This window comes from Acinetobacter sp. 228 (assembly GCF_048147885.1).
In genome coordinates, this window is the sequence record NZ_JAYWYV010000006.1 from 113,151 (window position 1) to 170,821 (window position 57,671).

Genomic DNA, 57,671 nt, shown 5'->3' on the forward strand with positions numbered 1-57,671 from the left:
CCGACCAAGGAACCACAAATATTGGCTACCGCCATCATTGCCCCGACCATAAACAGCACATTGCCACTGGGAATAAAAAAGCTTAAGGCGGCCAGGTTGGTGGTGAAATTGGCAATTTTCGATAAGGCCGATGCATGCAGGAAGTCGACGCTTAAATAGCGAATAAAAAAGAAAATAAAGAAACTGCCGGTGCCCGGACCAAAGATACCATCATAAAAGCCTATCGCCAGACTACCCAAAGCGGCCAGTATCAGCATTTTCCGATTCAGTTTTTGTTCGGTATGCACCTGGCCAAACTGTTTTTTCATCAAGGTATAGATTGCGATCACGATCAACATGACCAGCACAAAAGGCTTAAGGATCTCGACTGGAATTAGCGTAACGCTGGCTGCACCAATAAAAGAACTGACAAAACTGCATAGTGCAATCACGCCCAAGAGCAACCAGGGCAGTTTTACCTGACGCAGATAGGAAAATGCCGCAGAAGCGGTGCCACAAATGGACGCGAGTTTATTGGTGCCAAAGACCGTAGCAGGCTGTAAATGCGGTAAAGTCCCCATAATTGCCGGGATCTGGATCAGACCACCACCGCCCACGGCAGCATCAATCGCCCCTGCAAAAAATGCAAAGACAACCAGACTGATGATGATCTCAATTTCCATATATTGACTCGATTAGAAGTTTAGGACGCGTTTAGGTACCAGACGTTTTTTGTCGGTGATTTCTGCCAGACCCAGACATTTCTCACCATCAAAAACCAGTACCTGTTCAGCTGCTTCATGTTCGATATTACTTTCCATGCCGCGGCTAAAATATTCTGCACGACCTTCGGGTATCTGCACTTTTGGAAAATGATCAACCGGTGCATAGGCCGGCAATAACAGTGCATCACGCTCTGCTTCGCTCAGGCTTTCCAGATATTCAATGGTATAACTCGGAATCAAATCAAAATGGCCGGTTTTGATGCGATGCAGATAAGTCAGATGGCCATAAGTTCCTAGCGCTTTGGCAATATCTTCCCCCAAAACCCGGATATAAGTCCCTTTAGAACAGGTAATATCCAGCGTAATACTGTTTTCCGTAAAGGATAAAATCTCAATCGCTAAAATCGTAATCGGACGTGCTTCACGTTCAATCTCGATACCTTTGCGCGCCAGTTCGTATAAAGGACGGCCTTCTTTTTTCAAGGCGGAATACATCGGTGGCACTTGTTGGATATTCCCGATAAACTGTGCCAATGTATCCTGAATCAAGGCTTCCGAGAGTTCAGGAACTGCTTTTTCCAGAAGCACCTCGCCTTCCACATCACCCGTGGTGGTGCTATGTCCCAAAAATACGGTCGTCTGATAACGCTTGACCGAATCTAATAAATAATGCGAAAACTTGGTCGCCTCCCCCAAACACACAGGCAATAAACCGGATGCCAACGGATCCAGCGCACCGGTATGGCCGGCTTTTTGTGCACGATACAACCAGCGGACTTTTTGCAATGCAGCATTGGAGCTGATGCCCAAAGGCTTATTAAGCAGGAAGACACCACTGAGATGACGGCGCTGAATTTTAGGAGATGATGCTTTCATGGCAAAAAATCAGACATTTTATAAATTGGCGCCATGGTAAAACCCTGCGAGAGGATTTACAACTTTTCTATAGTTTCTAATGATTTTTATGGCATATTGAGCCGGTTTGAACAACTCAACGCTTTTAAAAAGCTTAAACCTCTAAAAATAATGAAATAACGAGAAAATAGGTGCATAGGATATGCAGAAATATAAAATATGGATCATTCTGGCTTTGCTGGTGCTGTGCATACTCACACTGATCTTATGGCTGTCCCCAAAAGAAAATACCCAGGCGGATACAGGAACAGAAACACCTTTAACTGAAACTCAGGCAGAGCAAACCGCACTCTTGGTCAATGGTCCTGCCAATGCAGCTTTCCCCAGTGCCAGCCAGCAAGATACCGAAATTAATTGTCAGATGCAGTTAGATGCCAGCAATCGTCTGATTGTGAATGAACAGACCCGCAACTGTTTTGAATATTTTATTACCCAGTTTGGTGAAAAAAATCTGCAGCAGATCCAGCAGGATTTTAAAGCCTATATTCGCCAGAATCATAAAGAACCGGCACTCTCGCAAATTCTGGATTTATGGGATCGTTATATCCAGTACCGTCAGGGTTTGGGCCAACTCACTGCACCGGCCGGGCTGAATCAGGAAGATCCTGCCTATTATCGTAGCATCTATAACAGTACCCAGAATTTGCGCCAGCAATACTTTTCCAAGTATGAAATTGAGGGCTTGTTCGGCACAGAAGATGCCTATCATGAATATACCCTGGACCGGATGAGCGTACTGGCGGACAAAAGCTTGACTGAGATTGAAAAAGCCCAAAAGCTCAAAGCACTGTTTCAGCAACTCCCGCAGGACTGGCAGGAAAATCTGGAACAACTAAATAAACTGGAAGACCTGCGCAAACTCACCGCTGATATTAAAGCCCGTGGCGGTTCCCGTGATGAAATCCGGCAGATGCGGATAAATCTGGTCGGCCCTGAAGCAACACAACGACTAGAGCAACTGGATGTACAACGCAGCGACTGGAAAAACCGGGTGACGGGCTATTTAGATGAACGAGATCAGATTACTCAGTCCGGCATGTCCGATACAGCAAAAAAGCAAGCCATTGCCCAGCTGCGTAGCAAGCATTTCAATACACCGCAAGAACAGCTACGGGCAGAAACCTTTGAACAGGTCCATGATCAGGGGGCCAAGTTACCCTTCGCGGATTAAATCCAAAAGCCATCACCTGTTGATGGCTTTTTTATGACCTCAATATTTAAGACTTAATTGTTGTGCTAAAAACAACTCCTAAGAGTTGTTTCTAAATATTTCTTATTTACACAAAATAACCCGCACGAGCTTTTTGTATTTCAGCCACTTGTAATTTAAATACATGTGTAAATAAAACATATGCTTACAATGTAAAAACCTCCTGTCCTGCATGTCCTGAAATGACATGGTTTAAACGCTTTGAAATGAAAAAATACCCCTTTTAAAAAAGAAAATTTGCTCAGCCACTGAAGGTCGGAACTGTATTTTCATCCTCTGATTTTGTGGCTTGCAGCACTTTATACAAAGCAATGATTGCTTGAATAACGATAAAATTAAAAAGGGACAGTTATGCGTACTTTTAGTAAGACAGCACAGTTTATGACTGTAGCTTTAATAACAACGCTGGGATTAAGCTTTTCTGCACAGACTCAGGCCGCAGCGAGTGCAACACAAGTGATAGAAAAGAGCAGATCCGACTATGCCAAGACCAAATATCCGATCCTGATGGTGCATGGCTGGTTAGGCTGGTCACGTATTGGTACCGATAGTATCGGGCTGGATTACTGGTATCAGATTCTGCCAGATATGGCACGTAATGGCTCAACCGTGTTTGCGGCACAATTATCGCCGGCAAATACTACGATGCATCGCGGGGAACAACTGATCCATCAGGTTGAAGAGGTTCTGGCAATTACCGGCAAGCAAAAACTGAACTTGATTGGCCATTCCCATGGCGGACCAACAGTGCTGTATGTTGCAGCGACCCAGCCGCAGTATATTGTGTCTATCACTGGCGTTGCAGGAACCTACCATGGCTCCAAAGTGGCAGATGATATTCAGAATAATCGCCTGACCCGTACCGCCTTTAATATTTTAGGTGATTATATTATTGGTCCATTGATTGCACTGGGCCAGTTTAAACCTGAACTGGAAATTGATTTTGATGCTTCCATGAAATCCCTGACCCAGACCGGCTCAAATACTTTTAATGCCACCGTGGCGCAGCAGGTGGTCAAAGATGGTGTATTGGCCTCCACAGAAAACTGCAATAAAAATTTAAAGCAGAAAGACAGTAAAGGAATCCATTATTATTCATGGACAGGTGTAGCCCAAGCCACCAATGCCCTGGATATTGATACGATTCTGATGCAGCTCGGCCCTTTATCTTATGGCAGTAAAGACAATGATGGCATGGTGTCACGCTGTAGTGCGTTCATGGGCAAGGTCATTCATGACCAGTACAAACTCAATCATACGGACCTGGCCAACATGATGTTTGGTCTGAAGGGTATGTTTGCACCCGATCCGGTCGCCCTCTATCGCCAGCATGCCAACCGGCTCAAATTAGAAGGTTTATAATCCCAGAGTGCCTATATTTCAGCTGAGATATAGGCTTTTTTCTGATTATTTTTTATTTGACCTATCCGTGATCGGGAAGCTGCAATGAAAAAAATAATATCGTACTTAAGCTTTTTGCTATTGGTTTCCCTATTAATTGGCCCTGTGCAAGCCTCGGCATTACAACAATATAAAAGCAATTTTATTCTCTCAAGTTATGCCAGGACAAAATACCCGATGGTCTTTGTGCATGGTTTTGGTCTGGGTTTTAACCGGATTGGAACGGAGAGCATCGGTCTGGATTATTGGTATCAGATTCCCCAAGATCTGAGCCGGCATGGTGCACGGGTGTTTTCTGCCGAATTGTCTGCTGTTGCGTCCAATGAACTGCGCGGCGAACAGCTCTTGATGCAAATTGATGAAGTACTGGCACTGACAGGCCATAAGAAAGTCAATCTGATTGGGCATAGCCAAGGTGGCCCAACGATTCAATATATCGAGGGCGTTGCACCGCATAAAGCCGCCTCTTTAACCGCCATTGCAGGCGCCATGCAAGGCACACCGGTTTTTGTCAATGCCAGCCAGACACCCCTCCTTGAACCCTTTATTCATGCCATCGGGACAATTCTGGGCCACAGCATGAATCTAGTTACAGGCAACCAGTATCCGGTCAGTACGATCGAGGCACTGCAAGCCATGAACCCAGAGGCGATTCAGGCTTTCAATAGAAAATATGGTTCCGTTGCTATTCCCCAAAACTGTCAGTCTCAAGGCAGCAAACTTACACCCAATGGAATTTACCACTATTCCTGGATGGGCAACCGGCAGGCAACCAATTCCTTGGATGCGATTGAATCTACAGTCGTGACGTTAGGTAGCAGTTTTCTGAAAGGAGAAGCCAATGATGGTGCTCTGCCGCTGTGTAGCGGACGCTATGGCCAGAGCATCCGTCAGGACTATGCCCATAACCATTTTGATGAAGTAAACCAGTTTTTTGGCATTTTGGGTCCTTTCGCGCAGGATCCGGTCGCACTGTATCGCCAACATGCCAACCGGCTCAAACTGCAAGGCTTATAAATCACTCATCTTTATGAATAGATCATCTCTATTAATTAAAAAAACTTAGGAAACTAAGTCCCTGCTACAGAGGGAAACTTTAGGCAACCGGATGAGGATCATCCCGTTAAAACAACAAAAGTGAGGAAAATATAATGAAATTCGGAATATTAATCACCGGCCTGCTACTGGCGGGTACATGTCTCAGCACCCAGGCATCCACCCAGGCCAGTCAGGTTACAGCAAAAGCCAGTTCACAATATGCCAAGACCCAATATCCGATTGTCTTTGCACATGGTATGGCGGGTTTCATCCGGATCGGTACTGACCAGTTTGGACTGGATTACTGGTATCAGATTTTACCGGATCTGGCGCGTAATGGCGGCAATGTCTGGGCAACCCGTGTCTCGCCTTTTAACTCATCGGAAATTCGTGGTGAGCAACTTTTAGAGCAAGTAAATGAAATTCTGGCCATTACCGGTGCAAAGAAAGTCAATCTGATCGGTCATTCCCATGGCGGCCCGACCATTCGTTATGTCGCAGGTGCAGGGAATGGAATAATTGCTTCCCTGACTTCCGTCGGTGCTCCGCATAAGGGTTCCCCGGTTGCAGACCTGATCCTGCAAGCAGAAGGCACACCGATACAAGGACCTTTAGTGGGTGGCATTAACCTGGTGTCTAAGGCCATCACCTGGGCACAAGGTCTGGATCCGAACAGTTTCCCGCATGATTCTCTGGCTGGTGGTCGCAGCCTGACCCTGGCAGGATCTGCGCAATTCAATCAGAAATATCCACTGGGTATGCCGACTACCACCTGTGGTGAAGGTGCATATCAACAAAAAGGTATCTACAACTATTCATTCACAGGTGTAGGCCAAGTTACCAACCCGCTCGATCCTGATTCAGCACTCAAAGTTACAGCCCTGCTCATTGATGGCGGCAAGGAAAATGATGGTCTGGTCTCCCGCTGTAGTGCCAAATTCGGTAAAACCATTCGGGATAACTACAACTGGAACCACCTGGACGAAGTGAACCAGTTACTCGGGTTAAAAAATGTCTTTGCTCCAGACCCAGTCGATGTTTATCGCCAGCATGCCAACCGCTTAAAACTGCAAGGTTTATAGAGCTACACAAGCCTCTATTCATCCAGAGGCTTTTTCCATCTTATTTTTCGCTAAATTTTTTCTTAAAATTTACTTGTTAATCATGATTAAACTGCATATAAAATATTCATCAAATATAAAAAGAACTGTGAAATAAAATAAATGCAGATACCTTCTATAGAAATCAAAAACAGATTTAAAAGAACCTGCCCCTGTTGCAAACGAAAAGTGATTAATCCTTTTCAATTTAAAAAATATGAGCCTTATTATTGTCCCTCTTGTCATCGACATATTATCGCAAATGTATGGATCAGTATTTTACTGGCTATCACACAATGTTTTATTTGCATTCAACTTTTTAATGCAGGATTCCAGTCTTGGGGATATTTTGTATTATTCCTGATGTTTATTCATAAAATTTTCTTGGATATTTTGGATGCCATGATCTTGCCTTTGCAGGAACATTTCGAATAAATCCAAATAAAAATCAGGCATAAAAAATGCGCCCAAAGGCGCATTTTTTCACTCGTATAAAACTTAAAATTAAGCTTTAGTTTTACGAGCTGGTAATTTTTCACGAATACGTGCAGCTTTACCAGACAATTCACGTAGGTAGTAAAGTTTAGCACGACGAACGTCACCACGACGTTTCACTTCGATACCAGCAACGATTGGAGAGTGAGTTTGGAATACACGCTCAACGCCAACACCGCTAGAAATTTTACGTACTGTGAACGCAGAGTTCAAACCACGGTTTTTCTTAGCAATTACAACGCCTTCGAACGCCTGTAAACGCTCACGCTCGCCTTCTTTTACTTTAACTTGAACAATAACTGTATCACCTGGTGCAAAAGCAGGGATGTCTTGTTTCAATTGTGCGTTTTCAATTACTTGAACTAAAGGATGCTTACCGCTCATGGGGTATCTCCAATATGTGCGAGTCAGAAGAGGTCTGATCATCGCTGGGTATAGAGGCTAAAGCGCATACACCCGATTATCTTTCCCTTTATGGTTGACCATCTCAACCATAAAGAGCCTATTAAAGAATACTTAAATCATTTTAAGTACTTGCTTGAAGACAGAAATGATCACTCATCAATATCTTACAAATCTTTTAGCCATTTTTTCTGCTGCTTGCTCAGTTCGACTTTTTCCACCAACTCTGGGCGGCGTTCAAGTGTACGCTGATATCGCTGCAAAAACCGCCATTTTTCAATATTGGCATGATGCCCGGACTTTAACACCTCAGGCACATCCAAACCTTCAAAATGATCTGGCTTGGTATATTGTGGGCAATCTAGCAGACCATCCACAAATGAGTCTTGCACGTGTGATTGTTCATCAGACATGGCACCCGGAAGTCTCCGGATAATACTGTCCAATAAAACCATCGCAGGAAGTTCACCACCTGACAAGACATAATCTCCAATTGACCATTCCTGATCAACATATTGCTGGATCAAACGCTCATCGACACCTTCATAACGTCCGCACAGTACGATAATTCCGTCATATTTGACAAAATCCTGTACCGCAGTTTCGTTTAAGGTCTGTCCTTGCGGTGACATATACACCACAGGAACCTGAACTGCACCCGCTTGCGTTGCAAGCTCTTTGGCATGCTGGATTGCTTTTGCCAGAGGCTCAGCCATCATCACCATACCCGGACCACCACCGAATGGACGTTCATCCACCCGTTTATAGTTGCCCGTCGCATAATCGCGAGGATTGATACAATGAACTTGCATCAATTCACGTTTTGCTGCGCGCCCGCTAATACCATAGGCTGTAATCGCTTCAAACATTTCAGGAAAAAGCGTAATGACTGCAAAGAACATCGCAGACTCCCGTATTTCCGAAAAATTCTTAGTAATCTACGCCCCAATTGACGTAGATACGACCAGCTTCAAGATCAACGCGTTGCACCACATCTTTATGCCATGGAATCATTCGCTCTTCGCCATCGATGCTGTCGGCAGTTGCGCGAACTACCATCACATCGTTAGCACCTGTTTCAAACAGCTCAAAAATTTGACCAAGATTGATTTCTTGTTCCTGCTCATCCAGACCTAACACCGTTAGACCTTTCAAATCAGACCAGTAATACTCATCTACACCAGCTTGAGGCAGTTGCGATTTAGAGATCCAGACATTGGAGCCAACCAGTTCGTCTGCAGCAGTGCGATCACTCACACCTTTCAGCGAAACAACCAGGCCTTTACCATGTGGTTTCCAACGTTTTACATCGACAATTTGCCAACCTGCTTTGGTCTCAATGTACCAAGGCAGATAGTCAAATATGTTGCTCATGGGGTCTGTATTGGAATAGACCCAGAGCCACCCATTTAATCCATATGCTGAACGTAACTGTCCAATCTGAATACGATCTTCGGGAACATTCTGTGTTGGTGTCATGGGCAAGCTACTACCTAATTTATATAAAAATTATGCAGCAACTGCAGCTTTCTTAGCTTGAGCAGCTAAAGAAGCAACACGATCAGAAGGTTGAGCACCTTGAGAAACCCAGTGAGCAAAACGGTCAGCATCTAAACGAAGTTTTTCTGCTTTACCTTGAGCTGTAGGGTTGAAGAAACCGATACGTTCGATGAAACGACCGTCACGTGCATTACGGCTATCAGTCACAATGATTTGATAGAACGGACGTTTTTTAGCACCACCGCGTGCAAGACGAATAACAACCATGATAGAACCTTATAGTTTTTACGGATTATCCTTGTACCGACCATCGATACAGCTCAAACCCCTTTCATAGAGGGCAGTATTTTACTTGAACTTTGCCCTGAATGAAAGATCAAAAAGTATTTAGGTAGAATTTTGGATTTGAGTTAGCGACCGTCCCAAGTAGATGTTTCACTCAAGGCACAAGCTACCGCACCCTTAGCCCAAAATTTCTGGTTTCTTTGATTTAAACAAAGAACACCATTGTTAGCAACCACAGTACCGGTTTTAGGAGTAGCTACAAGTGTCCATGTACTCAACCCGACATTAGTTAAAGCGACGGTATATAGGACTTCACCTTGTGATGGAATATTTCCTGAGTGCTGTATATCTGCTAACGTAATAGCCGTTGGTGTCCCTCCAACATCTTTCATATAAGAAAAATTAGCAATTTTATAGCGCTGTATTTTTTGAGCAATATCCAATAACTCAGCTTGAGCTTCAGTTCTTTTCGTTTTTCGAACATATTCCTGATATGAAGGATAAGTAATCGCAGCAAGGATACCTATAATTGCCACCACAATCATGAGTTCGATAAGCGTAAAGCCTTTATTTTCATTTACCATTCTTCATGCCCCGCTCCACACGTCATGGTCGTGGTATTAATATTAGCCCAAGTCTTATTTTTACAGCGCAAGCCTGTGCTTGACATTAAGAAGCTAAAGTTTCGCGTATCTTGACTTTCAGCTGTCACAACCCATGTTTGTCCGGTGGCGCCAGGAACTAAAACAAAATTGTACTTAACAGCTGTTCCAGTTGCACCTTTAGGCAGCACCCTCAAATCCGTTGGCACATTAGCTCCCTCATAGCTAAAGTTGCGAGACTTATGCTTATCTAACATCATTGCTATTTGTTGGAGTTGATCTTGTGCTTGCGCAGCCTGACCACGTCGTACAGTAGCTTGATAGGATGGAATCGCAACCGCAGCAAATATAGCTACAATTACGACCACAACCATGAGTTCAACCAAAGTAAAACCCTTTACTGGTGAAATATTTAAATTCATAAGTCACCTATCAGTTTTTACGCGCTAGTTTTTCATACCAACGTTGGGGAATCAGACACATTTCTGTTGCTTCACCACCACCGAAACTACCCGTCACAGTTAGAGCAATACGGCCACTTGTTTGAATACAGTAATTTTTTGCACTAGACTCACCTTCCGCTTCTGGTGGACATGCTTCATCACCACAAGTTGGTGGACAGCTGTCACCTTCACAATCAGGCTTTCCTCCACCTCCATCATCTTTACCACCAACGGTTACAGTATGAATACCTACACCAATTACAGCACGTGAATCAGCTGGCTTCGAAGCACATTGGCCATATGGCAAACAGAAAGCTGTAATCATACTTTCACCTTTGACACCAGCGCCACAATCACCAGAAATACCGGGTTTACTGGCATCAAAAGTAGAAACATATAATTTATAGTTCATCGCCAAGGGTGTACCAAATACTTTCTCACTTTGTTTTTTATAGCTACTACAATTTTTCAGTGCTCCATCTACTCCAGCTGTACAGTTTTGGAAGCGATAGAACCAGCCTTTACCTGAATAAGGTGCAACAGGATTAGTGGTTGAGAAGCGATTACTATCGGTAATTTCTCCTAATTGCGTTTTTATGACGCTTTCAGTTTTAAGAGGCGCTGTTGCCGCTCTATTGAACAAATCACGGCGTGCAACATCTTTATCATAAACATTATAAATAGAATCGTAATCGTAGCCTGCTGTAGTGGTTGTATAATCTCGTAAAGGTTCGCTTCTATTACCACTGCCTATTGAAATCAATGCAAATGTTTCACCGCCTGCATTATATAGAGAGAAACTCGGCATATCATAGAAACGTGGACTTTTCTCTGCCGCATTTAAATTTAATAGACGGACTGGAGTTTTGGGTACAGCTCCTATCTTACCTTGTTTATTATCCAAATCGATTCGAAATACCTGACCGCCTAAATCCCCAAAGTAAAGATGATCTACAAGGTCATCTCCATCACGGTCAACCGTACGGATTTGGCTTGCAACGCTATATTTTAAGTCATTATGTTGAGTGGCGATTACACCTGATTCTGTTGTTACTGCTGAAGTACTTGATGCATTGGCACTGGCCCACCATAATAAATCACCATTGTCAGCATCAAACATATAGACACCGGCGCCTTTCTTATTTTGTTGATTATAAATATGACTCTCATAACCTTCATATAAGCCTTTTACACCATTTGTACGCGCATCACCATCATCACCACCAGCATCATACCCCCCGCCTACAAACATAACGCGTTTACGTACACCACCCCAATTAACCCATGCTATGGACGGTTTTGACCAACTTTGGCCCATATATTGCAACTGTGAGAATGTCTTGCTTGATGATCCGTTATAGACTTTCTGGGTTGCAGGATCGATATGGAATTTAAGTGTTGGGCTGTTTATATCGCTCAAATCTAAAGCATAATAACTACGGCCACCCATACGCAAACCACCGTATGCGATTTGCCAGCCCTTTTGACTAGTGGTTCGGCCATTACCCACAGTTAGATTACCAGAAGCATCTACCACATAACGCGTATCAAGCGCCCACGCACCATCAATTCCGTAAAACAGTTTTTGCATTCCCCCAGCAGTAACATTCGACAGCCTGAAAGCATCTTTTTGATTGTCTACCATTTCATTAGGCACAAAGGCAAATTTTTCTACACCAGTATTGGCATCGACAGCATGAAGCAAACCTTGCGTTGTTCCGAAAAGTATATAGTCTTCCCGGTTAGTCGATTCCATAACCTTATCAGTTGTGTTGTAACTGAGCTTACCTTTATTCGTAACAAGCACTGGGTAAGAGTGCATGACTGCACCCATCTGACGTAGAGCTGGTTGGGTAATTAAATTTGCAACTGTCGTTGGCGGGCTATTAACATCGATGTTATAGCCTAATAATGATACTAAATAACCACGATTCGGATCATTTTTATATGTCGAATCTGAAAGGTCTGCAAGTTGAACTTGACGAAGGTTACCACTCCCCCCAAATACAGTTGAAGCTCCTGTTCCAGTCGCTCTACGGTTTGTTAGCAATTTCCGTTGAGCTGTTTGGTTATCAGCTTTAGCCCCTAATAATAATTGAGACCAAGCACCACCTCTCGCTGCAAATTTACGGCTACCCACTGTATTCTCATCACTATTGACTACTGAATTATCAATTGCTTTCGCCCAATAATCATAAACTGCTGATGTAATATTTCCATTTTCATCATAGGTAGGTTCGACTAGACTACCATTATTATTAAAGACCCGAGAACCACCTTGACCTTTTAATATACCATTTCCATCAACTTTAAATTTTTTCAAATTTCCAAGCCACAGTTGGTAATTGGTATTCGGTGTCGGTTGAAAGGTCTGATAATAAGCCACATCTTGGAGTTCAGCTGGATTTAATGCATCACGAGGAACTGTAGGCGAGCCTGTAGTCACTGAAGGAATCCCTTGCGATAAGTTATTAATAAAATCATTAACACTATCTACAATATCTTGAGAACTATTTCCTGGATACCACCCACCTTCACCAATAATTCCCCAATATGCGGCTTCCTGTACATTTGTTAAATTTGTTTTCTTGTTTCCATATTGATCTAAAAATGGAGCTAGATTTTCCGCTTGTGATTTTGTAGGATCGTATTTTGGAATACTATTAAAACTATTACCAAACCCTACTACAGCTGTTTTAAATTTCAATCCTTTAGCATTTTTAGTTGGATCTAATAACGCAGAATTTAATTTTCCAATACAATCCCATCCAGGTGATGTCCCAGTACAATTTGGAAACGTTGTTTTACCAATAGCAGCCTTCGACAGGTTTGTAGTTGTTCCTTTATTTGGCTCTCCATCTGTTAATACATAAATTCCTTGGCCACTACATTTCTTAATCTCATCCATTTGAGTCAGAGAAGTAGGAGAGCTGTAATTATTTCCACTTTTAGTCAGACTATCTGACTCATTCCACCCTCCATTGTCATAATCTTTAGTAGATGTTCCCATTAAGTAGGAAATAGTAGTCGCATATGATCGACCTGTTGGAGTGTTAGAGTTTGCGGATAATCCATTAATTCTTTCCCACAATATTTCGCGCTGGGTTTTATTTACATCTTTACATTGAGTATTCCACCTTGAACCCGTGCACTCTTGTACAACTATTGTTGTATTTAAACGTCTTGCAGGAACTAATACTGCACCAGACTCAGTATTTGTTGGTGAACCCAAGGTTGATAAACCTATAATTTTATCATCGGCTAACTTTGTGATTCCTTTAGATGCATTACCATTTAGAAGATCATTCATTGCTGTTTTTAGACGAGTAATTCGATACTGTCCTGTACCGTCATATGAACCATTGCCAGTCATACTTCCAGATACATCAAGCATAAACATAAGGGTGACATCACCAGACTTTGCATCCTGATAAATGTCAATATCACTTGCTTGAGTTACGCTAGTAGTAACCAATACTGTTGATAGTGCAGTCATACTTGCAACAAGGACTTTATAGCCATATGAACTTAGAAAATTATTTTTTAATTGTTTCATTTCATTACCCCAAATTTAGACAAAGTCCTGAACAATGACATATTCAGTCACATGAGAAGTAAACGGAACATTGAGATCACTCAGGCATTCTGTGACCGTTCTTCTACTCGGTGCATTTAAACTTACCGTAGTCCCTACAGGAATTGTTACTTCACTCATATGATTTTGAAAACATGCATTAATTGCTGAACTCGTTGCAGACGTAAGATTAGGCATAACTGAAACTGCAAAAACCTTTACTGCCTTACTACGCTCGAATTTAACTGCTTCTTCATCCGTACCAAATTGCGCCCCAAAAAATGGATCATTTTCAGAAATACTAGAAAACTTGACCGCGACTTGTGTCATTACCACTTTTCTTCCACTTGTAAAAAAGTTAGTAGAACTTCCTGTACTCGAATCACAGTAACCTTCTGTACCAAATTCATTATTTGTTGGTGCAGTTGTTCCCGCTTTCCAATAGATGATACTTGCACGATTGATGTCAAAGAAACTTGGTTCAGCACCTCTATAGCAAAATACAAGTTCCTTATCTCTATCATCAGCCCCACCAATATAGCCAAACATCCCACTGCCACTGAGTGCCTGAATGATATTATCTTCTCTTTCAATATTGAAAAATGCCGAGTCCGAGTTTTGTAGCAACAGCTGCTGCGCTTGACTATTCGTTGCAATTCCCAGAGAAACCATTCCTTGTCGTACTGCAAGCGTTCCCAAGACAATAACAGCTAACAATATAAGTAGAACCACTATAAGCGTTGCACCACGTTGTTTCTTAATCATTGCCCTCTTTCCCCAAATGTATTTCTCAAAGCGACTGTTTGTGTTACTACTTGACGAGCATATTTAGGAGAGTTCGCTGCAGGTGTTTTAATTTTTACAGCTTGATCTAATACTTGAAAAACTTGGCTGTCTGAGAAGGTGCTGTCATTCCCCACTGACTGATTGGAGCGCCCAAGAATCCCTAATTGAATTAATAGAATTCGCGGTCTTGGAGCTGGCAATGCAAGATAAGTAGCAGCATCAACATAACGATAATTAGCCCCATTTTGAATACCATACAACACCCTGAAATGATCGGCGCGTTTTAAAATAATCTGTCCAGCATCTCCAAATCCTGTAATAGAAGTTGGACTACCATCTAAAGGATAATACCCTGCATCACAGGCAAGCGCTAAAGGCTGATTTGGCTCATTATCGCTTTTATTACTATCAGCTCTTAAGAAGTAACGCTGTACTATTACCTGTCTCCCCTGTGCCAGGGTAAATTCTAAATTATTCCCTTCGCAATCAAATCCTCCATACCAAACATCATCTGTAGTGGCTAGGGTGCCTTTATCATCTTTGATGTATTGAGGTAAATATTGAATTGTTAATTGGTCACTAGAAAAAGTATTTATATTTGAGATACCAGACCACTGTGGGGCACTTCCTACTGTCTGACCATGACTTCTGGATAATAAATTCTGTGCCACAGTACCCCCAATAAGTGTAATAGGCAGATTAGCTCTTTCTGTTCCTGTTACAGTCACTGCATTTGCACTCGACCTAAATACAATACCGCCATAGGTACTAAGATCATTGATACTTGATTGAACGGTATTCAAATTACCCAAGCGAATATCTTGAATAATTGTATTTAAACCAAAATTTGCATCATCTTGTAAACTCGCCTGTCCTTGTTGTAATGCTTGACTTCTTGATGCAGTTAAAAACAGCATCAAAGCTGCTGCACTAATTACCAAACCAAGTGCTAATGCGATCATCAACTCGATTAAAGTGAAACCTACTTGTTTATTCATATCAGTAGACCTCCATAATTAAACAGGTTGAATCAGGATCATATGCAGTACTCGAAGTACAGTTTCCTTCCCCAACTGCTCCATGTGTTGGTGCAGTGTCTCCCCATGCTACATAAATGCAACGGCGCCCATCATTATTTCCTTGGCATGGCAAATAATTAATCATCATGCCAATTGAACGTGCTTTTCTAGAAATTTCGGACACATCAAAATCAGCAAAGTCAGTACTTGTACAATTAGTTGCAGTAAAGCAGTTTTTCGCTCTATCCAGTTGTTTCCCTGGTGTATTCAAGTTATATGTATAAACATTTTCTGCACCACGATTCACTCGCATTCTTTCAGCCAAGTCACGACCTAAATTAATCGCTTGAATACGCGAACCACTTTCTATAGTTGCTTCAACCGCTCTATACTGAAGCGCAATAAATCCCATTACGCCGATTGCCAGAATAAGCAATGCAATGAGTACTTCCATTAGTCCAACACCCTGTTGATGGTTTATTCTATTCATCAGCATGTTCCCTTCACCACTTGTTGAACCGTTCCCATTTTAGATACTGAAATAGTTTGAGATATTCCGCCCGAATTACTACATAAGATAAATGTCGTATCTGTAGTTGCACCAACTACACCGCCATTAAATCCATATGTAATTTCTGTTGCACTACTTGGAAGTAATGTGGTGGAGCCATAAGGCATCCAATTTAAAACCGTATCAGTATTTGCTACCCGAGTTGGTGTTTCTACAGACTTGAGCTCAATCTTTACATTCCGACGTTCTAAAACAGCTTTAGAGCGTGCTTCTTGCAATACTCCGATGAGTTCATTAGTACTTTTCTTGAGATTTTGTTGTGTCATCATATTTCCAAAAGAAGGAGCAGCTATTCCTGCAATAATCGCCAACACCGCAATCGTGATCATTAACTCAATTAAAGTAAATCCTTGGCTTTTATACATACTTCCTCCCCCTTGGGCCTCATATTCACCCATTTAAACTATTACTTATTAAAATTACAAAAACTACACAGAACAGATAAAAGGCATAAAAAAACAGATAACTGTCAGTTCACAGCCATCTGTTTATTTTTAAATAAAAAACAGAATGTTAAGCAGTTAACAGTCTAGCCTTGGATTACAGGAATACGTAACTCTTTCGGTAGGCTGAATGTAATATTCTCTTCTCGCCCATCCAGCTCATGTGGTGCTTGGGCACCCCAGTCCTGTAACCGCTGAATGACCTGCTTAATCAGAATTTCCGGTGCTGACGCGCCTGCTGTTACCCCAATCTGGATATTTTCTGCAAACCATTCCTGTTTGAGCTCATCGGCATTATCAACCAGATAAGCAGATTTACCCATACGTTCAGCCAGTTCACGCAAACGGTTTGAGTTAGATGAATTTGGTGAACCCACAACTAAGACTACATCACAACGTTCAGCCAGATCGCGCACTGCATCCTGACGGTTTTGCGTAGCGTAGCAAATATCATCTTTACGCGGGCCTTGGATCATTGGGAATTTTTGACGTAAGGCATCAATCACTTTCGCCGTATCATCAATTGATAAAGTGGTTTGAGTGACAAATGCTACTTTTTCAGGATTTCGCACAGTTAACGCAGCAACGTCTTCTTCGTCTTCTACTAAATAGATATCACCGCCATTTTTCTTGTCATATTGGCCCATGGTACCTTCAACTTCTGGGTGTCCCTCATGCCCAATCAGAATGGCTTCCACTCCTTCGCGTGCATATTTCGTCACTTCAATATGTACTTTAGTGACCAACGGGCAAGTCGCGTCAAAAACTTTTAAACCACGGCGTTCAGCCTCAAGCTGGACGGCTTTCGAAACACCATGTGCACTAAAAATCACGATATTATCGTCAGGCACTTCATCCAGCTCATCAACAAAAATTGCACCACGCTGGCGTAAGTCATCGACCACAAATTTGTTGTGCACCACTTCATGACGCACATAAATTGGTGGGTTAAAGCATTCTAAGGCACGGTTCACGATCGCAATGGCACGATCCACACCAGCACAGAAACCACGCGGGTTGGCTAAAACAATTTCCATAGAATCCTCAATACTCACACCATTTTTAGTGGTTCAATTGAAATAAATGTAAACAATCGGCTGACAACTATTTAGTTTAAAGCCGCTCTACTCTAAAATAGAGAAGATATTTTATCATATCAGGAAAAATATCATGTCGGGTCTCTTGTTTGTCGTTTCTGCAGCGTCTGGAACAGGCAAAACATCCCTTGTTAAAGCCCTACTTGAGCGTGTCAACAATCTTCACGTTTCTGTTTCACATACTACACGTGGTCAACGACCTGGCGAACTCGATGGCGTGCATTATCACTTCTCCACCAAAGAAGATTTTTTAAATCTGGTCAATGAAGGTGGTTTTATCGAATACGCTGAAGTATTTGGTAATTACTATGGTACCGCGCAGGCCACGGTGAAAGAACAGTTGGCTAAAGGCCATGATGTACTGCTGGAAATTGACTGGCAGGGCGCACAGCAGGTTCGTCGACTTTTTCCTGAATCAAAACAAATTTTTATCTTGCCGCCAAGCCAGTTTGATTTGCGGGAACGCTTGTCTAACCGGGGGACTGATACCGTTGATGTGATTGAACATCGCCTGAGCTGTGCAGTAGAAGATATGCAGCAATATAGCAACTTTGACTATATCATTATCAATGATGACTTCAATAAGGCGCTGCATGACCTTGAAGCAGTGATTATTGCCAATCGTCTGGTGCTTAGCCAGCAAGCCAACCGTCATGAAAAGCTGATTCAGAAACTGATCACGCCGACTGAGCAGTGATTAAAACTTGAGTCTATAGACAAAGCCTTTTATACTGTGCAGTCTGTTAAAATTTATTATTCAAACGAGAATTCTTATGGCACGCGTCACCGTTGAAGATTGTTTAGACCATGTAGACAACCGCTTTGAGCTTGTACTAGTGGCAAGCAAGCGTGCGCGTCAATTGGCGCGTCAAGGCATTGAACCAACTGTAGAATGGGACAATGACAAACCGACTGTTGTTGCTTTACGTGAAATCGCTGCAGGTCATGTATCAAAAGATATTTTGAAACAACGTGATCAAGACTATCAGACATCAAGTCTGGACCTTGCACTTTCTGCAAACAATCTGAACTTAGACGGTTTTTCTTTCCAATAAGAGATCGTCAATCAAAAAGCCTAGTTTAAAACTAGGCTTTTTTTGTTATGTGACTTTTATATTTATACCAGAACGGTTATAACATAAGGGTTAGCTCATGCAAACTGCTAGAGATTTTCTACTTTTTATAGTAAAAATTAATCAGCTCTGTACTTTGCATTTCATTAGAGCTTTCATGGTTTAATTTGTAAAAAATTCAGTTTTAAAGGTGTTTTATGCCAGGCCCACAGGTCAGTCAAGCCAAGCAACAGCTAAAGATCATTATCGACGCGTATTTAAGTGAAAACGACGTTGAACGTGTGCTTGCGGCCTGTGATTATGCAGATATCGCCCATGACGGCATTATTCGCAAAAGTGGTGAACCTTATATTCTGCATCCGATTGCGGTCAGTTGCATTTTGGCGCATATGCGTCTGGATACTGAAACCTTAATGGCAGCCCTGCTGCATGACGTGATTGAAGACACTGAGTTCAGTAAAGATGATATTGCTGAAAAATTCGGCAACACGGTCGCAGAACTGGTCGATGGCGTGACCAAACTGAGTCATTCCAGCGATAAAGAATATAATAAAGCAGCTTCTTTCCGGAAAATTCTGCAAGCGACCTTACAGGATCCGCGTGTCATTATTGTGAAACTGGCTGACCGCTATCACAACATGACCACCCTGGAAGCGCTACGCCCCGACAAACGTGCCCGTATTGCCCGGGAAACCTTTGAAATTTTTGTTCCAATGGCACGTATTGTCGGCATGAATGAAATGGCCGACAATCTGGAGCATTTGTGCTATCAGAATCTTGATCTGGATATGTACAACAATGTTCAGACTGCCCTGCAGGAAACCAAGCCGAAACGCTGTGAATATCAGGCCAAATGGGAAAAAAACCTGACCGAACTGCTGCAGAAAAATGGTATTCAAGGCCGCATTAAAAAGAAAAATAACAATATCGAGTTACTTCGTCATTTTGTTAAAAATGACATTGACCTGCAAGAATTGACGCATAGCCATGCTTTTGAAATTATCTTACAGAGCATTGCCGATTGTGACCGTCTCGCAGAGATTCTGACCCAAAGCTTTAAGATTCAAAGCTATGAAGACCATATCCGTCGCCCCTTACCCGGTGGCAACCAGTCCCTAATGATGCGCCTGAAAGGCGAAAAGACCACTTTGTCTTTAACCATTCAAACCGAACTGATGCGTAAAGCCGCACGTTTCGGTGTAGTTTTGGGCGAAAATGCTCCACAAGCCTGTCGTTCTGCGATTCAGGCGTCAATGCAGAATCTCAATGTACTGGTCGATGGTGAATGTGCCAAAACCACATTTAGTGAATTACTGGATTATCTGCATCAGGAAAAAATCTGGGTCTATACCCCGCATGGGCACCTGCATGAATTACCGCAAGGTGCTACAGCAGTTGATTTTGCTTATGCCGCCAGCTTGTTCCTTGGCAACCATGCGGTGGGCGCTAAAATCAATAATGAAACCAAACCTCTATCAACGCCATTGGCTAGTGGTCAGGTGGTTGAAATCATTACTGATGTACTCGCGACACCCAATCCCGACTGGCTCAGTTTTATCAATACTCAAAAAGCCCGCCGCGCAATCCAGAATATCTTGCGCGATCAGGATCTGGACGAGCAGCGTCTGGTGGGACAGCAGGCACTGAATCGTGCATTAAAACTGTTTCATCGCTCGATTCAGGATCTGACCGAGGCTGACTGGAAAAACCTGCTGGAATGGCGTCACATTGCCAGTAAAGAGCAACTTTTTGAACAGATTGCGGTCGGTGATTTATTACCGCAACTGGTGGCCAATCATTTGTTTGCCCAGGATCAGCATCAGAATGTTGCGAGTTCAGGCCGCTTGATTCAGGGTACGGAAGGGGTTGATGTTAAATATGCACATTGCTGCAATCCGGTACTTGGCGATCCGATTCAAGGTCATTTGACCCGTCGTGGCCTGATTGTGCACCGCTCACGCTGTCATAACCTGCTGCATGAACAGCATCAGCATCCTGAAAACATCATGCCATTGCAATGGACTGCCGATGATCTGGACGATATCAGCTTTACCGCCTATCTCTGTATTGACCTGGCGATGGATGATGAACAGATCTCTGACCTGATCTATCAATGCCGTAAAGCACATTCCGGTGTAGAAATGGTCCGCTCTCAAGATAACCAGACCTACGTCAATATCGTAGTCCATAACCGCAAACAGATTGCACAGATCATCCGTGACCTGCGCATGTATTTCGGTTTTCCCCGAATTACCCGTCTGTCCCAACCCGTCATTCTGAGTGAAGCGTCTAAAGCGAGTTAATCATTTAAAACGATAATGCTTTTGTCAGCCGAAACGATCGAATATGATGTATGTTGATGATAAAGGAGAAATTAATGTCCCGCCAAGTAATCCATACTGAAAATGCCCCTGCTGCGATTGGCACCTATTCGCAAGCCATTTTAGTCGGTGATACCCTCTATCTATCTGGTCAAATTGGCTTGGATCCTTATAGTATGGAACTGGTTGAAGGCATTGAGGCCCAGATTCGTCGCGTATTTGACAATTTAAAGGCTGTTTGTGAAGCAGCGGGTGGCTCATTGGCAGACATCGCCAAACTGAATATTTTCCTGACGGATTTATCGCACTTCCAGCTGGTGAATCAAATTATGGGCGAATATTTTGCCCAGCCTTATCCAGCCCGTGCAGCCTTAGGCGTTGCCAGTTTACCTAAAGATGCTTTGGTTGAAATGGATGGCATTGTCATCATTAATCAATGATTTATATCATTAATTAAGTAACCAGATTTCAAGACTCTGTTTTAAATTATTCACTTATTTTGTGCGGAAATCCGGATAACACTCGGATTTCCGTTCAGATCATCTTCTTTTATCTAAATCACCAATTATTATAAAAAAGATTTCAAATGATTTTTATTGACAAACGATAACAATTATCAATAATATTACTTATCTTATTTAATCACTGTGGTTGTGTCCTATGTACGTTTGTTTATGCCGTGGCATTACAGATCAAGACATTAAAGATGCTATTGCAAATGGCGCTGAAAGTTATCGTGATGTGCGCGATGCATTGGACCTTGGAACTTGCTGTGGCCGCTGTGCCCCGGAAGCCCGTATGATCATCAGTGATGAAGTTTCACAGATTGCGGCCCGTCTGGCTGTAGCCGCCTAAACCGAATAAAGATAATGATAACACCAATGATCTAAGATCATTCTTCCTCCCCCGCCTCTGACTCTGGCGGGTTTTTATTATCATTCATCTAAGCCGAGATGGATTCGATTGCGATTTTCATTTGCTGTTCTATAAATTACTCGCCATTGCCCCCTGTCTTGCTTTACTATCATGAGTTAGAGCGCTTTCTTAGAAAGATAAAACAGGTTCAAATGGAGTTATGTGATGAAAGGCAATCGTGATGTGATTAATCAGCTCAATCAGGTGTTGTATCACCACCTAACTGCGATTAACCAGTATTTCCTGCATTCGCGCATGTTTAATGACTGGGGCATTGAGAAACTGGGCTCGGCAGAATATAAAGAATCCATTGTGCAGATGAAGCATGCCGACAAGATTATTGAACGGATTTTATTTTTAGAAGGTCTGCCAAATCTGCAACATCTGGGCAAACTGTATATCGGCCAGCACACTCAAGAAGTGCTGCATTGTGATGTACGCAAAGTCAAAGAAAATATCGAAACCATTCAGAAAGCTGTGGCACTGGCTGAAACGGAAATGGATTATGTGACCCGCGATCTGCTACAGGAAATTCTGGAAAAAGAAGAAAACTATCTGGACTGGACAACCACGCAAATCGACCTGATTGAGAGTGTGGGTATCGAAAACTATATTCAAAGCCAGCTCTAAAACTAGAATTAAATTAAAAAAGCCAGCATCTGCTGGCTTTTTTGTATTTAGCGTGGCATATCCTGCATTAGTTCATCATAACTCAGTTCAGTCTTTTGAATGGTTTTTAAGCGCTGCAGCTGGTGCTTGGCTTCCGCCTCATAGCCATTAAAAGCTAAAAGTTTGGCATATTTGATCAGATTATATTTAGTTGGGTAAGTTAACACCATCTGTTCACCTTCCTTAATCTGCTCAGCAGAGACTTTGCTATAAGGATTTAAACGAATCCAGGCAATACGATGATTAAACTCGGTCAGCAGATAAATTGGTTTTTCATTGGTGATTTTTTCCGGCTGTTTTTCATAACGAATACTTTGTCCAAGCTTTGGCACCGCAACATCATAGTCGCGATAAATCACAATCAATAAAAGCAACCCAACAGCAAAAATGAATTTCATGCCGCTTGAGGGCATAACTATTATTTTAATTTTTGGATTTTGTGCCAGAACCGTACCCAGAATAAAACCGACTGGCAGCAGGAAATAGGCATAATGCTGTGGAAACTCAAACATGGCATGTGTTACAAAAGCCCCGATCATCAAGATCCCGATGACAGATTCTGGCGTATCCACCCAGCGCTGTAACTGATAGCCCAAATAACCAAAATATGCCAAGAAAGGCAGACCGATGATCAGTCCATTCCAGAGCAAAAAGTCCAGAATAAAATTATGTGCGCTACGAATCCAGACCGGACCTTGAACGGTATCACTAATCGAGACAAAAGCGACACTGGTTTGATACCAGCCATAGCCAAACCATGGCTGCGCCTGAATTGCAGCGATCATTTGCTGCCAGATTGCGAGGCGTGACATATCGCCGGTAGCACGCGCTACTACATCCCGGCTTTGAACTACGTCCGTATCCATTGCCTGCGCAGCCAACTGACTGAGTAAAGGAAAGGCCACAACACAGGCAATAAAGAAGATGAGCCAAGCGATGCTGTAATACCATTTCAGGCGAATAATGCCTTTATATTGATAGAAAGCTAAATAGAGCATGATGGCAATTGCAGCTACCCAGGCAGTACGTGACTGGCTTAATGCCACTCCCATAACAATTACTGCAGCGCAGGCAAATAGCAACTTGGTCTGGATTTTTTTCTTTTCATAGAGGTACAAACAGCTCATCAATGCCATGACTAAAAAAGTCGCCATATTATTTGGCTGGGCGAAGTTGGCATAGGGCCGTTGAGCACCACTGATATTCACCATCCCCGGCAATACTGAATCCAGATTTGTCCATTGGCAAAGTGCGATCATGCCTGTGATTGTACCTGAAGCTAAAAACACATAACTCAAATTAGTAAAAGTTTCTTCCCGGTTATAGTTTCCTGTTGAAAGGTGATAACCGAGCACACTTGCCAGCCAAAAGCTAAAGACAAAAATAAAGCCCATCATGGCGATGCTAAAGAAAAATACCTGCCCCAGTAGAAATTGAGTCAAGGGCACGCAGGCAAGCACTAATAAGGGCGGACTGACCGCAGGAATTTTGAGTTTTTCTTTTAAGCAAATTGCAGCTAACGCAAATAGCGCAAAGAAGGCATACAATTCACCCGTATAAGTCACCCATGGGCGGTAATGTACAGGCATGAGCCATGCAAAGGAGATCAGGATTGCTGCGATGAGGGCGAGCGTGAACTTCATGGAAATATCATGCAGTGGAAGTTTGGCACATGATAAACAAAAAAGCAGATTTGAGGTAATCTGCTTTTTTAAAAAGTATACTAAACCGAAATTAGCGCCACGGGCGTAAGTCTACTATTTCAAAATCGTTTTCTGTATTCCCTACTAAAACAACCATATCTACTTCTTTTGCTTTTAATGGTAACCAATGGTGGTGTATTGAATAGCGTTCTATGATGGCATCTACGCGAGCTTGATCATTATATTTATATAAATCTTTTAGTGGATAAGATGATTTTACAATCTCTGGGAATACCTGTTTAATTTCCACATAATTTTCAGGCTTTTGGGCTAATGATATACCCGAAAAAACTTCTTCCATGATTTGTGCTTCTTTCACCTTAGGCTCACTTGAAAGTTTTACCGCTACAAATTTAGGTTTTGACCAATAATGACTACTCAAAAACTCCTGTAGTGTATTTTCACCTGTATAAATGATTTCATTTTTCTGAATTAATTCAAACTTATTACCATTAAATGTAATCCATACAGGTTTGGCTAAAGCTAAACTGCTTATACCGAAGGCCAAAGCAATTACCTGAATAAAGCCAATCACTACTAAGTCCATTTTCAAGGTTTTTTTATTTTTTTTATACACGATAAATGTCAATAATGGTCCCAATACCACATCAATAAGAATTACCAACAATAAAATTTTACTTGCTTGAACAGCCTGTAAAATCGGCCCCGGATACCAGACAAAATAAATAAAACTTATTATTAAACTTAAAATCAAGAAAGATAATGCAAAATGGACTGCAAATGCTTTGAACTTTTCTTTTACTATTTGCTTTATATCTTTCATATAATTCCCCTATATAGAAAGACTTAGAAGGATCTCTCAATGTTCCATATTATAAACAAATCGTTGCTTATTTTAATTCCCATTTTCTGTTTTATTGCATTTTCAAGTTTAAGTGCATATTGGGTCAAAGCGCCTTATGATGCATGGCGAATCTACGAAATTTTATTATTACTGACAACCAATGTTCTAGGCTTTCATCTACTCTTTAAAGAAAAATATCAAATATTTGACGAAAAAATAAGAAAAATCATCTTTCCACTCATCGCATTATTAGCGACTTTGGTATTTATTTCTGCTTGGCAAGCAGATTATTCCCCTCGTGCTTTTGCGGATGCCTCTTTATATTTTTTACTCATGAGCGTTTGCCTCATCTATGCCAACCTCTTTCAACACTATAAAAAAATTACAGAAAATATGCTTGCATGCGTAGCAATTCTACCCATGCTGACACTTATTTTTTTACCTGTTGCGATTTGGGATCGGTTACAAGGTGGCATTGGTGCTTGGACCCAATCCTTTACCAATATTCGGATGCTTGATGATGCTCTATTGCCCTGCTTATTTCTGCTATGGCTCCGTATTGGCTTTTTGAAAGGATCTGATCAACTCTCAAAACCTAAGCAATGGCTACTCAAAGTTTCGATCTATAGTATTTCGACCATTTATTTACTAAGTTTTTTGTTTCATGGCGCTAGAGCATGTGTACTTGCGATCATTATAGGGCTTATATTAAGTTTTATTTTTCACCAAAAAAATAAGCGATTTGATTTTAAACTGCCTGTTTTATCGGGTCTCGGTGCACTTAGCCTATATGTCATCTATCATCAAATTTTACCAAATTCAATCGGGTCTGATTTAGCAAGAACGAGTAGTTCTGGTCGACTCGATTTATGGTTAAAAGCATTCAATACTTGGCTTGAACACCCAATTTTAGGTGTTGGAGGCAATCATTTCCTTTTACAACAACCTTATACCGTCATTGCACACCCACATAATATTGGGCTGAAGTTTTTAAGTGAATGGGGCATTTCTGCATGCCTGTTACTTGGACTGATCGTTCTGCTGTATAGACAAGTTAAACATAAAATTAGTAATGTTCCCCCTATTCTACTAGCTGGAACTGTGGCTATTTTTGTCAACTCAATGCTGTCAGGCAGTTTGCTTTACCCAGTCAGTCAAATCACAAGTTTGTGTGTCTTGGCATATACACTCAGTTTTTGTCTTAGCCTCAATACTGCACCTTCAGATAAAAACTCAATGAAATATCTATGGATGCTTTTAATTGTCCTCTTTTCGAGCATTCTTTTGGTGGTACATGGACAGGATATTATCTGTAAAGACTGTGTTAGCATTGATTTTGAAGGGGCACCAGCTTTTTGGGATTCAGGACGATCTCTACATTTAGAACCTTATATTATGAACAATTTAGGCAACCCAATAACAAATATTAAGCTATAAAAAGAGAGAGCCTAACGGCTCTCTCTTTTAACTTAAATTCAAATTATGAGCATGAACCTGGTTTATATTTAGCGTCTAAAGTAGAGCTAGCTGCACAAGTCCAAACACCATCAACACTACGATTAAGAGTAAGCGTTTTACCATCGATTTTAGCAGCATTACCATTTTTTAGTGTACATTCAATAGCACCACCAGTATTCTGTCCAGGTGCTGTCACAGCAACAGTACAATAACGAGAAGTAGCTGTAGATATACCAATATAACCTGCGTCAGTAGACGTAACTGATGGGGTTTTTCCTTCATTTACTACTACTTCAAATTGTGTTTTAGCAGGTGAAATTTCTGCCAAACCACCAGTCGCTTGAGATTTCGCGATATAGTCTTGGTAAGCAGGAATCGCAATCGCAGCCAAAATACCGATAATTGCGACAACAATCATTAATTCAATAAGGGTAAAACCCTTTTGTACTGTATTCATAACATTCTCCACAAATGTTTTTGTTTATTTATAAGCCTAAAGAAAAGCTCATTTAGCTTAATTTTATATTTAGCACTAAGTATGCCAAGTTTTATTATAATAAAATTGAGAGAAAAAACAGCACTTTAAAAAAATATTTTTATTTTTGTAATTCTTGTGTTTTATTTTGTGTAACTAACTGACAAATTTTGTCAATTAATTGACTAAAATCACCCCAGAATAATCGGTTTATTCCCTAATTCATTCTTTAAATCATCTATTTTACGATCATAGTACTGATCTAAAACCTGTCCAATCTGCTTCACCCCTTCAATTACCCCTTCTTTAAACTGCTGCTGGATTAAATGCTGAATAATGTTTTGACAGATTTCATCCCAGACTTGCTGGGTGGTTGCATTTTTAATTCCACGATCAATCACAATTTCAACCTTGTGCTCGCAGAGGTTCAAATACAGCAGTACCCCACTGTTATATTCGGTATCCCAAACACCAATTTCAGCAAATAACTGTCGCGCACGGCAGAGCGTATCCTGATAATAAGCAGATCGTGAAGGTAAACACCCTTCAATCACCACCTGAATCTCTCCCACATGTCCATGCTCTGCTTCTTCCACCGCCACTGCAATCGCATGCTGATCCTGCTTGGAAAAAAAGCGCTTGGTTGCCGGCATATAAAAGAAATGCTTTAACCAGCGTTTAAAGCTTGGCTGTGTATGCTCTTCCAGTTTGGGCTGTGTGACTATATCTGTCGTATCTGTAGTTGTTACCATGAGCCTGATGCTCCTCCCCCGCCAAAACCTCCACCACCACCGCCGAAGCCGCCGCCGCCAAAACCACCACGACCGCTACCGCCGCCTCGGCCACCACCGGCCAAAAAGGCATGTAAAATCAGCTGGGCTATAGAGGTGATCAATAAAAAGAAAATACCTGCGCCAATCATCAAACTTGCAAGCAAACCCATGCCATTTACTAGACCGGCAGCAGTCCCTGCAACTGCGGCAGTCGCGGCGCTCAGTTTTCTGCCGAAAATCATGGAACCTATGACACCTGCGACAATAATAAACAGCACACTACTGAACGTCGCCTTGCTGGCTTTTTGTGCCTGATAAGCCTGTTCCTGACGCTCTTTCAGCTCATCTGCCGCCTGTTCTGCAATTTCAGGATCCAGATTTAAAATCCGTTCTATTTCAGTCAGACCTGCAGCAATCCCTTGAGCATACTGGCCCTGTTTAAAATACGGCGTGATGGTGTCATGAATAATACGGCCTGCCACGATATCGGGCAGCACCCCTTCCAGACCATAACCGGTCAAGATCTGAATACGGCGATCATTGATAGCAATTGTCATTAATAAACCATTATCCCGTTTAGCCGAACCAAGCTGCCAGGCCTCCGCCACCCGCATGGAATAATCAAAAATATCTTCCTGGCCAGTCGTTGGTACAATCACTACACCAATCTGGCCTTTTCCTTCCTCATAAAGTTTCAGAATACGCTGACTGAGTTGCTGTTTTTCAGTGGCACTGAGTATATTGGCTTGGTCAATAATAGGTTGGTTCAGGCTTGGCAAGTCGCGCTGCAGCTGCCCTTCAGCCATATCATTGGCAATTTGTGGCTGTGATGCTGCTGCAGTTTCTGTTTCAAGTCCACTTTTTTGAGCTGGAGCATTTTGACCCGCTTTAGGCTGCAAAATTTCACGGGCCACGATCACGTCTTCAGTATCCGTAGCCGTGGCTGTTTCTGCTGAGACAGGTGCTATTATCCCCATGCCCAATATGAGGAGCAAACCGGCACAGTATTTCAGCAGCATATCAGGCATCCGATTTCTCGCTTATTTTTAAATCAGTTATTACTCAAAGGAAACCGTTGGAGCTTTCTGGGCACTTTGCTCAGCACTAAAGTTCGGTTTAGGCTCCATTCCGATCACTTTGGCAGTCATGACTTGCGGGAACTGACGTGCATAAGAGTTAAAGTCCTGAACCGTGGTAATGTAACGGTTACGTGCCACAGCAATCCGGTTTTCAGTTCCTTCCAGTTGTACCTGCAGATCACGGAACTGCTGGTTGGCTTTCAGGTCCGGATAATTTTCAGTGACAGCCAAAAGACGTGACAGAGCACTGGTCATCTGCGCCTGTGCTTCCTGATAGCGCTGAAACAGTTCAGGATCTTCCAGTACTTCACGATCTACTTTCAGGCCAGCAACATTGGCACGTGCTTGGGTCACTTCCGTTAAAACCTGCTCTTCATGCGAGGCATAGCCTTTGACTACATTGACCAGATTAGGTACCAGATCGGCACGGCGCTGATACTGGTTCTGGACTTCCGACCAGGCTGCCGTTACTGCTTCATCTTTGACTTGCAAGGTATTATAGCCACAGCCACTCAGGGTCAAGGTACTGGCCAGCATCAAAGCTATGAGAGATTGTTTTAATACACGCATGATGTCTCGTCCTCAATTCTTTATTGATATTTATATAATTAATTTGATTTTAAACACTATTTTCTGAAGTTTTGTTACTTTTTATAATATTTTTAATGCTTTCCATTTTAGGGCTCAAACTCATCAAAGATTAAAAAACCCGCCGTGGCGGGTTGTTTGAATGAAGACTATTGATCTTTAACAGTTAGACATCAAGGTAATCCAGGATACCTTCAGCTGCCTGACGGCCTTCCCAGATTGCGGTTACCACCAGATCAGAACCACGAACCATATCACCACCAGCAAAGATTTTTGGATTCGAGGTCTGGAATTTGTATTGCTGCTGCTCAGCGGCAACGACACGACCTGAACCATCCAGATTGATTTCTACATCGGTGAACCAGTCTGCTGGACTGGTACGGAAACCAAAAGCCAGCAGAACTGCATCCGCCGGCAGAATTTCTTCTGAACCTGGAATCGGCTCTGGACTACGGCGACCACGACTGTCTGGCTCACCTAGCTGAGTAGTAATAAATTTCACACCCGTAACCTTGCCATTTTCACCCACAATTTCAATTGGCTGGCGGTTAAACTGGAAACTCACCCCTTCTTCACGTGCATTTTGCACTTCACGGCGTGAACCCGGCATATTTTCTTCATCACGACGGTAAGCACAAACTACCGACTCAGCACCTTGACGGATCGAAGTACGGTTACAGTCCATAGCTGTATCACCACCGCCTAAAACGATGACTTTTTTGCCTTCAACACTGATATATTCCGATGGATCTTTTTCCCAGCCTTGGCAACGGTTGACATTTGCAATCAGGAAATCCAGTGCATCATACACACCATCCAGATCTTCACCGGCAAAACCACCTTTCATATAAGTATAGGTGCCCATACCCATGAATACCGCATCGTAATCAGAAAGTAGCTGATCAATGGTGATATCTGTACCAATCTCAGTATTCAGGCGGAATTCCACCCCCATACCCGTGAAGATTTCACGGCGGCGTTTCATCACGTCTTTTTCCATTTTGAATTCTGGAATACCAAACGTTAAAAGACCACCAATTTCCGGACGCTTGTCAAACACGACCGGTTTTACGCCTGCACGTACCAAAATATCGGCACAGCCAAGACCCGCAGGGCCCGCACCAATGATGGCAACTTTTTTGTCTGTCCATTTCACATTGGACATATCTGGACGCCAGCCCAATGCAAAGGCAGTGTCGTTGATATATTTTTCGGCATTCCCGATCGTCACTGCACCGAAACCGTCGTTGAGGGTACACGCCCCTTCACACAGACGGTCTTGCGGACAGACACGACCACAGACTTCGGGCAAGGTATTGGTCTGATGACACAGTTCAGCCGCCTGGAACAGACGTCCTTCAGAGACCAGTTTCAACCAGTTAGGAATATAGTTATGTACCGGACATTTCCACTCACAATACGGGTTACCACAGCCGAGGCAGCGATGTGTCTGGTTGGCTGCAATTTCCGCGGTATAAGGCTTATAAATTTCCACAAATTCTGCTTTGCGGACATCAATCTCTTTTTTCTCTGGATCTTGGCGTGCGACATCCAGGAATTGAAAGTCATTATTCAGGCGTTCTGCCATGTCTCTCTCCGTGGGGAGATGTAAGGGGTTCACAGTTGCCTTACATCTGCCTATGTTTCTGCAGTAGTGGAATTATTGTGGATCAGCTTGAGTTGTTTTTAACAGCGTTTGCAAGTTGGCTGCTTTTGGTTTTACCAACCAGAACTTGCGGCTGTAGAAGTCAAACTCATGGCGGATCTTGTACGCCCAAGCACTACCCGTTTCTTTAATATGTTCATCGAGAATACGACCCAGGAAGGCTTTGTGCTCTTCCATCGCTTCGGTTGAAATACGATTCAGCTCAATCAGCTCGTGGTTATAATAATCAACGAAGTCATTATCCAGATCAAGCACATAAGCAAAACCACCAGTCATACCCGCACCGAAGTTATGTCCAACTTTACCCAGCACTGTCACAATACCACCGGTCATATATTCACAGCAGTGATCGCCTGCACCTTCAATTACGGCAAATGCACCCGAGTTACGTACTGCGAAACGTTCGCCTGCCGTACCGGCAGCAAATAATTTACCTCCGGTTGCACCATACAGACAGGTATTCCCAATAATCGCAGTATTTTGCGTCTGGAATGGCGAGCCTTTTGGCGGGAAGATCGAGATGCGACCACCTGCCATGCCTTTACCGACATAGTCATTGGCATCGCCTTCCAAACTGATATGCAAGCCACCAGCATTCCAGACACCCAGCGACTGGCCTGCAGTACCATTCAGGTGAACTTTCACCGGATGGGCTTCCATGCTCAGGTTGCCATAACGTTTCGCAATTTCACCAGACAAGCGTGCGCCAATCGAACGGTCACAGTTACCGATCGTAAAGCTATATTCACCGCCAGTTCCTGCTTCGATGGCAGGCAGAATCTCATCTACCATTTTCTCTGCCAGAATCCCTTTATCGAATGGTGCATTGCCCTGTACTTCGCAGTACTGTGCTTTACCTTCTGCAGCAGGATGTGACTCAAGCAATTTGCTTAAATCAAGATGTGCATGCTTTGCAGTTTCACCTGGCAAGACTTCCAGCAGATCCGTACGGCCAATCAGGTCTTTCAGACTCGACACACCAAGTGCTGCCAGCCATTCACGGGTTTCTTCAGCAATAAAAGTGAAGAAGTTGATCAGCATTTGTGGCTCGCCAATATAATGCTCTTGACGTAAATGGTCTTGCTGGGTTGCCACACCGGTTGCACAGTTATTCAAGTGACAGATACGCAGGTATTTACAACCTAATGCAATCATTGGGGTTGAACCAAAGCCGAAGCTTTCTGCACCCAGAATTGCTGCTTTGACGACATCCAGACCGGTTTTCAGACCGCCATCTGTCTGTACGCGAACTTTACCACGCAGGTCATTCACACGAAGGGCCTGATGTGCCTCAGAAAGACCCAGTTCCCATGGTGAACCTGCATGATGAATTGAAGAAAGTGGAGAAGCCGCTGTCCCGCCATCATAACCAGAAATGGTAATGAAATCGGCATAGGCTTTCGCTACACCTGCCGCAATCGTACCGACACCCGGTTCAGAAACCAGCTTAACTGACACCATCGCCTGTGGGTTAACCTGTTTTAAATCAAAGATCAACTGTGATAAATCTTCAATTGAATAGATGTCGTGATGCGGAGGTGGCGAAATCAGGGTAACGCCCGGCACAGAGTAACGTAAACGGGCAATGAGACCATTCACTTTACCACCCGGCAACTGACCACCTTCACCTGGTTTTGCACCTTGCGCGACTTTAATTTGAAGGACTTCTGCTGATGTTAAATAAGCAGGCGTTACCCCAAAACGGCCCGATGCAATTTGTTTGATTTTCGAGTTACGGATGGTGCCGTAACGCGCTGGATCTTCACCGCCCTCACCCGAATTTGAACGACCGCCAATGGTATTCATGGCAATCGCAATCGCTTCGTGTGCTTCAGGTGACAATGCGCCCAAAGACATACCCGCAGAGTCAAAGCGAGGCAGGATCTCTTCCACAGATTCCACTTGATCCAGTGCAATCGAGTTGTCTGTTTTCAGTTTAAATAAGTCACGGATCGTTGCGATCGGACGGTTGTTCACCAGTTCTGCATATTCTTTAAAATCTGCGTAGTTCCCAGAACGTACTGCTTTATGTAGCGAGTTGATCACGTCCGGGTTAAAGGCATGGTATTCCTTGCCGAATACAAATTTCAGCAAACCGCCCTGATCGATTGGTTTACGGTTTTTCCAGGCAATATCCGCCAACTGTTTCTGATCATTTTCAAGATCGACAAAAGTAGCACCCTGAATACGACTTGGCACACCGATGAAGCATTTATCCACCACTTCATTAGATAAACCCACTGCTTCAAACAACTGACCACCACGATAAGAAGCAACCGTAGAAATACCCATTTTCGAAAGTACTTTCAGTAGACCTTTTTCAATCCCTTTACGGAAATTGTTTTGTGCATAAATCGGATCACCCAACAACTCACCTTTGGCGACCAGATCATTGATCACGTCATAGGCCAGATATGGATAGATCGCAGTTGCACCAAAACCAAGTAGCACTGCAAACTGATGGGGATCACGGGCAAAACCGGTTTCAATAATCAGATTCGCATCGGTACGTAAACCAGTCTTGATCAGGTGATGATGCACAGCACCGGTCACCATGAATGCATTGGCAGGTAAGTAGCCTTCACGGATTTTCTTGTCGGAAAGTACCAGTAAGGTTTTACCATCACGAATCGCTTGAGCAGATTCTTCACAGATACGCGCAATTGCTGCTTCCAGACCTTCAGATTCAGTATAGTTCAGATCAATATCTGCAATTTCATAGCCGGCACGACCCAGGGTACGGATTTGATGCATTTTAGAATTGGATAGTACTGGACTTGATACGATCAGACGATCAGCATGTTCAGGACCCTGTTCAAATACATTTTGTTCACGGCCAAAACAGGTTTCCAGTGACATCACAATCGACTCACGTAGCGGATCGATTGGGGGGTTGGTCACCTGTGCAAACTGCTGGCGGAAATAATCCGATACATGACGTACCTGACGTGACAATACCGCCATTGGGGTATCATCACCCATTGAGCCTACCGCTTCCTGACCACTTTCGGCAATCGGGCGCAGCAACTGGTCTCGCTCTTCAAAGGTCACCATGAACATTTTCTGTGCCGCTTTCAGGCCATCACCTTTTAAGCCTTGATCACATAAATATTCTTCCAGCTCTGGACTACCTTGCAGACGCACAGAATTTTCACGTAACCATTCGCGGTATGGACGCATACGTTTTAGATGATTATTGACATCTTGCGTATCCAGCACCTTGCCGGTTTGTGTGTCGATTACCAGCATTTGGCCGGGGCCAACACGTCCTTTAGAAATGACATCTTCAGGTTGATAACCCCAGACGCCAATTTCAGAAGCCAGCGTGATATAACCATTTTTGGTAATGACCCAACGCGCAGGACGCAGACCGTTACGATCCAGCATACAGATCGCATGTCGGCCATCCTGAATCACCAGACCTGCAGGACCATCCCAGGCTTCCATATGTTTTGAGTTGAATTCATAGAAGGCACGCAAGTCAGCATCTAAGGTTTCCACATTCTGCCAAGCAGGCGGAACCAGCATACGGAGGGCACGAAACAGATCCATGCCACCACCGACCAGAATCTCCAGCATGTTGTCCAGGCTCGAAGAATCCGAACCGGTACGGTTCACAATCGGATTCAATTCTGTTAAACCGGGCAATAACGGATTTTCAAATTTTGGTACACGTGCCATGGCCCAGTTACGGTTCGCAGTAATAGTATTGATTTCACCATTGTGTGCGAGGTAACGGAACGGCTGTGCCAACGGCCAGCGAGGCAAGGTATTGGTCGAGAAGCGCTGATGGAACACCACAATATGCGATTCCAGACGCGGGTCTGCCAGATCTGTATAAAAATCTGCAATCGCTTCTGGCATCATCAAGCCTTTATAGCTGATCACCGTTGAACATAAAGTAGTGACATAGAAAGACGTATCATTCACCAACAATTGTTCTGCACGACGACGCGCCAGGAATAACTTACGGTTAAATTCAACCTCAGTCACGCCCATCGGGCAATTAACAATAATCTGTTCAAATGCTGGCATCGATTGCAAAGCAATTTCACCTAGGGCATCGACATTGGTTGGAATCACACGCCAGGCCAGAACGATCAAACCTTCAGCTTCAATCTCTTTGTTTAAAACCTGTTTGGCATGTGCCGCAAGCGCAGGATCAAGATTCAGGAATACCGAACCTACAGCAAAGACTTCACTTAAGGTGGTATCGCTTAAGCGTTTTGCTTCTTCACGGAAGAATTTTTTTGGCATCGCCAAGAGCAAACCACAACCATCTCCAGTCTTGCCATCTGCGGCAATACCACCACGGTGGGTCATGCAACTCAAACTATGAATCGCAGTCTTGACGAGATCATGGCTTGCATCACCCTGCATATGGGCAATTAAACCGAAACCACAGTTATCTTTAAACTCATCCGGTTGGTATAAACCTTGAGCGGGAGCTACATTATTAGGCGATGGCATGTGCATAGCGTACCCTTCTTTCACGAAGCCTCAATAGGCTGTTAAACAATCTAAATTCTTCTCTGCGCTGCGTTTAATGAACTTTCGAAGACTGTCTTGATAGAGCAAAAACATTGTTCTCTATTTCTTCAGCGTAGTCCTTTTTCAGACAGAATGCATAAAAAATAAAGTTTATTTTGCTGATGAATAACATAAAAATCAGGAATAAATATGACATTCACATAGTGTCATCGAATCATTTTTCGCGCTAAAACAGGGAGATTAATTCAATTCATGCACCAATAAAGCAAATTCCATGCCAATAAACAGAGCAAAAATGAAAACTATACAGATGACAAAGATTTAGCGCAGATAAGCACCAGACAGGTAATTTTCAATGTGCATTTTTTGCACCAAAAGCGCTCATTTTTGATTCTTTAATTTTCTAGGTGCGCTATTTTAGACCGGACTAATTAAATGGATCACTAATCTCGTTATTTTGAGGACGAGGATTAGTGTTCTGACTAGGACGAGAGTTGTTTTGCGGTTGGGGCATACTCTCTACAGCGCTTTCAGATTTCTGCACATCGACCACATTTCCAGAGGTGTCACGACGCACAATTGTGGTACTGGTTGTAGCGGCATCAGGACTACGCAGTTTGATTTCCGGCTGGGTTTGCTGTCTGATTCGTGCCGATTCATCTATTTTTGGCAAAGGCACATTTTTCAAATGAATTTCGTAAAGCTTTTGATTACTGGCTAATTCTTCTGAACCCAGACTATTTACCAGACTGACATACTGCTTGATTTGTACCACTTTAGGCTTGACCGAAGCAGGTAAATTCAAATTGAGGGTTGAAAGCGCCTGATTCGCTTGTGCCGCAGTCTTAAATTGACCATATAACAACACATATTGCTCTGGCTGATTTTCACCCGATATTCTTAAGTAAATAAAAGGCTTACGATCTGGCTGTTTTTTAAGGAAACTTTTTAATATTGCTTCATTGGTCACGCGAAACAATTCAATTGCATGCTGGTTTTTCGCTTCATTAACAAACTTGGTACCGCGAAATTCCGGTTCATGACTGGCATTCACGATAGTACGCGTGGTCAGGTCAAGTGGTTTCACTTCATCAGAAAGTGCACCAAGATGGGTCATTGTTGCGACTTTTTCTGGCTGAATCTGCAACTGGACTTCGGTTTCAGGTTTTTTTTCAATTTCAATGACTTCATCTGAATCAGTAGCTGCCCAGAAAATCAAGGCAGCAAAAAGACAGCCTACTCCACAGACCAGCCAGAAATAATGCTGAACCTTTTGCCAAGGAGTATGTAACGCTGCCATAAAACTAAACCTATACCTGATTGGCTAAAATTGTCTGTTTCATTAACTCGAAATCGAATTCTCGAGTAATTACTGCTTGGCCTAATTGCTTTAACAATACCAGACGCAATTGTCCATTCAAGACTTTTTTGTCATGGGCCATATAGGCCAGAAAATCATCCAGAGGGATTTTAGGACAAACCACAGGAAGTTTGGCACGAGAAATGATTTTTTTTGTACGTTCTAAATCTTCTTGAGAAATCCAGCCCATACGCTGTGACAGATCCGCAGCCATCACCATACCGGTGGCAACCGCCTCACCATGTAACCACACCCCATAACCCAGGTAGGATTCAATCGCATGTCCAAAGGTATGGCCCAGGTTCAGCAATGCACGCTCACCCTGCTCTTTCTCATCATTGGCTACGATCCGCGCTTTATGTGCACATGAACGGTAAACGGCTTCGGCAAGCAACTGCTCATCACGAGCAATCAGGCCTTCCATATTCGCTTCCAGCCAGACCATAAATGATTCATCACCAAGTAAAGCATATTTAATCACTTCAGCCAGTCCTGCTGAAAGCTCACGGTCCGGTAAAGTAGCAAGCTGCGACATATCTGCCAGCACCACCTGCGGCTGCTGGAAAGCGCCAATCATGTTTTTACCCAGCGGATGATTGATCCCGGTTTTTCCACCCACACTAGAATCGACCTGCGACAGCAAGGTGGTCGGTACCTGAATAAAATACACTCCGCGCTGGAAGCAGGCCGAGGCAAATCCGGCCATATCCCCAATGACGCCACCACCTAATGCTAGTACAGTACAATCGCGGTTAAACCCGGCTTCAAGCAGCGCATCAAAAATCAGGTTTAGATGCTGGCTATCCTTATATTTTTCACCATCAGGCAAAATGCAAGTCGCAACACGTTTGTCCAGAGCTTCAATTGCAGTTTGATAACGCTGTAAATAAAGTGGTGCAACTGTGGTATTACTCACAATCATCACTTGCTTGCCCTGAATATAGGGAGCCAATAAGGCCTGTGGATCCAGATCGCTTCCAATAAAAATAGGATAACGACGTTCTCCGAGTTCTACATATAAGGTTTGCATGCTTGATTAACCACTTGATTCAATGAACTTAATTTTTAGAAACAATGAGATTGAGAATCCGCTGCGCCAGATCTCGTGCAGCACCCTGATTGGTCTCAATAATATGATGTGCCACTTCTCGATACAAGGGATCACGAACTGCCAGTAAATCACGCAACTTTTGTTCCGGATTTTCGACTTGAAGGAGGGGACGGTTTTTATCGCGATAGGTGCGTTGCAGTTGAATTTCAACCGGCGTATAGAGATAGACAACAATTCCGCGCTGTTTCAGATAATCCCGATTTAAGGTCTGAGTAATGGCACCACCGCCAGTGGCTAAAACCAGATGGGGACGTGAGGTAAGGTCATTAATGACAGCAGTTTCACGGTCACGGAAACCCTGCTCCCCTTCTTTTTCAAAAATCCAGGGAATGGTCGCGCCTGTTTTACGTTCAATTTCATGATCACTGTCTAGAAATTCACGCCCTAACAATTCTGCGAGATGTCGTCCTACTGTTGTTTTCCCGGCCCCCATCGGCCCTACCAAATAAATATTTGGCAGGGTTTCAAACTCGTTGCTTGGCAAGGAGTCACCTATTCGTTTTGTTAAATTCAAAATATATTAATGATTTCTTGAAACACTGTCATTAACAATTCGAGGTGTAACGAAAATCAGTAGCTCACGTTTATTATCCGACTTTAAATCTTTACGGAATAAACGTCCTACATAAGGAATATCCCCCAGGAAAGGTACCTTAGTTTGCGCATTACGGGTTTCTTGCTCAAAAATACCGCCTAGAACCACTGTTTCGCCATTATCCACCAAGACATTGGTAGTGATCTGGTTTTTATTAATAGTGAGCTGTCCAGTCGGTGTCGGGTTACCCGGTGAGTCACTGGTAATATTGAGTTCCATCTGTACTTTGCCATCTGGCGTAATGCTTGGTGTGACATCCAGACTTAGCGTAGCATCAATAAATTCCGTAGTAGATACTGCATTCGCACCACCACCCTCTGCTGACTGATACGGAATTTGAGAACCAGAGGCAACAGTCGCTTTCTGCTTGTCCGCAGTCAGTACTTTAGGGGTAGAAATCACCTCACCATAGCCATCTGCCTGAAGTGCAGACAATTCAAGATCTAGCATAAAATCAGAAAGGCTGATTAAACCAAAGGCGATACGACTGGCACCCGGACTGGTTACCCCCAAATCCACATTCAGGTTTTGTGGACGCTGAATCTCATAAGTATATCCACCCAAATCATTTTCTTTAGGATCTCTGAGATCCCATAACGTCGTGTCACTACCACCGACCAGAAGACTATCATTGTTGGTAATCCCTTGAGACAGAATTCCCCATTTCACTCCCATCTCTTTGGTAAAGTCAGTGGTAGCTCGAACAATACGCGCTTCGACCATCACCTGCTTCACCTGTACATCGAGCAGATCTACCATATTACGAATTTTATCAATAAAGAGCTGGGTATCATTGACAATAATGGTATTGGTTCGTGCATCAACAGACACAGAACCACGGGAACTTAATAAACTTTCCCCACCCTCATTATTATTCGTACTGCTCGAGCCGCCTGAACTAGATGCGCCTTTATTCTGCGTAATCAGTTTCTCAATATCAGCGGCTTTGGCATAACTGAGCTGCATATATTCCGTCTGGATAGGCGCAAGTGCAACACTCTGCTTAATCGCCTTAGCTTCTTCCTCTTCAGCCTTTATCAGCTCTGTAACTGGTGCGATCCAGATCACATTGCCATTGCGGCGTTTATCCAGATTTTTGGTTTTCAGCACAATGTCCAGCGCCTGATCCCAAGGTACCTCTTTCAAGCGCAAGGTAATGTTACCTTGTACACTATCTGCAGCCACCATATTGATATCGGTAAAATCTGCCAGGAGCTGTAATACACGACGGACTTCGATATCCTGAAAATCTAAAGAAATCTTCTTACCGGTATAGGCAACGGTTTTAGGACGCAATGGACTCTTGGCTTCTGGTCGTTTCAAGCTGATGGTCAGCTTGTTATCAGTCTGATAAGCCATATATTCATAACTTTCCGCAGACTGAATCGTAATGACTCCTGAACCATTTTGATTCACAGCATCCACACTTGATACCGGAGTCGCAAAATCAGTCACATTAAGACGGCGGGTCAAATGAGCCGGAATCTTGGAACCTAAAGTGCGCACAATAACCTTGGTACCCTGCTGCTGTACATCAACAGGAGTATTATTTCCTAATAGATCAATAACGACCTGGCCTTCACCTTGCGCACCGCGCTGGAAACCAATATTGCTAATACCCTGAGCTGACTGTTGCTGCACAGGTTGAGCCATGGCTACAGGAGTTGCCGAGTTAATTTTAAGAATAAAAGTATTGCCTTCTACTCGAGTGGTAAAGGCACCTGCATCTGTCAGATTAACCGTCAAACGGGCACGCTGCGCATCCGAAGTTACATCGACCGAACTGGCTTCACGCGTTGCGACCGGAATTTTGCTTTGTTTTAAATTCTGTTGGGCCTTGTCAAAGTCCAGAATCAAACGTGACGGTGATTCTAACTGATAGGCTTGTGGTTGAGGTGGTAAACCATTAAACATCACCCGAATTTCAGTTCCTTGACCAGGAAGCTGCATAGGTACCACATTCGTTACGGCCACTTGTGCGCTGGCTGCTTGCATCACCGCAATCGCAACAGCACCCATTGAAAACTGACGAAACACACGATTCATTGTATTAGCATCCCCAAAAATAAATTCTTTAATACTCTTATTCATTGTTATTCCTTTAAAACCTTATGGCGCCGGCCCGATGAGAACCAGGCTCCGCGGACGTTCCACATATCCCTCACGGCCATCTGGAATAATCTCAATCAGATTGATCTGTGTCGGTGTAATTCCAATTACACGACCATGATTAAGTCCCATATAGCTGCCACGCTGAATCCGCTCAACCTCACCATCAGGGGTCTGGATTAAAGCCAGAATCTGTCCCGCCTGATTACGCATACTGCCTTTCATGGTCAAGGTTTCCAGCGGATAACTTTCTAGTGGTTGCAACTGACGTGACAAATTTGGATAAACCCGTTTCCCGGCCATAATTTTCAGTTCAGCAGCCAGAGAACTTGGTAAAAATGGGCTTTTGATCTGGTGCGCTGCATAATTAAAGGTTTCAACTGGCATAAAATCAGGCGCAGGTTCAATCGGCAAAGGCGGCTGATTACGAATATTGGCCATTTCCTGATTGACCGCATCAATACGGGAATCACATCCCACTAATAAAAACCCGAGCGTTAAAGCCGAAGTAATTTTAATTTTTTTCATTACTGCGCCCCCTGAGCCGTGCTGTCAGCTGCTGGCATTGCAGCACCTTCAGCATTACCGACATAACGATAAGTTTTGGCTTTTACCACATAATCAATAACCGGAATTTCAGATTTTTTCTCTTTGTTTTCAGTACCGGTAATCGTGAAATCATGTAGCGTAACGATACGTGACAAGCCGGCAATACTGCTCACAAAGGAACCAAAAGCGTGATAATCCCCAGTAGCTTCAATCGCAATTGGCTGCTCAATAAAGAATTCTTGCTTAATTTCAGGTTCCAGTCGGATATTTTTAAACTTCAGGCCTGAATTCACGCCGCTCAGGTTAATATCTTCAACCAGACCCGGAATTTCAGTTTCTTTCGGCAATTGTTCTAACTGCTGGTTAAAACGGGCTTCCATTTCCTGCAGCTGGATTTGATATTGTTGTAAGTTGCGTAATTTGGATTCTTTTTCGCGAAATTCATTCAGCAGGTTTTGTTCTTGGGCACTGGCTTGCGAAATCGATTCAATCGTGCTTCTGATCATGACAAAGTAAATCACCGCAAATGCCAATGCAGCAATGAAGATCCAGCAGGTAATTTTGACCGCTAAAGGCCAGCCACCATAATTATTTGGATCTAAGGTATTGAATTGTTGAAAAAACTTTTCAACAGTCATTTTATTTTTGGGTACAGCGACGACATCCTGGTTGAACTCATCGTACTCGTCATTACTCATGATGATGCCCCCGTAGTTGTAGTAACTGCTTGTTGTTCTTCGTTAAGTACTGGCTGAGCGATCTGATCCAGATCTACAGTTACAGTAAAACTGCCATAAGATTCTTCCACACGTGGAATAATCGAGCTCGGCGCCTTTTCTTTGGCTTCTTCAGCCACCAGGAAAGCGTTCATAAAGGCATTCCGATACCAAGATGAAGCTTCCAGATTGCGTAGCAGTTCAGCTACGGTATTAGGACTCTCAGCTTTACCTTCAATGGTAAATTTATCGCCGGTACGCTGGAATTTGGTGATGTACATATTGCTCGGGGTGACCCGCACAATTTCATCAATCAGATGTACTGCAATCGGACGCTGGGTCTGTAATCCCTGAATCAGTTTCATCCGCTCGACAATCGCATTACGCTGTTCTTGCAAACCCTCTAGTGCCTTTAACTGCACATCCAGATTCTGGTTGGTGCTTTGAATCAGCTGATTGGCCTGTTCATGATCCTGAAGTTTTTGATCATAATAAAACCAGGTAGAACCCGCTGCTGCTAAGCCTAAGAACAGTGCCCCCACACAAATCGCCACAAATTCATTATTTCTTTTAATTCTTAGCTCATCACGCCAAGGAAGTAAGTTAATTCTTGCCATTAATCAAAACTCCTTAAGGCCAATCCACATGCAACCATGAGTGATGACGCGTCATTTTCAATTTTTTTAATATCAATTTGCGGAGAAAAGCCCATTTGCAAAAATGGATTCGCGATCGTGACACGGTAACCGAGTTTTTGTTGTAATAATTTTGCCAGCCCCGGAATATTGGCATTTCCGCCAGCCAGTAAAATATGGTCGATCTCATTGAACTGAGAAGATGAAAAGAAGAATTGCAATGAACGGGCCGCCTGCTGTACCACCGCATCCAGAAAAGGTTCCAGCACTTCAATATCATAATCATCTGGCAAGGCACGGGTTTTTTTAGCACGCCCAGCTTCTTCAAATGACAATCCATAACGGTTCTGAATTTCCTGAGTCAACTGCTTGCCGCCAAACACCTGCTCACGGGTATAAATAATCTTGTTATTCTGCATGACCGACAAGGTGGTCATACTATGCCCAATATCTAAAATACCGACCGTATTAACCCCCATTGGCAAAGTATCTGAAAATACTTTAAAGGCATTTTCCAGTGCAAAGCTTTCTACATCTGCAATCTTGGGTGTCAGTCCGGCAATTTCCAAAACTTCGGAACGTGCTTCGACATTTTCGATGCGGGTCGCGACCAGCAGCACATTTACCCGGTTCGGATTGGCAAGACGGTCTGGCAGAACTTCAAAATCCAGACTGGCTTCATCGAGAGGGAAAGGAATATATTGTTCCGCATCTTCACGAATCTGAACTTCACGTTCGTCATCCGACATATCTGCATCCATCTCAATGATCTTGGTGATCGCCATTGAGGTGGGTATTGCAAAAGCGGTCTGATTCGACTGGGTATTGCCCAAATTAATTGCGCGCCCAAGGGCATCAGCAACTGCTTCTGGATTTAAGACATTTTTTTCAACAACACTGTTTTCCGATAATGGGACCAAAGCATAACTCTCTACCCAATAACGGCCACTTTTTACAGAAAGTTCTAAAACCTTAACAGAAGTCGAACTAATATCGACTCCTATTAACCCCTTATTCGGTTTACGATATAACCTGCGCACAATATACTTCCTATTATTTTTTTGTCCCCAATTCAATCTAACTTACCAATTGGTCCAGCCTATAATTTTATATAGATACAATAACTGATCTAACAATATGGATATCGACAGGATATACTGACCGGTAATTAGTTCGCCATTAGCTCTTATTAAAACTTACTTGTTATGAAAAAGCTATCTTGTTCAGGCCTTGTTCATCCATTTTTTTTGATCATTATCATTATACTGATCTCAATTCCGATGGGTTTCTATGGCATGTATCTCTATATTGCCCCATCTTTGCCTGAAATGTCCACGCTTAAAAAGGCACCTTTATTAAAGCCTTTACAAGTATTTAGTTCAGATAATGAATTAATTGCCGAATATGGTGGCAAGCTTTCAGTTCCCGTGAAATATGAACAAATTCCACAGGAGTTTATTCATGCGTTCCTCGCAGCGGAAGATTCTAGCTTTTTTGAGCATAGCGGCATCAGCTTTAAAAGCTTGGGACGCGCCCTCAGCGAGACCGTGACCGGTTCGGATGTCCAGACCGGTGGCTCGACTATTACCATGCAAGTGGCAAAAAATTATTACCTCAGTCCTGAACGGACTTTGAAACGTAAACTGACTGAAATTTTTCTGGCCCGTAAAATTGAGCAAAACCTAAGTAAAGAAGAAATTCTGACCCTGTATGTCAATAAAATTTTCCTGGGGAAAAATGCTTATGGTATCGCAGCGGCAGCTAAAATTTACTACAACAAGAGTCTAGAAGAACTTTCAAATGCACAGATGGCCATGATCGCCGGCCTGCCTAAAGCACCTTCCCGCTATAATCCGGTTGCTAATCCCAAGCGTGCTTTGGAGCGTCGTAACTGGATTTTGGGACGTATGCTGCAATTGGGCTATTTAAACCAGAGCCAGTATCAGCAGGCCATTGCTGAACCGATTAATCTGGACATGCCGGATCGCAGTACCCGTAATAAATTCCCTTATGTGGGTGAAATGGTACGTTCTGAGCTGGTACAAAACTTTGGTGAACAGGCGATCGATTCTGGTTATAGAGTCTATACCACTATTCATAGTGAACGTCAGACCTATGCCGAGCAAGCGGTACAAGAAGGTTTAGAAGCCTATGACCGTCGACACGGCTGGCGAGGAGCTGAAGCACATGATCAACCCCTTGAAAATTTCCGCGCCTATGCCAATACCTACCCTGCGCAAGTAACCAAGGTAGGCACTTCCAGTTTTGAAGCACTCATGCAGGATGGGAGCAGCGTGACTGTTCCGTGGTCAGGCATGTCTTGGGCACGTCGCTTTCGTAACGTTAACAGTGTAGGCGGGGCACCCGGCAAAGCCTCCCAGATTGTTAAAGTCAAAGATATTGTCCGTTTAAGACCCAATGAAAATAAAACCTCTTGGTCACTGGTACAGATTCCCAAAGTACAAGGACAGCTGATTGCTATCAATCCAAATAATGGTGCAATTGAAGCTATTGTGGGCGGATATAATTTTTATCAGTCAAAATTTAACCGGGCCATCCAAGGCTGGCGTCAACCTGGGTCTACTATTAAGCCTTTTGTTTATGCACTGGCTTTAGAACGTGGCATGACGCCACATACTATGGTCAATGATGCACCTATTACCATTGGCAAATGGTCACCGCGTAACTCGGATGGACGTTATCTTGGCATGATCCCGTTACGCCGTGCCCTTTATCTGTCACGTAATACAGTCTCAGTGCGCTTATTGCAGACGGTCGGAATTGAACGTACACGTCAGTTATTTATGGACTTTGGTTTACAGGACAGTCAGATTCCACGTAACTATACCATTGCCTTGGGTACGCCGCAGGTTCTTCCAATTCAGATGGCCACCGGTTATGCTACCTTTGCTAATGGCGGTTACCGAATTCAGCCGCACTTTATTACGCGTATTGAAGATGCCTATGGCAACACCATCTTTGAAGCCAAGCCTGAATATGCGTGCATTTCATGTATTAATGAAAAAGAAGAACCCGTTCAAGTCACTGACCCCATTACCGCCGATGATGAAGTAATTGCAATCAACAATACGACCTTGGGCCAGAAACCCGAGACCCCGAAAATTTCAGATGAAGACAGCAATTATCGTCAGGCAGAACGTATTTTAAAATCCAGCTCTGCCTATGACATGGCCAATATTCTACGTGATGTCATTCAGCATGGTACCGGTCGTGCCGCATTAAGAATTGGTCGTAGTGATATTGGTGGTAAAACCGGTACCACCAATGATGCCAAAGATGCCTGGTTTGCCGGCTTCAATGGCAAGCTGGTAACGGTTACCTGGGTCGGTTTTGACCAGCCGACGACTTTAGGTCGCCGTGAATATGGTGGTGTAGCAGCTTTACCGATCTGGACCGATTTTATGGGCAAGGCATTAAAAGGCCAACCGGAAGCCTGGGTACGTTTAGACCGTAATGCCAAGGCACCTGTAAATCGCAACAAGGTGGTTCAGGGTGAGGAGCCGCAAAATCATCCGGCTTCTCCACCTCTGGCGACAGCACTTTACCGCCCCGCTCCAGTTGTCGTGCCAAAACGTCAGCAAAATGATTTTGAGGATTTACCGGATCAGCCAACACGCTTACCAGGTAATGAATCTGTATCGCCAGAACAGCCGCTACAGCCGAACCGGGTAGACTCCCTGGAAAACCTGATCGAAGAAGTCCAGTAATCTGCTGCTATATAAAAATAAAAGCCCTCAGTTGAGGGCTTTTATATATTCAATTTTTATTTCTTCTGGAACAAGAAAATCTGGAACTGTGCCATCAGTTCAAACCGGTCATGTTGCTCCAGAGCCAGACGGCGTTCCGGTTTGGCTTTATAGGCATAAGGGGTCATGGCAATCAGGTTTTTTAAATCAGCCTGTGGCAAAATCATTGGTGCATCAATTACCTGCTCACGAACCAGATCAAATTCATCTTGCAGTTGCTCAACAAACTTTTGTGGCTCATGTGGTTTGACTTCTTCAAACAGTGCTTCACGCATGGCATATAAATGTTGTGGTGCCGGTGTTACCACCATCAGATAAGATTTTGGCTTTAATACCCGCAGGATTTCCTGTTTTGGAATCGGACTGAATAAACTGGTACAGAGATCAATCGATTCATCCAGTACTGGCAAGGTTGCCCCGGTTCCCACCACCCAAGTAATGTCTTTATTCAGTCTGGCAGCCACCTGAACTGCATTCTTGGCAATATCGACCCCCACACATTGCAGCACTTCAGCCTGCATGGCATTGGTGTAATAGCCTTCGCCACAGCCGATATCCAGCAGGTTTTCAATCCGTAAGTCTCGGATTTTCTCGACCACAGCCTGCTGTAGGGGCACATAATGACCTGCACTCAGGAATGCACGGCGCGCCTGTACCGATTCAGGTGTATCACCCGGATTTTTACTATGCTTATGCTGAACTACATGCAGATTCACATAACCTTGTTTGGCCACATCGTAGCTATGATGATTCTCACATCGCCATGTTCTTTCATTTAAGCTCAACTGCTGGCGACAGACTGGGCACATGAGTAAATTCATCATTTTCTCCAAAACAAAAAAGCCGGCATGCGCCGACTTTTTCTCATGCATTTCTTAGCGCAATTTTAAGGTCATTAGGCCCAAAACTACCAGCATAATCGTAATAATCCAGAAACGGATCACCACCTGGGTTTCACGCCAGCCTTTCTTTTCATAATGATGATGTAGCGGCGCCATCAGAAATACGCGTTTATTACGCATTCTTAATGAACCGATCTGCAAGAATACTGAAATCGCCTCAACCAGAAATACACCCGCCATAATCGCAAACACGATTTCCTGACGAACCATGACAGCAATGGTACCCAGCATCGCACCGAGGGATAAGGCTCCAACATCTCCCATAAATACCTGGGCCGGATGGGCGTTATACCAGAGAAATGCCAGACCGGCACCGATCATGGCTGCACAGATCACCACCAGCTCAGACGAGTATTTCACATAAGGAATATGCAGGTAGTTGGCGAAACGCACATCACCCGCGAGGTAAGCGAATACGCCCAAACCTGCAGCCACCAGTACAATCGGCATGATCGCCAGACCATCCAGACCATCGGTCAGGTTCACTGCATTGGATGCCCCATTAATCACGAAGTAAGTGAAAATAATGAAGCCAATACCCAATGGGATCACCGACAAAGGAATGGTTAGATCCTTAAAGAATGGAATCAGCAGGTCCAGCATATTGGCGGTATGCACCGGATTGGCCTGCTGCTGTGCAATCACATACAAGGCAATACCAGCACCCAACGAGCCCACTGAAGTCCAGAAGAATTTTTTCTTCGCAGGCAAACCGGCATTGTCTTTATAACGGATCTTAATCCAGTCATCAGCCCAGCCCACGGCCCCAAAAATTACCATTACCGCCAGCACAATCCAGACATAAGGATTAGACAGGTCCGCCCAGAGCAAAGTCGAAATCCCGATGGATAACAGGATCAGCACCCCACCCATGGTCGGTGTGCCCATTTTCTTGGCATGATTTTCAGGAGCAAACGAACTGACCGCCTGACCATATTTCAGCGCCTGCAGTTTGCGGATCATGATCGGACCCAAAACCAAACCAATGGTCATTGCCGTCAAGACACTCAGCAGAGCACGTAAAGTTAAATAACGAACTACCTGAAACGTGCTATCAAAGCCCGCCAGATGGTCAAATAGCCATAACAGCATTTAGAGTTTCTCCATCAATGCAGCCATCAATGTTTCCATATGGGTATAACGCGACCCTTTGAACAGCAAAGATATCGGCTGGGGATGATGTGTTTCAATCAAATCAATTAAAAACGGTAAGGCCTGCTCCTGATTCAGGAAAGCCTGCATTTTCTTACCATATTGCGTACTACGGGCACCTTCTTGTGCGGCAGGAGCGAATTCACCCACAGCCACCACAAAATTAATACCTTTTACCGAGACCAGATCCCGACCGAGCTTGTAATGCTCGATTGCGGCAGATGAACCGAGTTCACCAATATCGCCGGTGACCATCACCCGGATGCCTTGCTGCTGTGCTAACACTTCAGCCGCTGCTCGCATCGAGCCCGGATTGGCATTGTAGGTGTCATCAATAAATAAAAATTCTTTGTGCGGAATAAAGTTTAAGCGACCTTTGGCACCGACTGCCTGTTCCAGACCAGCCACGATATCATCAAGATTAATACCGATCGCCAAGGCAAATGCAGCGGCAGCTGTGGCATTCTCGACATTATGCTCGCCGGCAAATGGCAACCGAACTGTTTTCGAGCCTTGTGGCGTATTCAGTGTGAAGCTTGAAGATTGAGCTTCAAGCACCATATCGCTGGCATAGACTTCACCACCCGTACCAAAACTCAAGCTTTTTTCAGTTCTTACTGCAGCACGAATAGCTTCAGCAAAATCATCGACAGCAGGAATAATCGAAGTCTCAGAGATATGCGCATAAATTTCGGATTTTGCACGGCAAATCCCGTCACGGCCGCCAAATTCACCCAAGTGTGCCGTACCAATATTAATAATTCCGGCTACATGCGGCTGCACCATGTTGGAAGTGTAATCAATTTCACCCTGATGACTTGCACCGAGTTCCATCACCGCATATTGATGTTCAGGACGCAACTCAAGCAACATCACTGGCACACCAAGGTCATTATTCAAATTACCACGTGTCACCAAGGTCGGCGCAAGACGAGACAGGATGCTCCCCAGCATTTCCTTAGTCGTGGTCTTGCCACTGCTGCCGGTCAGTGCAATCACTTTGAGCTGAGGATTCTGCTGACGGCGATAAGCACCCAACAATCCCAATGCCAGACGGGTATCTTCTACCACCAGCTGGCAAATATCAGCATCCACCGGCCGGCTTACAATGGCAATCTCACAACCTTGAGCCGCCACTTGCGCAATAAAATCATGCGCGTCAAAACGCTCGCCTTTCAGCGCCAGAAAAGCATCACCTGATTCTGCATCACGTGAGTCGGTCAAAATTCGCTTGATCTGGCCTGCAGGCTTTTTATCATTCAGCCAGTAGCCTTGGGTGGCCTGCTGTAATTGCTCTATGCTCCACGGCTCCAGCGCCGCAGTACTTGTTGTTGAGGTATGCATATCTGAATCCTAATACGCTGAATAGGCGGTATCTGTGTTGCAATGCTGGGCATCAATCGCAGCCTGCACTTCGATCACGTCATCAAACCAGTGACGTACGCCATCAATTTCCTGATAATTTTCGTGACCCTTCCCTGCAATCACCACAATATCACCCGCCTGCGCCTGTTTAACCGCAAACTTGATTGCTTCACGACGGTCATGAATTTCATGATAGGTTTTGCCGGAAAAATCGATGCAATTTTTCATATCAGCAAAAATTTGTGCCGGATCTTCGGTCCGCGGATTATCAGAAGTGAGAACTGCGATATCAGAACCCTCTAATGCAGCTTGGGTCATCAGTGGACGTTTACCGCGATCACGGTCGCCACCACAGCCGAAAACTGCCCAGAGATTTTGCGAGACATGCCGTTTCAAGGTCACCAGAACCTGAGTCAGTGCATCCGGGGTATGGGCATAATCCACCACAAACAGGCGCTCGCCATCACGCAGTACCTGCATGCGACCGGGCGCACCTTTGAGCTGTGGCACAGTTGCAATCAAACTTTCCAAGTCAAATTCGGCCTGCTCAGCCATGATCAGACTGGCGACCAGATTTTCAATATTAAAATGACCCAGCAATGGACTGTTAACAATATATTCAGCAGAAGCAGTTTTTAGTATAAAGGTTGCACCTGAAATGCTGTACTGAATATCCTGAACCTGATAATCCGCTTTTTGCTTGGTGGAATAAGTCAAAATTTTAGGCTGTGCCGGATTATTTTTCGCAGCATCCAGCATGATCTGTGCATGTTCATCATCGATATTGATAACAGCCACTTTTAAAGATTCAAACCGGAATAAACCTGACTTTGCTTCTGCATAAGCTTGCAGTGTTCCGTGATAATCCAGATGGTCACGACTCAAATTGCTGTAACCCGCAATCTCGATATCACAACCATTCAAGCGGCCTTGTTCCAGACCATGCGAACTGGCTTCAATCGAGGCAAACTCCGCACCGGCCTGCGCATAGCCATGCAAGGCATTTTGCAGTTGCAAGGCATCCAGGGTGGTATGCGAAGATGCTTCCAGATTTGGTAAAATCCCGTTACCTGTGGTACCCATCACTGCACAGGCTTTACCTTGCAGCATGATGAATTCAGCCACCAAGCGAGAAATCGTGGTTTTACCATTGGTGCCGGTAACTGCCAGAATTCGAGCAGCTTGAACAGGTTGAGTCGCTTGCAAATACTGCTTTTGCCACTGCCCCATCAGATGACGTACATCTGCCACTACCAGATTTGGAGATACCTCCAGCTCATTTTCTGAAATCACGGCCAATGCACCCTGCTCTAAGGCTTTCTGGGCAAATTGAGCAGTTTTTTCCGGTTGAGACAGACTGGTCAGGGCAATAAAAATCTGTCCCGGTTTGACTTTACGACTATCCAGCTCGAAGCCCTGAAAGGATTGCTTCATCCAGTCAGTGGCCTCATGAGAGGTGTAGATATCTTGAAATGTAATAGACATTGATCACCTATTTACTGGACTTTGGGAGTTTCTAAAGGTTTGTCCAAAGGGACATTCAGGAGACGCAGAGATTCCTGCATCACCCGGGCAAAGACTGGTGCAGATACGGTACCCCCATAGTAGGTACCCTGTGGGTTTTCTACCACCACCACCATGGCGATCCGTGGATCACTGACGGGTGCTACACCGGCAAATAAAGCCCGGTATTCATTGGTCGAATAACCTTTACGGTCAGCACGCAGCTTATGTGCAGTACCGGTTTTACCTGCCACGCGATAGCCTGGAATGGTCGCGCGAGTCGCCGTACCACCTGGCAAGGTTGCGGTTTCCATCATCATCAGCACCTGATCGGCAATATTGGCATCGATCATCTGTTCACCCTGCGGCTGTTCTTCCAGCTTATACAGACTTAGCGGCATTTTTACGCCTTTATTGGCCAGCATGGCATAGGCATCAGCCAGCTGAAGTACCGTCGCATTCAGACCATAACCATAGGACATGGTCGCCACTTCTGACACATTCCATTTGCTAGGAGGCAGAATCAGACCGGCACTTTCACCCGGGAATTTCACTGCTGACCGCTGACCAAAACCCAAACGTTTATAGAAGGTCGGCAAGGTTTCATACGGCAGCGACAAGGCCAGTTTGGCCACACCAACGTTAGATGATTTCTGGATAATACCACCCAGAGTCAACTGACCGTAATTATGGGTATCACGAATGGTATGATTACCTACCCGCATACTGCCCGGTGTGGTATTCACCACTGAATTCGCTGTATATTTGCCACTTTCCAGCGCCATTGCCACGGTTAACGGCTTCATGGTCGAACCCGGTTCGAAGGAATCGACCGCCCCGCGGTTACGCATGGCATCCTTGTTAAGCAGGCTGTTTTTGTCATTCGGGTTATACGATGGCCATGAAGACAGCGCCAGAATTTCACCGGTTTTGACATCTACAGCAATCGCAGTCGCCGAACGGGCATTGTTGGCAACTCCGGCCGCAGTCAGCTCACGGTACATGATATATTGCAGACGCGAGTCGATACTTAAGGTAATATTTTCGCCCGGTTCAACTTCTTTAATCACTTCCGGTTCTTTAATCCGGTTGCCTTTCTTATCGCGAATGATCTGCTGCTCGCCATCCTTGCCGGAAAGACGGGAATTCAGCTGCATTTCCAGACCTTCAATCCCTATGCCCTCACTATTGGTCAGGCCAATAATCTGAGAGTTTGGCTGCGGCTGCGGATAATAGCGCTTATAGTTTTTCTCGGTATATACGCCCTGAAAATTACGCTTCATGATCAGTTCGGCCTGTTGTGGCGGAACTTCTTTTTTCAGGATCAGATAACGTGAACGCGGACGTTCTTGCATTTTTTTGCGCAGTTCTGCCCGATCCATACCGACTGCATCAGCCAGCTCATCCAGATTCAGGTTTTTATCCGGCAACTGGCGTTTGAGTTTACGGCTATTCGGTTCTTTTTCCAGCGCCAGCATGGTTTCATCATAGAGCTTTTTATTGTCAAAATAATCACGTGGATCAATCACAATTTTCATGATCGGAGTACTGATCGCCAATGGAATCCCATTACGGTCATAAATCACGCCACGCATCGCCTTGATGGTATTGGTTCTTAAAATATTGGCATTGGCTTTATTCTGCAAAAAATCTTTATTAATAATCTGCACATAGAAGGCACGGCAAATCAGTGTCACGAAACACAGCAACACCACCGCCCACATGATGTAAAAACGATTGATATAAACATTTGAGGCATTTTTGTCGGTGACCGATTGTTTTTTACGTACCGGTTGCTTCTTTCTCTTGTCTACCATGTCCGAACGCTAGCCTTATTTTTTCTCATCTGAAGTTTGTGGTAAGGAAATCACCACACTCTGTGAAACCGGAGGGGAATACATACGCAACTGTGTCACTGCACGCGTACCGATCTGTGCCGTCGCGCCAAAAGTTTGCTGTTCAATCAGCAAACGGCCCCACTCCGCATTGAGATCATCGCGCTCACGCAGATAAGTACTTAGCTTTCTGTTGTCCTGACGGTATTCAAACACCTGAAATACCACAAATACTGCACTGACAAAGACCATCAGTATCAGCATGAGATAAATTGCAACTTTTTTCAGCCACAATTTTTCTGTTTTTTTATCAACCACTTCCGTTCTCATGATCTGCCTATTAAGCTAAACGTTCTGCTACCCGGAGCCATGCGCTACGTGAACGGGGATTGGCTTTAACCTCCTCCTCACTGGCTTTAACACGAGCAACTTTCTTCAAACGTCGCGTATCTTTCTGTTGTTGTGGCATTCCCCAGCCTGAATCCTCTTCAAGCGTTGACTCTTTTTGAATAAATTGTTTAATCAAGCGGTCTTCCAGTGAATGGAAACTAATCACCGCCAAACGCCCTTGCGGCTTCAAGATTTCTACCGCCTGAGGCAAGAAGATTTCAATATCTTCTAATTCCTTGTTAATAGCAATACGAATCGCCTGGAAAGTACGGGTCGCAGCATGCTTGTTTTTTTCCCATTTCGGGTGCGCTACTTTTACGATCTCGGCCAGCTTGGCCGTGGTATCAATATATCCGGCAGCCTTAATAGCCTTGGCAATACGGCGACTATAACGCTCTTCACCATATTTAAAAATGATATTCGCCAGTGCTTCTTCTTCAATCTGGGTCAGCCATTCTGCTGCCGTTGGACCTTGCGAGTTGTCCATACGCATATCCAGCGGGCCATCTTTCATAAAACTGAAGCCACGTTCAGCCTGATCCAGCTGTGGTGAAGAAACACCCAGATCCGCCATTACCCCATCAACTTGTTCAATAGCCAGTTCAGCCAATGCCTCTTTCAGATCAGCAAAGCTGGCATGGATAATTTTAAAACGTGAATCTTCTTGTTCGAGTTCGGCCGCCACCGCCAGTGCCTGTGGGTCTTTATCAAAGGCATAAACACGTGCATGTTCATCTAATTTAGACAGCAATAAACGCGTATGTCCGCCCCGGCCAAAGGTTCCATCCACATAAGTTCCCGTATTGCGACCCGCCAACAAGGCATCAATCGTTTCGTGAAGTAATACAGAAATATGTGACATAAAAACTCAATCAGTAGGGGGAAAAATTTAACTGCACATTATCACCCTGTTTGAGCAAAGCTCCAAACGACTTTTTGTAGATAAATATTACTTTCCATAGAGAAAACCGTTTTAGCATTTTCTGCCACAAAAAAAGCCTCCAGTTCAGGAGGCTTTTTTTATCAGCAAGATGACTTCGCAGATCAATTAACGCTTGCTGTTATAAATCTGGTCAAAAATTGCACCATTGGCAAAATGGGTTTTCTGTGCATTGGCCCAACCACCAAAGACCTCATCAATGGTAAAGGTTTTGATTTTCGGGAACTGTGCCGAATATTTGGCCAATACTTTTTCATTACGTGGACGATAGAAATGCTTAGCAGCCATTTCCTGACCCAATGGTGAATACAGGTAATTGATATAACCGGTTGCTAACCATTTATTGCCATTTTTATCTACGGTACGATCCACAATCGCTACTGAGGGTTCAGTCAAAATCGTAATCGATGGATAAACGATATCAAACTTGTCTTTACCCAAGGTTTTTTGCGTGACCAAGGCTTCATTTTCCCAGGTCAGTAATACATCGCCAATACCACGCTCAGCAAAGGTGGTCATTGAAGCCCGTGCAGCAGAATCCATTACTTTGACGTTCTTATAAAGCTTGCCAACAAAATCCTGCGCCTTGGCTTTGTTACCACCCGGCTGTTTCTCGGCATAACCCCATGCAGACAGATACACCCAACGCGGTAAGCCACCGGTTTTCGGGTTCGGGGTAATAATTTGCACCCCTGGCTTGGTCAAATCTTTCCAGTCCTTGATGCCTTTCGGGTTGCCCTTGCGGACCATGAATACGATCGTTGAGGTATAAGGTGCCGAGTTATGAGGAAATTCCTTTTGCCAGCCTGGCTGAATCTGACCAGATTTCACAATTTCTTCAATGTCATTGGCCAGCGCCAAAGTCACCACATCACCTTTCAAACCATCGACCACAGAACGTGCCTGTTTGCCCGAACCGCCATGTGACTGCTTGAAATTCACATCCAGACCAGTCCGGTTCTTCCAGTAAGCGCCGAATGATTTGTTAAATTCGTCGTAGAACTCGCGTGTGGCATCATAAGACACATTTAGAAATTGACGGTCTGCGGCTTGAGCGGCAGTTGCAGTCATGCCTAAACCGGCCACCAATAAGGCAGCACTAAACAACGATTTGAATTGAGTTTTCATAGTAACAGGGAGTTTATCTTCATTGGTTATAACTATATGAAATAAAATCATTTATCGCAATTCACCCGCTACTAGTGCAACACGATAGAATGAAAGGTTTTTCTTGATTAGTATTTTGTTTTTAAAAGAAAAAGTTAATTATTATTCTACTTATCTCTAATATATAGAATTTTATGCATTAGATATAAAGAAAATGGATAATAACTTGACCATTTTCTTTATCTCATTCTAAACCGCTGTTTAGCTATCTTTTTTCATTATAAATCTGATCATAAATCGCCCCATTGATAAAATGCGTTTTTTGCGCTTTGGCCCAGCCGCCAAAGACTTTATCAATGGTGAAGGTCTGGATGTTCGGGAATTGGGCTGAATATTTAACAGCGACTTTGGCGTCCCGCGGACGGAAGAAATATTTCGCAGCCAGCTCCTGTCCTTTCGGTGAATATAAATAGTTTAAATAGCCTTTTGCCAGATGGGCCGTGCCATTTTTATTCACGTTTTTATCGACAATTGCCACCGATGGCTCGGCCAGAATTGAAATCGATGGATAGACGATGTCGTACTTGTCTTTACCCAAGCCTTGTGTTGCCAGCAAGGCTTCATTTTCCCAGGATAAAAGCACATCCCCGATACCGCGCTCGGCAAAAGTGGTCAGCGAACCACGCGCACCGGAGTCGAGTACTTTGACATTGCTATAGAGCTTTTTCACCAGCTCTTTGGCCTTAGCATCATTACCGCCAGGTTGTTTCAGTGCATAACCCCAAGCAGACAGGTAGATCCAGCGCGGTGCACCCCCGGTTTTGGGATTTGGGGTAATAATTTCTACGCCCGGTTTGGTTAGATCATTCCAGTCTTGAATTTGCTTTGGATTACTTTTACGTACTAGAAATACGATCGTAGAAGTATAAGGTGCCGAATTGCTCGGAAACTCTTTTTGCCAGCCTTTCTCGATTAAACCTGCTTTGACAATTTCTTCGATATCATTGGCCAATGCCAAGGTCACCACATCGGCCTGCAAACCGTCGACCACTGAACGTGCCTGCTTGCCTGAACCGCCATGTGATTGCTTAAAATTAACCGTCTGTCCGGTTTTCTGCTTCCAGAACTTGCCAAATTCTTCGTTATACTCCTGATAAAACTCACGGGTCGGGTCATAAGATACATTCAGGAAATCTTTGGCGATGGAATTCTGTACTGCTGTTCCTGCTATAATTGTCAAGATTGCTGATGCTATTATTCTTTTCATCATATGTAACTCATTGTTTATATGATCTGCACTATACAAATCAAAAATAAACCTAACAATCATATGCTTATAATAATATTTATAATCTATTTCTGATTTTGAGATATCTCCTAACAATTAAATCCGGATACATATTTCGCCATAAAATTAATCTTCTGCTACAATATAAGACAGTTCTTCACGTTGTCTTCACAGTTTTCTGTTAAAAATAGGCCACTAAAACAGGAAATTACGTTTTTTTAGTAATTTTCCACAGAGTTATATTATTTCTTTTGTAAAAAATGTGACTTGGTTCTACTTCTTTATGATCAACTGTGATTAAATTGTAGGCAGAGTATTAAAAAAACATTTTTAACAAAATAAAACCAACCCGAAGTAAGGAGGAAGTTTGGATATGAAATTTACATTATTCACAGCCAGCATCCTAAGCCTGATTATGTTGTTCTCGATTCAACTCGGTCATGCCGTGGTTGTGAAGACAGATTTGCCGAAGCCTACAGTAAGCACTGTTGAAAGCAAGACTTCGCCGATTGAAAAAGCGATTCAGCAACAAAAAACTGAAAAAACACTTCAAACAGAAGATAATCTCAAAGTCTTGACTGCATTTAAAGTCGCACCTTCGCAAAATTTCTTTGCAGAACAGAATTACCGCTTCACCCGCTTTGTCCAAAGTATTTTTTCGAGCGATCACTCTTAATCAGTACCAAAAGAGCTGAATACGTACAGATTTAAAAGCCACATTACTCAATGTTGAATAAAGCATTAAG

The 57,671-nt window shown here is 43.7% G+C and carries 52 protein-coding genes (1 of these 52 only partly in view); 13 read left to right on the top strand and 39 right to left on the bottom strand.

Annotated elements, in window-relative coordinates; all coding sequences use genetic code 11:
* A protein-coding gene (locus tag VXQ92_RS06855) for a sulfite exporter TauE/SafE family protein (protein ID WP_313390847.1) crosses the window boundary here: on the bottom strand, positions 1-662 show its 5' portion. Its footprint begins 103 nt before the window's first position; 662 of the gene's 765 nt are visible here — the first part of the coding sequence; the start codon lies at positions 660-662; the stop codon falls past the left edge of the window.
* Between the two features lie 12 nt (positions 663-674).
* Complete coding sequence (gene truB, locus VXQ92_RS06860) at positions 675-1,580, bottom strand: tRNA pseudouridine(55) synthase TruB (protein ID WP_416680916.1); 906 nt, start codon at positions 1,578-1,580, stop codon at positions 675-677.
* 181 nt (positions 1,581-1,761) lie between these two features.
* Between truB and VXQ92_RS06865 the strand changes: the two genes are divergently transcribed.
* From VXQ92_RS06865 to VXQ92_RS06880, 4 genes are all read left to right on the top strand, one after another.
* Positions 1,762-2,790: a lipase secretion chaperone gene (locus VXQ92_RS06865; protein WP_416680917.1), complete on the top strand. Its 1,029-nt coding sequence runs from the start codon at positions 1,762-1,764 to the stop codon at positions 2,788-2,790.
* A gap of 390 nt (positions 2,791-3,180) precedes the next feature.
* A complete protein-coding gene (locus tag VXQ92_RS06870; protein ID WP_416680918.1) occupies positions 3,181-4,191 on the top strand; it encodes an esterase/lipase family protein in 1,011 nt (336 codons plus the stop codon).
* 84 nt (positions 4,192-4,275) lie between these two features.
* Positions 4,276-5,247, top strand: coding sequence for an esterase/lipase family protein (locus VXQ92_RS06875; RefSeq protein ID WP_416680920.1), 972 nt, complete (start codon positions 4,276-4,278; stop codon positions 5,245-5,247).
* Positions 5,248-5,381: 134 nt separating this feature from the next.
* Positions 5,382-6,350: an esterase/lipase family protein gene (locus tag VXQ92_RS06880; protein WP_416680921.1), complete on the top strand. Its 969-nt coding sequence runs from the start codon at positions 5,382-5,384 to the stop codon at positions 6,348-6,350.
* Between the two features lie 522 nt (positions 6,351-6,872).
* On the opposite strand, the gene rplS is transcribed toward VXQ92_RS06880, so the two are convergent.
* The 12 genes from rplS to ispH all read right to left on the bottom strand — a co-directional run bounded on the left by rplS (position 6,873) and on the right by ispH (position 17,525).
* Complete coding sequence (rplS, locus tag VXQ92_RS06885) at positions 6,873-7,247, bottom strand: 50S ribosomal protein L19 (RefSeq protein WP_005101283.1); 375 nt, start codon at positions 7,245-7,247, stop codon at positions 6,873-6,875.
* A 185-nt stretch (positions 7,248-7,432) separates the two neighbouring features.
* A complete protein-coding gene (gene trmD / locus VXQ92_RS06890; RefSeq protein ID WP_044109068.1) occupies positions 7,433-8,167 on the bottom strand; it encodes a tRNA (guanosine(37)-N1)-methyltransferase TrmD in 735 nt (244 codons plus the stop codon).
* Between the two features lie 28 nt (positions 8,168-8,195).
* Positions 8,196-8,744 (bottom strand): ribosome maturation factor RimM, encoded by a 549-nt coding sequence (gene rimM / locus VXQ92_RS06895; protein WP_064094575.1) that lies wholly within the window; start codon positions 8,742-8,744, stop codon positions 8,196-8,198.
* A gap of 30 nt (positions 8,745-8,774) precedes the next feature.
* Positions 8,775-9,032, bottom strand: a complete 258-nt coding sequence (rpsP, locus tag VXQ92_RS06900) for a 30S ribosomal protein S16 (protein WP_004281198.1) — start codon at positions 9,030-9,032, stop codon at positions 8,775-8,777.
* Positions 9,033-9,175: 143 nt separating this feature from the next.
* Positions 9,176-9,634, bottom strand: a complete 459-nt coding sequence (locus VXQ92_RS06905) for a type IV pilin protein (protein WP_064094576.1) — start codon at positions 9,632-9,634, stop codon at positions 9,176-9,178.
* Positions 9,628-10,074, bottom strand: coding sequence for a type IV pilin protein (locus VXQ92_RS06910; RefSeq protein WP_064094577.1), 447 nt, complete (start codon positions 10,072-10,074; stop codon positions 9,628-9,630). Before VXQ92_RS06910 ends, VXQ92_RS06905 begins: the two co-directional genes overlap by 7 nt.
* A 10-nt stretch (positions 10,075-10,084) precedes the next feature.
* On the bottom strand, positions 10,085-13,651 hold the full coding sequence (locus VXQ92_RS06915) for a pilus assembly protein PilY (protein ID WP_416680922.1): 3,567 nt from the start codon (positions 13,649-13,651) through the stop codon (positions 10,085-10,087).
* A 15-nt stretch (positions 13,652-13,666) separates the two neighbouring features.
* A complete protein-coding gene (locus VXQ92_RS06920; RefSeq protein ID WP_064094579.1) occupies positions 13,667-14,434 on the bottom strand; it encodes a hypothetical protein in 768 nt (255 codons plus the stop codon).
* Positions 14,431-15,453, bottom strand: coding sequence for a PilW family protein (locus VXQ92_RS06925; RefSeq protein WP_064094580.1), 1,023 nt, complete (start codon positions 15,451-15,453; stop codon positions 14,431-14,433). The genes VXQ92_RS06920 and VXQ92_RS06925 overlap by 4 nt, the downstream gene beginning before the upstream one ends.
* A gap of 1 nt (position 15,454) precedes the next feature.
* Positions 15,455-15,964 carry a type IV pilus modification protein PilV gene (pilV, locus tag VXQ92_RS06930; protein WP_064102387.1) on the bottom strand — a complete coding sequence of 170 codons (510 nt, stop codon included), beginning with the start codon at positions 15,962-15,964 and terminating at the stop codon, positions 15,455-15,457.
* Entirely contained in the window at positions 15,964-16,410 is a 447-nt protein-coding gene (locus tag VXQ92_RS06935; protein ID WP_064094582.1) for a GspH/FimT family pseudopilin, read from the bottom strand. The genes pilV and VXQ92_RS06935 overlap by 1 nt, the downstream gene beginning before the upstream one ends.
* A gap of 164 nt (positions 16,411-16,574) precedes the next feature.
* A complete protein-coding gene (gene ispH / locus VXQ92_RS06940; RefSeq protein ID WP_064094583.1) occupies positions 16,575-17,525 on the bottom strand; it encodes a 4-hydroxy-3-methylbut-2-enyl diphosphate reductase in 951 nt (316 codons plus the stop codon).
* Between the two features lie 133 nt (positions 17,526-17,658).
* On the opposite strand from ispH, the gene gmk reads away from it, so the two are divergent.
* From gmk to bfr, 6 genes are all read left to right on the top strand, one after another.
* Entirely contained in the window at positions 17,659-18,282 is a 624-nt protein-coding gene (gene gmk, locus VXQ92_RS06945) for a guanylate kinase (RefSeq protein ID WP_064094584.1), read from the top strand.
* Positions 18,283-18,358: 76 nt separating this feature from the next.
* Entirely contained in the window at positions 18,359-18,640 is a 282-nt protein-coding gene (rpoZ, locus tag VXQ92_RS06950; RefSeq protein WP_004650579.1) for a DNA-directed RNA polymerase subunit omega, read from the top strand.
* A gap of 215 nt (positions 18,641-18,855) precedes the next feature.
* Positions 18,856-20,961, top strand: a complete 2,106-nt coding sequence (locus VXQ92_RS06955) for a RelA/SpoT family protein (protein ID WP_064094585.1) — start codon at positions 18,856-18,858, stop codon at positions 20,959-20,961.
* Positions 20,962-21,035: 74 nt separating this feature from the next.
* Positions 21,036-21,419 (top strand): RidA family protein, encoded by a 384-nt coding sequence (locus VXQ92_RS06960; protein ID WP_004644973.1) that lies wholly within the window; start codon positions 21,036-21,038, stop codon positions 21,417-21,419.
* Between the two features lie 220 nt (positions 21,420-21,639).
* A complete protein-coding gene (locus tag VXQ92_RS06965) occupies positions 21,640-21,834 on the top strand; it encodes a bacterioferritin-associated ferredoxin (RefSeq protein WP_005094295.1) in 195 nt (64 codons plus the stop codon).
* Positions 21,835-22,059: 225 nt separating this feature from the next.
* A complete protein-coding gene (gene bfr / locus VXQ92_RS06970) occupies positions 22,060-22,524 on the top strand; it encodes a heteropolymeric bacterioferritin subunit Bfr (RefSeq protein ID WP_180049914.1) in 465 nt (154 codons plus the stop codon).
* Positions 22,525-22,571: 47 nt separating this feature from the next.
* On the opposite strand, the gene VXQ92_RS06975 is transcribed toward bfr, so the two are convergent.
* Both VXQ92_RS06975 and tfpZ read right to left on the bottom strand, forming a co-directional pair.
* Positions 22,572-24,206, bottom strand: coding sequence for a Wzy polymerase domain-containing protein (locus VXQ92_RS06975; RefSeq protein ID WP_416680924.1), 1,635 nt, complete (start codon positions 24,204-24,206; stop codon positions 22,572-22,574).
* Between the two features lie 91 nt (positions 24,207-24,297).
* Complete coding sequence (tfpZ, locus tag VXQ92_RS06980; RefSeq protein ID WP_416680925.1) at positions 24,298-25,050, bottom strand: TfpX/TfpZ family type IV pilin accessory protein; 753 nt, start codon at positions 25,048-25,050, stop codon at positions 24,298-24,300.
* 39 nt (positions 25,051-25,089) lie between these two features.
* Between tfpZ and VXQ92_RS06985 the strand changes: the two genes are divergently transcribed.
* A complete protein-coding gene (locus VXQ92_RS06985) occupies positions 25,090-26,508 on the top strand; it encodes an O-antigen ligase family protein (RefSeq protein WP_416680926.1) in 1,419 nt (472 codons plus the stop codon).
* A 43-nt stretch (positions 26,509-26,551) separates the two neighbouring features.
* Here VXQ92_RS06985 and VXQ92_RS06990 read toward each other — a convergent pair whose 3' ends face one another.
* The 14 genes from VXQ92_RS06990 to VXQ92_RS07055 form a co-directional block, all read right to left on the bottom strand.
* The gene (locus VXQ92_RS06990) at positions 26,552-26,986 is read right to left on the bottom strand and encodes a pilin (protein WP_416680927.1); all 435 of its coding nucleotides are present in this window, start codon (positions 26,984-26,986) and stop codon (positions 26,552-26,554) included.
* A 209-nt stretch (positions 26,987-27,195) separates the two neighbouring features.
* Positions 27,196-27,756: a TPM domain-containing protein gene (locus tag VXQ92_RS06995; RefSeq protein WP_416680928.1), complete on the bottom strand. Its 561-nt coding sequence runs from the start codon at positions 27,754-27,756 to the stop codon at positions 27,196-27,198.
* On the bottom strand, positions 27,750-28,805 hold the full coding sequence (locus VXQ92_RS07000; RefSeq protein WP_416680929.1) for a TPM domain-containing protein: 1,056 nt from the start codon (positions 28,803-28,805) through the stop codon (positions 27,750-27,752). Before VXQ92_RS07000 ends, VXQ92_RS06995 begins: the two co-directional genes overlap by 7 nt.
* Before the next feature lie 30 nt (positions 28,806-28,835).
* On the bottom strand, positions 28,836-29,426 hold the full coding sequence (locus VXQ92_RS07005; protein WP_064094594.1) for a LemA family protein: 591 nt from the start codon (positions 29,424-29,426) through the stop codon (positions 28,836-28,838).
* A 184-nt stretch (positions 29,427-29,610) separates the two neighbouring features.
* Positions 29,611-31,032 carry an FAD-dependent oxidoreductase gene (locus tag VXQ92_RS07010; RefSeq protein ID WP_416680930.1) on the bottom strand — a complete coding sequence of 474 codons (1,422 nt, stop codon included), beginning with the start codon at positions 31,030-31,032 and terminating at the stop codon, positions 29,611-29,613.
* Between the two features lie 72 nt (positions 31,033-31,104).
* The gene (gltB, locus tag VXQ92_RS07015) at positions 31,105-35,580 is read right to left on the bottom strand and encodes a glutamate synthase large subunit (protein WP_416680932.1); all 4,476 of its coding nucleotides are present in this window, start codon (positions 35,578-35,580) and stop codon (positions 31,105-31,107) included.
* A 448-nt stretch (positions 35,581-36,028) separates the two neighbouring features.
* Complete coding sequence (locus VXQ92_RS07020) at positions 36,029-36,901, bottom strand: hypothetical protein (protein ID WP_064102378.1); 873 nt, start codon at positions 36,899-36,901, stop codon at positions 36,029-36,031.
* Positions 36,902-36,911: 10 nt separating this feature from the next.
* The gene (gene aroB / locus VXQ92_RS07025; protein ID WP_064102377.1) at positions 36,912-37,991 is read right to left on the bottom strand and encodes a 3-dehydroquinate synthase; all 1,080 of its coding nucleotides are present in this window, start codon (positions 37,989-37,991) and stop codon (positions 36,912-36,914) included.
* 28 nt (positions 37,992-38,019) lie between these two features.
* Positions 38,020-38,556, bottom strand: a complete 537-nt coding sequence (gene aroK / locus VXQ92_RS07030) for a shikimate kinase AroK (protein WP_416680933.1) — start codon at positions 38,554-38,556, stop codon at positions 38,020-38,022.
* A 36-nt stretch (positions 38,557-38,592) separates the two neighbouring features.
* Entirely contained in the window at positions 38,593-40,758 is a 2,166-nt protein-coding gene (gene pilQ / locus VXQ92_RS07035) for a type IV pilus secretin PilQ family protein (protein WP_064102376.1), read from the bottom strand.
* Between the two features lie 18 nt (positions 40,759-40,776).
* Positions 40,777-41,304, bottom strand: a complete 528-nt coding sequence (locus VXQ92_RS07040; protein ID WP_064094601.1) for a pilus assembly protein PilP — start codon at positions 41,302-41,304, stop codon at positions 40,777-40,779.
* The gene (locus VXQ92_RS07045; RefSeq protein WP_416680934.1) at positions 41,304-42,023 is read right to left on the bottom strand and encodes a type 4a pilus biogenesis protein PilO; all 720 of its coding nucleotides are present in this window, start codon (positions 42,021-42,023) and stop codon (positions 41,304-41,306) included. The genes VXQ92_RS07040 and VXQ92_RS07045 overlap by 1 nt, the downstream gene beginning before the upstream one ends.
* Positions 42,020-42,658, bottom strand: coding sequence for a PilN domain-containing protein (locus VXQ92_RS07050; protein ID WP_064094603.1), 639 nt, complete (start codon positions 42,656-42,658; stop codon positions 42,020-42,022). The genes VXQ92_RS07045 and VXQ92_RS07050 overlap by 4 nt, the downstream gene beginning before the upstream one ends.
* A complete protein-coding gene (locus VXQ92_RS07055; protein ID WP_064094604.1) occupies positions 42,658-43,716 on the bottom strand; it encodes a pilus assembly protein PilM in 1,059 nt (352 codons plus the stop codon). Before VXQ92_RS07055 ends, VXQ92_RS07050 begins: the two co-directional genes overlap by 1 nt.
* 165 nt (positions 43,717-43,881) lie before the next feature.
* Between VXQ92_RS07055 and ponA the strand changes: the two genes are divergently transcribed.
* Positions 43,882-46,404: a penicillin-binding protein PBP1a gene (ponA, locus tag VXQ92_RS07060; RefSeq protein WP_416680935.1), complete on the top strand. Its 2,523-nt coding sequence runs from the start codon at positions 43,882-43,884 to the stop codon at positions 46,402-46,404.
* A gap of 56 nt (positions 46,405-46,460) precedes the next feature.
* Here ponA and VXQ92_RS07065 read toward each other — a convergent pair whose 3' ends face one another.
* The 9 genes from VXQ92_RS07065 to VXQ92_RS07105 form a co-directional block, all read right to left on the bottom strand.
* Entirely contained in the window at positions 46,461-47,264 is an 804-nt protein-coding gene (locus tag VXQ92_RS07065) for a putative RNA methyltransferase (RefSeq protein ID WP_416680954.1), read from the bottom strand.
* Positions 47,265-47,318: 54 nt separating this feature from the next.
* Entirely contained in the window at positions 47,319-48,437 is a 1,119-nt protein-coding gene (gene mraY / locus VXQ92_RS07070; protein WP_064094606.1) for a phospho-N-acetylmuramoyl-pentapeptide-transferase, read from the bottom strand.
* On the bottom strand, positions 48,438-49,841 hold the full coding sequence (locus VXQ92_RS07075; RefSeq protein WP_416680936.1) for a UDP-N-acetylmuramoyl-tripeptide--D-alanyl-D-alanine ligase: 1,404 nt from the start codon (positions 49,839-49,841) through the stop codon (positions 48,438-48,440).
* Between the two features lie 9 nt (positions 49,842-49,850).
* Entirely contained in the window at positions 49,851-51,347 is a 1,497-nt protein-coding gene (locus VXQ92_RS07080) for a UDP-N-acetylmuramoyl-L-alanyl-D-glutamate--2,6-diaminopimelate ligase (RefSeq protein WP_416680937.1), read from the bottom strand.
* Between the two features lie 11 nt (positions 51,348-51,358).
* On the bottom strand, positions 51,359-53,182 hold the full coding sequence (gene ftsI / locus VXQ92_RS07085) for a penicillin-binding protein PBP3 (RefSeq protein ID WP_064094609.1): 1,824 nt from the start codon (positions 53,180-53,182) through the stop codon (positions 51,359-51,361).
* 15 nt (positions 53,183-53,197) lie between these two features.
* On the bottom strand, positions 53,198-53,530 hold the full coding sequence (gene ftsL / locus VXQ92_RS07090) for a cell division protein FtsL (protein ID WP_064094610.1): 333 nt from the start codon (positions 53,528-53,530) through the stop codon (positions 53,198-53,200).
* 10 nt (positions 53,531-53,540) lie between these two features.
* Positions 53,541-54,452, bottom strand: a complete 912-nt coding sequence (rsmH, locus tag VXQ92_RS07095; RefSeq protein ID WP_416680939.1) for a 16S rRNA (cytosine(1402)-N(4))-methyltransferase RsmH — start codon at positions 54,450-54,452, stop codon at positions 53,541-53,543.
* 186 nt (positions 54,453-54,638) lie between these two features.
* Positions 54,639-55,658 (bottom strand): sulfate ABC transporter substrate-binding protein, encoded by a 1,020-nt coding sequence (locus VXQ92_RS07100; protein ID WP_416680940.1) that lies wholly within the window; start codon positions 55,656-55,658, stop codon positions 54,639-54,641.
* Positions 55,659-55,902: 244 nt separating this feature from the next.
* The gene (locus VXQ92_RS07105; protein WP_064095167.1) at positions 55,903-56,904 is read right to left on the bottom strand and encodes a sulfate ABC transporter substrate-binding protein; all 1,002 of its coding nucleotides are present in this window, start codon (positions 56,902-56,904) and stop codon (positions 55,903-55,905) included.
* Positions 56,905-57,298: 394 nt separating this feature from the next.
* Between VXQ92_RS07105 and VXQ92_RS07110 the strand changes: the two genes are divergently transcribed.
* Positions 57,299-57,601 carry a hypothetical protein gene (locus tag VXQ92_RS07110; protein ID WP_180037262.1) on the top strand — a complete coding sequence of 101 codons (303 nt, stop codon included), beginning with the start codon at positions 57,299-57,301 and terminating at the stop codon, positions 57,599-57,601.
* Positions 57,602-57,671 lie beyond the last annotated feature (70 nt).

Excerpts from the sequence above, each read along its gene's own strand:
- VXQ92_RS06990 (WP_416680927.1), bottom strand. The coding sequence starts at position 26,986 with ATGAATACAGTACAAAAGGGTTTTACCCTTATTGAATTAATGATTGTT.
- VXQ92_RS07080 (WP_416680937.1), bottom strand. The coding sequence starts at position 51,347 with ATGTCTATTACATTTCAAGATATCTACACCTCTCATGAGGCCACTGAC.
- rimM (WP_064094575.1), bottom strand. The coding sequence starts at position 8,744 with ATGACACCAACACAGAATGTTCCCGAAGATCGTATTCAGATTGGACAG.
- VXQ92_RS06875 (WP_416680920.1), top strand. The coding sequence starts at position 4,276 with ATGAAAAAAATAATATCGTACTTAAGCTTTTTGCTATTGGTTTCCCTA.
- VXQ92_RS06870 (WP_416680918.1), top strand. The coding sequence starts at position 3,181 with ATGCGTACTTTTAGTAAGACAGCACAGTTTATGACTGTAGCTTTAATA.
- VXQ92_RS06915 (WP_416680922.1), bottom strand. The coding sequence starts at position 13,651 with ATGAAACAATTAAAAAATAATTTTCTAAGTTCATATGGCTATAAAGTC.
- VXQ92_RS06905 (WP_064094576.1), bottom strand. The coding sequence starts at position 9,634 with ATGGTAAATGAAAATAAAGGCTTTACGCTTATCGAACTCATGATTGTG.
- ftsL (WP_064094610.1), bottom strand. The coding sequence starts at position 53,530 with ATGAGAACGGAAGTGGTTGATAAAAAAACAGAAAAATTGTGGCTGAAA.
- VXQ92_RS06960 (WP_004644973.1), top strand. The coding sequence starts at position 21,036 with ATGTCCCGCCAAGTAATCCATACTGAAAATGCCCCTGCTGCGATTGGC.
- bfr (WP_180049914.1), top strand. The coding sequence starts at position 22,060 with ATGAAAGGCAATCGTGATGTGATTAATCAGCTCAATCAGGTGTTGTAT.
- aroB (WP_064102377.1), bottom strand. The coding sequence starts at position 37,991 with ATGCAAACCTTATATGTAGAACTCGGAGAACGTCGTTATCCTATTTTT.
- rpsP (WP_004281198.1), bottom strand. The coding sequence starts at position 9,032 with ATGGTTGTTATTCGTCTTGCACGCGGTGGTGCTAAAAAACGTCCGTTC.
- VXQ92_RS07010 (WP_416680930.1), bottom strand. The coding sequence starts at position 31,032 with ATGGCAGAACGCCTGAATAATGACTTTCAATTCCTGGATGTCGCACGC.
- ftsI (WP_064094609.1), bottom strand. The coding sequence starts at position 53,182 with ATGGTAGACAAGAGAAAGAAGCAACCGGTACGTAAAAAACAATCGGTC.
- rplS (WP_005101283.1), bottom strand. The coding sequence starts at position 7,247 with ATGAGCGGTAAGCATCCTTTAGTTCAAGTAATTGAAAACGCACAATTG.
- VXQ92_RS06865 (WP_416680917.1), top strand. The coding sequence starts at position 1,762 with ATGCAGAAATATAAAATATGGATCATTCTGGCTTTGCTGGTGCTGTGC.
- VXQ92_RS07050 (WP_064094603.1), bottom strand. The coding sequence starts at position 42,658 with ATGGCAAGAATTAACTTACTTCCTTGGCGTGATGAGCTAAGAATTAAA.
- mraY (WP_064094606.1), bottom strand. The coding sequence starts at position 48,437 with ATGCTGTTATGGCTATTTGACCATCTGGCGGGCTTTGATAGCACGTTT.
- VXQ92_RS07100 (WP_416680940.1), bottom strand. The coding sequence starts at position 55,658 with ATGAAAACTCAATTCAAATCGTTGTTTAGTGCTGCCTTATTGGTGGCC.
- VXQ92_RS07110 (WP_180037262.1), top strand. The coding sequence starts at position 57,299 with ATGAAATTTACATTATTCACAGCCAGCATCCTAAGCCTGATTATGTTG.
- VXQ92_RS06925 (WP_064094580.1), bottom strand. The coding sequence starts at position 15,453 with ATGAATAAACAAGTAGGTTTCACTTTAATCGAGTTGATGATCGCATTA.
- tfpZ (WP_416680925.1), bottom strand. The coding sequence starts at position 25,050 with ATGAAAGATATAAAGCAAATAGTAAAAGAAAAGTTCAAAGCATTTGCA.
- pilV (WP_064102387.1), bottom strand. The coding sequence starts at position 15,964 with ATGAATAGAATAAACCATCAACAGGGTGTTGGACTAATGGAAGTACTC.
- VXQ92_RS07065 (WP_416680954.1), bottom strand. The coding sequence starts at position 47,264 with ATGAATTTACTCATGTGCCCAGTCTGTCGCCAGCAGTTGAGCTTAAAT.
- VXQ92_RS06995 (WP_416680928.1), bottom strand. The coding sequence starts at position 27,756 with ATGGTAACAACTACAGATACGACAGATATAGTCACACAGCCCAAACTG.
- VXQ92_RS07040 (WP_064094601.1), bottom strand. The coding sequence starts at position 41,304 with ATGAAAAAAATTAAAATTACTTCGGCTTTAACGCTCGGGTTTTTATTA.
- VXQ92_RS06880 (WP_416680921.1), top strand. The coding sequence starts at position 5,382 with ATGAAATTCGGAATATTAATCACCGGCCTGCTACTGGCGGGTACATGT.
- gmk (WP_064094584.1), top strand. The coding sequence starts at position 17,659 with ATGTCGGGTCTCTTGTTTGTCGTTTCTGCAGCGTCTGGAACAGGCAAA.
- VXQ92_RS07045 (WP_416680934.1), bottom strand. The coding sequence starts at position 42,023 with ATGAGTAATGACGAGTACGATGAGTTCAACCAGGATGTCGTCGCTGTA.
- rpoZ (WP_004650579.1), top strand. The coding sequence starts at position 18,359 with ATGGCACGCGTCACCGTTGAAGATTGTTTAGACCATGTAGACAACCGC.
- VXQ92_RS06975 (WP_416680924.1), bottom strand. The coding sequence starts at position 24,206 with ATGAAGTTCACGCTCGCCCTCATCGCAGCAATCCTGATCTCCTTTGCA.
- pilQ (WP_064102376.1), bottom strand. The coding sequence starts at position 40,758 with ATGAATAAGAGTATTAAAGAATTTATTTTTGGGGATGCTAATACAATG.
- gltB (WP_416680932.1), bottom strand. The coding sequence starts at position 35,580 with ATGCCATCGCCTAATAATGTAGCTCCCGCTCAAGGTTTATACCAACCG.
- rsmH (WP_416680939.1), bottom strand. The coding sequence starts at position 54,452 with ATGTCACATATTTCTGTATTACTTCACGAAACGATTGATGCCTTGTTG.
- VXQ92_RS06985 (WP_416680926.1), top strand. The coding sequence starts at position 25,090 with ATGTTCCATATTATAAACAAATCGTTGCTTATTTTAATTCCCATTTTC.
- VXQ92_RS06910 (WP_064094577.1), bottom strand. The coding sequence starts at position 10,074 with ATGAATTTAAATATTTCACCAGTAAAGGGTTTTACTTTGGTTGAACTC.
- VXQ92_RS06920 (WP_064094579.1), bottom strand. The coding sequence starts at position 14,434 with ATGATTAAGAAACAACGTGGTGCAACGCTTATAGTGGTTCTACTTATA.
- ponA (WP_416680935.1), top strand. The coding sequence starts at position 43,882 with ATGAAAAAGCTATCTTGTTCAGGCCTTGTTCATCCATTTTTTTTGATC.
- VXQ92_RS07000 (WP_416680929.1), bottom strand. The coding sequence starts at position 28,805 with ATGCCTGATATGCTGCTGAAATACTGTGCCGGTTTGCTCCTCATATTG.
- truB (WP_416680916.1), bottom strand. The coding sequence starts at position 1,580 with ATGAAAGCATCATCTCCTAAAATTCAGCGCCGTCATCTCAGTGGTGTC.
- trmD (WP_044109068.1), bottom strand. The coding sequence starts at position 8,167 with ATGTTCTTTGCAGTCATTACGCTTTTTCCTGAAATGTTTGAAGCGATT.
- VXQ92_RS07075 (WP_416680936.1), bottom strand. The coding sequence starts at position 49,841 with ATGCATACCTCAACAACAAGTACTGCGGCGCTGGAGCCGTGGAGCATA.
- VXQ92_RS07105 (WP_064095167.1), bottom strand. The coding sequence starts at position 56,904 with ATGAAAAGAATAATAGCATCAGCAATCTTGACAATTATAGCAGGAACA.
- VXQ92_RS07005 (WP_064094594.1), bottom strand. The coding sequence starts at position 29,426 with ATGCGTGTATTAAAACAATCTCTCATAGCTTTGATGCTGGCCAGTACC.
- ispH (WP_064094583.1), bottom strand. The coding sequence starts at position 17,525 with ATGGAAATTGTTTTAGCCAACCCGCGTGGTTTCTGTGCTGGTGTGGAT.
- VXQ92_RS06965 (WP_005094295.1), top strand. The coding sequence starts at position 21,640 with ATGTACGTTTGTTTATGCCGTGGCATTACAGATCAAGACATTAAAGAT.
- VXQ92_RS06955 (WP_064094585.1), top strand. The coding sequence starts at position 18,856 with ATGCCAGGCCCACAGGTCAGTCAAGCCAAGCAACAGCTAAAGATCATT.
- VXQ92_RS06935 (WP_064094582.1), bottom strand. The coding sequence starts at position 16,410 with ATGTATAAAAGCCAAGGATTTACTTTAATTGAGTTAATGATCACGATT.
- VXQ92_RS07020 (WP_064102378.1), bottom strand. The coding sequence starts at position 36,901 with ATGGCAGCGTTACATACTCCTTGGCAAAAGGTTCAGCATTATTTCTGG.